Raw genomic sequence first — 57,324 nt, forward strand, 5'->3', positions numbered from 1 at the left:
CCGCGAACATGCGCTGGGCGCGCTGTACGCCGCCGCCTCACAGGGGCTGCCGACCCTGGCCGACGGCGGCTACGAAGGCACCGGAATCGGAGTGCACACCCCGATCAAACACCCACCCGGCAACCAAGTCCTCGATGCCGACAACCGCACCTACAACGCCCTGCTACGCAGGCTGCGCTGCCTCGGCGAACGCGGATTCGCCCTGCTCACCGGCCGCTGGCGCACCTTACAACGGATCACCGCCAGCCCCAGCAAGATCGGCAGCATCATCCAAGCCGCACTCGCCCTCACTCACCTCGAACACCGGCCGACCTGAAACTCGCTGAGATCAACTCAATGAGATCAGGATATTGCCGGGATTCGCTGCGGCGATCGGGTAGGTGGCTCGTGCGTCGGCGACGAATTCGTCGACATCCGTTGGGGATACTAGGACCTGTCCAGCGATAATGATTACGAGGATTCCCTTCTAGTCGACCTACTCGAGAGCATCCAAGATCGCGGCCCGGCTGTTCTCGGCCCTGCTCCAGCGGGAGCCGGCGAAGTACGCGCCGAACTGTTCGTAAGTCGATTCGTCGAATACACGGTCGGCAATGGTGGTCAGGTCGTCGACGCTGCCGCTCGCCGAGCCGCGACGAACGCTGCTGAAACGCTGTTGAGCGAAAATCCCGCGGTGCGCCACGCGGTCGAAACCGGCAAGGCGCAACCGAACACCGGTTGGAGCGGCGCGCTCTTCTGTGAAATCTACCGCCTCTTCTTCGCCGATCTCGTCACGGACTTCCTCACCGCCACTATCGCAGGACACCTCACCGCGACCGTGCCCATCCTTACGGTCGTCGATCCCACCGAAACCATCGCCGAATAGGGTCGCCCAGCACATCGTCGCGACGATCCCCACCCCGTGCGACGAAGGTGGCGGCGACAGGCATTCGCGCGCCGATCTGGGCCGCCACCTTGATTCGGCGCTCCGGGTTGCGCGCCGCGCTCGGATACGACCCGACGTCCTACGGTCACAAGCTGAGCTCGGTGCACCACAACAAGCTCGTTCACGTCGTCGACCTGTGGCGGTGGGTCCACCGTGAGTTCTCGGCCCGCGACCTGATCGCCGACATGCCCCTGCCCAAGCACACCCCGTTGCACAACTTGCTCAGCATGATCGAACGCGGCCGTCAGGAAATCGACACCATGCTCGACAAGGCCGGATTTCGGCCACCCGCATCGGATGTGTCCGTGACGCAGCAAGCCGCTTATCCGAGCGGTCACCGATCGTTGAGATCGGGCGGTGTCAGCTCACGAAACGATTCGGACCGCCTCCGGCCGACCGGCCTGCCGCCGCGCACTCCGCCGTGACGGCCGTTCGACAATCTGCGGCCCACTCGACGATCCTGCTACGTTCCGCACCATGAAGATCAAGACGTTCTACTCGAGCAATCCGGAGAAGTTGGACCGGAAGGCCAACGAGTTCATGGCCGATCCAGCTGTCGAGGTCGTCGACATCCAGCTGTCCAGCAACCTGTTTCTCGCGTGGGTGCTGATTCGATACAACCTCGCCTGAGTTCTCCTTCGAGGCGTCGCGAACGTGCGTCCGTCCGCGCTGCCCCGCAGGCATGACACCGGCCTGCCGTGCTGCCCGCCGCGTGGCAGCGGCGCCGCACCCGGCCGACAATGGCGGTGTGAGTTCCTCGGGCCAACCGACTCGTACGGAGGGCGGCGAGACATGACGGGCACGTACCCGGACGGCACAGGCACGGCCAGCGCGGGGACCGAGGCGGCGCGCGGGGCGCCGTGAGATGACCGGTCACCCGGAGCGAACCGCCATCACCGACCTGGCCCACGAGCTGCTCGGCACCGCACGCGAGCACGATTCCCGGCGCGCCGCACGGACCGTCACCTCCGGCCCGTCCCAGCGGGCGACCGTCATCGCGCTGGCCGAGGGCGCGCAACTGGGCAAGCACGACGCGCCGCCGGCCGCGACGCTGCAGGTCCTCGTCGGCCGCGCCCGACTGCACACCGCGGACCGCGAATGGTCCGTCGACGCTGGCGACCTCCTGCCGGTCCCGCCCGAACGGCACAGCCTTGAGGCCCTCACCGACACGGCCGTGCTGTTGACCGTCGCGTTGCGCTGAACACCACGCCACGGAAACACGACGCCACTGAATCACGACGCTGCGCCGGCGCCGAACCACCACGCTGCGCTGAGGGCGCCGCCGCACGGCCTGGCGCAGGAACTGACACCCGTCGCCCCTCGGGCGTCGACCCCTCACTGACGCGCCCGGTCACTCCACAGCGCCCAGCCGTGCGGCCAGTTCCGACCGGGAGCGGACACCGAGCTTGCCGTAGACGCGGGTGAGGTGGAACTGCACCGTCTTCGTCGACAGGTACAGCTCGGCGGCCACCTCCCGGTTCGTCATGCCCTGCGCGACGAGCCGGGAGACGGCCTGCTCCTGCGGGGTCAGCTCGCCGGGCTCGCGTTCGCCGCGGGGCGCCCGCACACCGCCCGCCTTGGTCTCGCGGTCGCAGCGCTCGACGTAGGTGACCGCGCCGAGCGCCGCGAACACTTCGCGCGCGGCGGTGAACGCCTCGTCGGCCTCTTTGCGCTTACCCGCACGGCGCAGGACCTGGCCGTGAACGAATTCGATGCGGGCCCGGTCGTAGCGCAGGGGCAGGCCGTCGATCAGTTCGAGCGCTTCCCCGAACGCGGTCCGCGCCGCACCGAGGTCACCCTGGGCGGCGGCGATCCTGCCGCGCGCGGCCCTGAGCCGGGCACGCGCCGACGCCGGTCCGCGTTCGGCCGCTCGCTCCTCGTGCGGGCGCAGGAACGGGTCGGCCTCGTCCACGCGGCCTGCTGCGACGAGGGCGTGTGCGTACATGTCGGCCCACGGCCAGCGGCCCGGTTCGTCGTCGACGGAGTGTCGCGCCCACGGTTTCGTCAACGGCCGCAGTGCCCGCAGCACCCCGGCGGCGTCGGCCTTCACCTCCGCCACCAGCGCGTGCGCCAGATACGACGGCACCTGCATGATCTCGTAGTCGCGCGGACCCGCCTCGGCACGGCGGGAGGCCGTCTCGACCGCGTCCCACTCGCCGCGCAACGCATGCACGGCCACCGCCGACCAGTGCAACAACGGTCCGGTGACGGCGATGCCACTGCGGTCGAGCACGTCCTGCGCGGCGTGCACGGTACGCAGCGCCTCGTCCCACTCGCCGGTGAGGAACTGGGTCCGCGCCAGCCAGCCCCGCGCCCACAGGGACACCCGAGTGGACCCGCCCAGCACGGTGGTCGGCACGCCGAGTTCGAGGTCGGTGCGCGCATCGTCGAAGGCGTCACGGCCGAGTCCCAGCCACCCGCGTCCCATGACGATCCGCTGCCACTGCGCACCCGAGGGCACCCGATCGGTCAGCTCGGAGTATGCGGCGGCCGCCTCGTCACCGCGGCCGGTGCCCGCGAGTCCGAGTCCCCGGACCGCCGCCGCCTCGACCGTCGTCGGGTCGTGCTCGCCCGCCAGCGCGATCGCCCGGTCCGCCCACGTCACGAGTTCCCCGGAACGGCATCGGCAGAGACAGTGCAGGACGTACCGCTGCGCGATCACCGCGGCGACGGCGGAATCGCGGTCGGGGTTGACCAGCCGCCACGCGCGGTCGAGGCGCGCCTCCGCTTCGGCGGGCCTGCCCCGCACGACGGCGAGGTACCCGAGCACCGCGTTGCGCAAGGGGGTTTCGCGCAGCCCTTCCACCTCGGGGACGAGCGCACCCGCGCCCAGGGCGTCCCCCGCACCGATCAGCGCGTCGACGGCGCGGGTCATGCGACGTTCGCGGACGAGCCGGTCCTCGGTGAGCCTGCCGGCGTCGCTGAGCAGCGACGCGGCGACCGCCCACGCACCCTCCTCGGCGTGGTCGACGGCCAGCGCGTCGAGCCGGTCGGCGAGCTCGGCGTCGGGAACGGGGGTGGCCGCGACGAGCAGGCGGGTCCGCTGGACCGGGTCGTCGACGATGTCGGCGGCCCGCATGCGCAGATCGGCCGCCGCGGCGTGGCCCAGCGTGTCCAGTACGGCCGCGCGCACCAGGGGGTCGGCGGGTCCGAGTTCGGTGAGCCCGCGCGGGCCGGTGCGCACGAGGCCGCTGGCACACGCCTCGTCGGCGACGTCGAGCAGCCCGCCCGGGCCGTCGCCGAGGCCCGCCAACAGCGCGACGTCGCGGACCGACGCGCCCTGGCCGAGCACCGCGGCGGCGTCGATGAGCCTGCGGGCGGGTTCCGAGCAGCGCTGCCTCGCGGCGGCCACCCGTTTGGCGACAGCGGCGGGCGCGGGCAGCTGCGGGTCGAAGCGGCGCCACGTCTCGGCGGGTACCTCGGCGAGCAGGTCCACGACGTGCGCCGGGATGCCGGACGTGTGCCGCGTCAGCTGTTCGGCCATCGCCCGGGAGAGCGCGGTGCCGTGGGCGTCGGCGAGGTCGGCCACCTCGCCGACGCCGAGGGCGGGCAGGTGGACGACCGTCGCGGTCGCCTGCCGCAGCACGTCGCGGTCGGTGCTGCGCGTCGCGGCGACGATCAGCAACCGCGACGTCGGGTGGCGCCGCACCGCCGAGACCAGCGCCCGGAGCGATTCCTCGTCGGCCCACTGTGCGTCGTCGACGATCAGCAGGGTGGCGGCGCCGACGTCGCCGCTGCCGGTCTCGTCGTCCGCAGCCGCCCCGGTGCCCCGCGCGTCCGGGGATTCCCCTGAGTCGGGGCCGATCGTTCCGGTTTCCCCGTCGGACTCGCTGTCGTCGGCCGGGTCGTCCGCGGGATCGGCCAGCGCTGCGATGCGGGCGGCGACGTCGGCGATGCCCTGCGCCGCACCGAGGCCGCGCACCAGCTGATCGGCGACCCCAAAAGCGCGGTCGGTCTCCCAGGACACGCCGGAGCCACGGTGGACGGGGCCGTGATGCCGGGCGGCCAGCGCCGACAGGAGCGCGGTCTTGCCGGTCCCGGCACCGCCGGTGACGACCGCGAAGCCGGCTTCCCGTGGGCCGGCCCTGCCGAGGGCACGCTCGAGCGTGTCGAGCGCACGCGCCCTGCCGACCAGGGCGGGGGCCTCTTCGCTCACGTCCGCACTGTACCGGCCGGAACGTCCGGAACCGCCCCTCCGATCCGGTGTCGGCACGCGGCCGCGGGGCCCGGGTGCGCGCACGCCCGCCGGGCCCCGCCGAGGCTGTCGGGCCGGTCTCACCGGTCTCGCCCGCTCAGACCGGTTCGGGCCGGCCCGCCTGCACGGTGGCCGTCGTCTCCACCGCCTCGTGGGCCGGCCGGGGAACCAGCAGTGTCACGAGCGCGGCGAGGAGCGCGATGCCCGCGAAGATGTAGAACGCGGCCATGCCTCCGAGACCGGCGCCCACGAGCAGTCCGCCGATCACCGGGCCGCCGATACCGCCGAGTCTGCCGAACCCGGCACACCACGCGACACCTGCGCCGCGCGCCCGCGTCGGGTAGTAGTTCGACACCAGGCCGTAGATCAGCACCTGAGTGCCGATCGTTCCCGTGCCCGCGACGGCCACGGCGGCCATGAGCACGAGCAGCGGCAGGTCGAGCGGCAGGAGCGCGAGCGTGATCGCGGCCAGCACGAACGTGGTGCTGACGACGCGTTTGGCACCCGTCCGGTCCGCCCACGCCGACGCGAGCAGACCACCCACGATCGCGCCACCGTTGAGGACGAGCAGGAACGCCAGCGAGTAACTCTCGCCGTAGCCGTTGGCGCCCATGATCTCCGGCAGCCACGTGTTGAGCCCGTAGGTCAGCAGCAGTCCTGCGAAACTCATCGTGCCGAGCAGCAGGGTCGGCCACGCGAGCGCACGGGTGGCCAGTGCGGGGAATCCCACCCGCTCGGTGGTGGGGCCGGTCTCCCGCACCAGCTCGATGCCGTTGCGCTCGGCCACCACGCGAGCCTGTTCGTGCCTGCCGCGCGAGGCGAGCCACTGCGCCGATTCGGGCAGTTTCAGGAACGCGAGCGGCAACACGGTGACGATCGGCACGGCTCCGATCCAGAACAGGCCGCGCCAGCCGATCACGTCGGTGAGCGCCAGTGCCAGCAGCGAGGCGAGCACGCCGCCCGCGGGGATGCCGCTGTAGACGATCGCGTTCAGACGGTTGCGCTGGTGCGCCGGGGCGAATTCGGCGACGATCGCGCCGACGGTGCCGACGAGGGCACCCACCCCGATGCCCGTGAAGAACCGGCCGATACCGAACAGCATGACGCTGGTGGTCATGGCGGTGAACGCCATGCCCAGTGAGAACCACGCGAGGTTGAGCAGCATGATCCGGCGGCGGCCGACGAGGTCACCGAACGTACCTGCGGCGAGCGCGCCGACGAGCACGCCGACGAGGGCATAGCTGCCGAGCGCGCCGCCCTGCTGCGGGCTGATCGCGCCGAGGTGACCGGGGTCGTCGAGCAGGATGGGCAGGACGGTGCCGTACACGACCAGGTCGTAGCCGTCGAAGACGAGGGAGATCGCGGACAGGGCGACCACCCAGAAGACGGTGCGCCGGCGCTTCGTTGCGTCGGAGTCGGACATTCTGAGCTCCCGGGGAGAGAAAAGGGATGGCGATCACTGCGGTGTCGCAGTGCCTGCGTGATGTGACACTGCGGTGCGCCGCGTGGCGCGACGCCGGACCGCGTCGGCCCGCTGTGGCGGGCGTCGGCGTCGGGGGCGGACATGCGGGTTCCGGTGCGCCGGTCCGGCGGGGATCGCCCGGCCGAACACGGGGTTCGACTCGCGGCGGCGGCCGTGGTGACCGCCGCCGCGAGGAGTTCAGCCCTGGTCGCCGCCTGCGACGGGCACGACGGTGCCGGTGACGTAGGCCGCCTCGTCCGAGGCGAGGAACGCGATGACGGCGGCCTGTTCGTCGAGGGTGCCGTAGCGCTTCATCAGGGAGGAGTCGACGGTCTGGTCGATGTGGGCCTGGAACCAGGCCTTCTCCTGGTCGGTCTGCGGGGTGTCGCCGCCGCGCGGGATCCGGCGGGGCGGCGCCTCGGTGCCGCCCGGCGCGGTGGCGACCACGCGGATGCCTGCGTCGGCGTACTCCATGGCGAGTGATTCGGTGATCGCGTTGATCCCGCCCTTGGCCGCCGAGTACGGGATGCGGTGGATGCCGCGGCGGGCCACGGACGAGACGTTGACGACCGTTCCCCCACCCTGGCGCACCATCTCCGGCAGCGCGGCCCGGCACGACCACAGCGTCGTCATGAGCGAGCGGTTGATCTCGGCCTGGATCTGCTCGGCGGTGAACTCGGTGTAGGGCTTGAACCACATCGCCCCGCCGACGTTGTTGATCAGCACGTCGATGCGGCCGAACCGCTCCAGCGCCGAGCTGATCACCGACTGCGCACCCTCGTAGGTCTCCAGGTCGGCGAGCACGGCGTGGGCCTGTCCGCCTGCGGCGACGACGTCGTCGGCGACGCCGGTGACGAGGTCGGACCGGTCGGCCAGGACGACCTGTCCGCCTTCCGCGCCGATGCGCCTGGCCGCACGTTCGCCGATGCCCTGCGCCGAGCCGGTGACGACCACGACCTTGCCGTCGAACCGGCCGGGCGAGACGAACGCGGGACGCTTCGCCTGCTGGGCGTCCTTCATGGCACGCCGGGTGGTGGCCTTCGACCGTGCGGCGTGCTCGGCGACGAGCGACCGGGCGGCCTGCCGGTCGCCGGCCTCGAACGCCGCGACGATGTCGAGGTGGTCCTGCGTGCACCGAGGGTCGCACCACGTCGCGTCGCGCAGCACCTCGTCCATGTGGCCTTTGACGCCGAGTGCGCGGTAGGCCTGCAGCAGGTGGTCGTTGCCGGTGAGGGTGAACAGGTAGTCGTGGAAGGCGGCGTTGGTCTCGGTGTAGGCGGCCGCGTCGACGAACCGGTCACCGTCCACACAGGGCACCGTCGCCTCGGCCAGCAGGCGGAATCCGGACAGCTGCTGCGAGGTGAGCCTGCCGATGGTGAGTTCGACGGCCCCGAGTTCGAGCGCCTGCCGCGCGTCGAACACCGCGTCCGACTCGTGCACCGAGGGGTGCTCCTCACCGATCTCGTAGCCGTCGTCCGTGGCCGGAGCGGTCGTGGCGGTCGTGGATGTGGCGGGCGTGTCCGTCGTTGCCGGGGTCGTTGCCGGGGTCGTTGCCGGGGGCGTCGCGGGTGCGGTGGGAGCGGTCGCAGCGACGAGGGGACTCAGCGCCGTGTCGACCGCGTGCATTTCCTGTCCGGCGATGGCGCGCGCGGTTCCGGCGGGGAGGAGTTCGTCGCCGGGGTCGCGGTCGAGCGGCCGCCCTCCGCCGGTGGGCCAGATGGGCTGGCGGGCGACGGCGCGCATGGTGTCGGCTTCGTCGCCGGCGGCGCGGGCGGCGGCGATTCCGGCGCCGAGCGGTTCGATGGTGGTGCCGGGGAACGTGTCCTGGCCCGCGATGCGACGGCCTTCGCCTGCACCGAGAGCTGCGACTTCGAGGAGTGGTTCCGGTTCGAGGGCGAGGACGGCGCTGTCCATGGTGGCCTCCGGTGCGGTGGTGTCGTGCCCGCCGCCGTCGGTGTCGTCGGTGTCGTCGGTGGTGTCGGGCGCGGCGGCGAGGGCGAATTTCTCGTAGTAGATGCCGGTGGGTTCGATGCCGCGTTCGGTGAAGTGGGTGCGGACGGCCTCGACCATGGGCGGTGGGCCGCACAGGTAGACGGCGACGTCGCCGTCGTAGAGGTGCTCGTCGCGGATCAGGCTCATCACGTAGCCCTTGTTGGGCGCGCTGCTGTTCGGGTCGGAGACGACGTAGTCCCAGGTCAGCTGTGGCAGTTCGGCGGCGAGTGCGGCGATGGTGTCGAGTTCGACGACGTCGTCGTCGGTGCTGGCGCCGTAGACGAGGTGCACGGGGCGCTGCGATCGGGTGGCGACCATGGTGCGCACGATCGAGAGGATCGGTGCGAGGCCGGTGCCGCCTGCGAGCAGCAGCACGGGCCGGTCGGTTTCGCGGAGGAAGAAGCTGCCGTGGGGGCCGGTGAAGGTGAGCGGGTCGCCGACGGCGGCGCGGCCGGTGAGGTAGTCCGACATGACGCCGCCGGGGGCGAGCTTCATGAGGAAGGTGAGGGACTTCTCGTCGGGCCCGTTGCTGAACGAGTAGGAGCGGGTCTCGTCGGTGCCGGGTACGGCGATGTTGACGTACTGGCCCGGCAGGAAGGCGAGATCGTCGCGCTGTGGGGTCTCGAGGGTGAGCGCGACGGTGGTGGGCGAGAGCCGGTCGAGGCCGGTGATGGTGGCGTCGAAGGTGCCTGCCTGGGTCTTGGCGACCTCGGAGGTGGTGGAGATGCGGAGGACGAGGTCGGATTTGGGGGTCATGCTGCAGGGCAGCACGTAGCCTTGGGCGGCTTCGTCGTCGGTGAGGGCGTCGTCGATGTAGGTGCCGCCGTCGAAGTCGCCGGACTCGCAGAGGGCTTTGCAGGTGCCGCAGGCGCCGTCACGGCAGTCGAGTGGGATGTTGATCCGTTGCCGGTACGAGGCGTCGGCGACGGTCTGGTCCGGTTCGCACGTGATGAAGCGGGTGACACCGTCCTCGAAGGACAGTGCGACTTGGTGACTCACAACAGCTCCTAGAAAAACGAGACCCGACACCCGTCACCGTGCGGGTTCACACACGAAGTGGCAGGGAGAACGACTCACAGGCGGGTACCGACGCGCCCGCGCCCAGAACCGCCCAGCGGCGATTCGCGGCTCGCCCACCCGGTGCGGACCTCTACCGACCGTTCACGCTCGCCCACCCGGTCCGAACCGCCCGGCGGAGATCCCACGCTCGCTCACCCGGCTCGGGCCGTTCAGCGGGGATCCATGCTCGCCCGCCGGCACCGCCGCGGGTTCTCAGCGTGGCCCTGACGAGGAAAGCGCCGCCGTGGTGCGACAGACACAGCCGCGCGAATGCGCGTCCGTGAGGGGCGGTGGTCGGGCTGGCGGGTGGGAATTCATGAGAAGGCGATCCCGGAGTCAGGGCCGCGCTGAGGTTCCGCCACTGGCACCGCCCACCAAGGCGACCAATGTCAAAACTAAATATGATAGATGTCGACTACGTGGTGGATGTAATCATTCTTGAGAACGACGGTCTTGCGGCGGATGAGTGGTGATTCGCCGGAGAAGTCGATCGTGTAGAACGAGGTGCCGTAGTACGGGTCGACGGTGTTGTACCGGAAGTACATGGTGTGCCAGTTGAAGCGGATGTCGACGAGGTCGCCGCGGCGTTCGATGACTTCGACGTTGGTGATGTTGTGGCTGGTGCGCGGTTCGGGGAGGGAGGTCGCGCTGGAGCGTTCGGTGCGGATGCGGAAGACGCGGTCTTCGAGGCCGCCCTTGTTGGGGTAGTAGATGAGTGACAGTTCTCGTTGGGGGTCTTCGGTGAGGTTGTCGTTGTCGTCCCAGCAGGGCATCCAGTAGACGACGTCGTCGGCGTAGCATTCGAGCCATTTCTCGAATTCGCGGTCGTCGAGGTAGCGGGCCTCGCGGTAGAGGAATTGTTCGATGTCGTTCTGGGTGATGTGTTTGGTTCGCGGAGGGGTGCCGGCTCCGTCGGTGGTGGTGTCGGCGGTGACAGTCATGTCGGAGAGCCTCCTGGTGGCTGGTCGGTCGGCGGGGGCGCCTCAGGCGTCGCTCTTGCCGGACGCTTCCTTTTCGACGGCGGCGCGCATGGTGTCGGCCCAGTAGCCGTGTTGTACGGGGTAGAGCCCTTCGTCCTCGTTGCGCTGGCCTGCGGAGATGACGTTTTCCATGCCGAGTGCGGTGGCGACCTCGTCGGGCCCGCCCAGCCAGTGTTCGGCGCCGCGGCTCATGTCGTTCCAGGGCGCGGCGGTGGCGCGGAAGGTGAGCTGGCAGGAGCGGAATTCTTCGAGGTCGTCGGGGGTGGCCATGCCGGTGGCGTTGAAGAAGTCCTCGTACTGGCGGATGCGCCAGGCGCGCGATTCGTCGCTTTCACCCTTGGGGGCGATGCAGTAGATGGTGACTTCGGTCTTGTCCGGTGCGATGGGGCGGAAGTGCCGGATCTGGGTGGAGAACTGGTCCATGAGGTAGACGTTCGGGTACAGGCAGAGGTTGCGGGATCCTTTGACCATGAATTCGCCCTTGGCGTCGCCGAACTTCTCCTTGAGTTCCTCCATCTGCGGCCACAGTGGACGGTCTTGCGGGTTGCCCGCCCAGGTCCAGAGGCAGAGGTGGCCGTGGGGGAAGGACCAGTAGCCGCCACCGGACTTGCCCCAGCTGCCGGCGTCGAGGGTTTTGGTCTCGTTCTTGGACTCGCCGGTGCCTCGGCGGGAGGTGGTGGCGGCGTAGTTCCAGTGGGTGGCGGTGACGTGGTAGCCGTCGGCGCCGTTCTCGGCCTGGACCTTCCAGTTGCCGTCGAAGGTGTAGGTGGAGGCGCCGCGGAGGACTTCGAGGCCGTCGGGCGACTGGTCCACGAGCATGTCGATGATCTTCGTGGTGTCGCCGAGGTGTTCGGTCAGCGGGAGCACGTCGGCGTTGAGGCTGCCGAAGAGGAAACCGCGGTAGGAGTCGAACCGGGCGACCTTGGTGAGGTCGTGGGAGCCGTTCTGGTCGAACGAGTCCGGGTAGCCGGCACCGTCCGGGTCCTTGACCTTGAGGAGCTTGCCGTCGTTGCGGAATGTCCAGCCGTGGAAGGGGCAGGTCAGCGTGGTGCGGTTGTCGGTCTTGCGTCGGCAGAGCATCGCACCGCGGTGGGCGCACGCGTTGATGAGGCAGTGCAGCTCGCCCTGCTTGTCGCGGGTGATCACGACGGGCTGGCGGCCGATGTAGGTGGTGAAGTAGTCGCCGGGGTCGGGCAGCTGGCTTTCGTGGGCGAGGTAGATCCAGTTGCCCTCGAAGATGTGCTTCATCTCGAGTTCGAAGATCTCCTCGTCGGTGAAGATTCGCCGGTTGGCGCGGTACACACCGGCTTCGCGGTCTTCGACGACGGCGTCGGCGATCACGTCCGACACGTGGTCAAGGGTCTCGGTCACCTGAGTCCTCCTGCTGCCGTTCGGCTCTGAGTCGGCGGGGTGTCCCGACTGTGACAGCGCCGTTAACGGCGACAAACAAGGCAAATGCCGAGTCCTGACCCAGGGTGGGATTGATCGATATCACTTATCAATCCTGCGGAAACAAGTCCTTGTCATGGATGAATACTGCTCCTTACCGTGAAGAATCGGCCGCGTTCGCCGTTGCGGAGGCCGCATCAGCAGGAAGGAGACGCCGCGATGGAGCTTCGTCATCTGCGCTACTTCGTCGCGGTCGCCGAGACGTGCCACTTCGGGCGGGCCGCCGAGCGGTTGCGGCTCGCCCAGCCCGCGTTGTCCCACGCGATCCGCCAGTTGGAGGGCGAGCTGGGTGCGACGCTGTTCGCCCGCACCACGCGCCAGGTGAGCCTGACCCCTGCGGGCGAGTTCTTCCTCGCGGAGGCACAGCGGGTGCTCGACACCCTGGCCGACGGTGTGCACGGGGTGCGCCAGATCGCGGGCGGCAGGCTCGGGCTGCTGCGCATGGGGTTCACCGGGACGGCCGCGTTCTCGCATCTGCCGCGCATCGCCCGCACGCTCAAGCGGGACCTGCCGGAGGTGGCGCTGGACGTCAACGCCGACCTGTTGACGCCGGCGCAGTGCGACCTGCTCCGGTCCGGCGACCTGGATCTCGGCATCCTGCGCCCGCCGGTGCGTGGGGAGGACATCGAGCTGCGCATCGTCGAGGACGAACCTCTGATCCTGGCCGTGCCGGCGGACCACCGGCTCGCCACCGAACCCGTCGTGTCGACGCCGGATCTGCGCGCCGAGGGGTTCATCGGGTACGCGAGCAAGGATTCGGTGGTCAACGACGCGGTGACGCGCAGTTGCGAGGCCGCCGGGTTCACGCCGCAGCGCGAGCACCAGGCGGCCGGCACGGCGGTGCTGTTGTCCCTCGTGGCGGGCGGACTGGGCATCGCGATGGTGCCGACGTCGGCACGCGCCCTGCCTCTCGAGGGCGTCGTGTTCCGCGACCTCGCCGATGCCGGGAGCGTGGAACTGGCGCTCGCCTGGCACGCGGGCAACGACTCCGCCCTGGTGCGCTCCGTCGTCGACGTGCTCGAACCGGCCCTCGTCTCCCCCGGCGCCGTCCCCACGGCCGCAGCCGATGCCCCGAATCCCGAGGGAAGTCCATGAAGATCACGCAGATCGAGGCGATCCCGTTCGCCATCCCGTACCGCAAGCCGCTCAAGTTCGCCTCCGGTGAGGTGCACGCGGCGGAGCACGTCCTGGTGCGGGTGCACACCGACGACGGCGTGGTCGGTGTCGCCGAGGCCCCGCCCCGGCCGTTCACCTACGGCGAGACGCAGACCGGCATCATCGCCGTCATCGACCAGATCTTCGCGCCGCAGCTGACCGGGTTGAGCCTGCTCGAACGCGAGACGATGCACGCGCGGATGCACCGCACGGTCGGCAATCCGGCGGCGAAGGCCGCGGTCGACATGGCGACCTGGGACGCGCTCGGCCGCAGCCTCGACGTCGGCGTCAGCGAACTGCTCGGCGGGTACACCGACCGCATGCGGGTCTCGCACATGCTCGGTTTCGACGAGCCCGCCGCCATGGTCGCCGAGGCCGAGCGCATGCGGGACTCCTACGGCATCACGACGTTCAAGGTGAAGGTCGGCAGGCGCCCCGTGTCGCTGGACACGGCCGTGGTGCGCGCGCTGCGCGAGAACCTCGGCGACGACATCGACCTGTACGTCGACGGCAACCGCGGGTGGACCGCCGCCGAGTCGGCGAAGGCGATGCAGCAGATGTCCGATCTGGACCTGTTGTTCGCCGAGGAGCTCTCCCCCGCCGACGACGTGCTCGGACGACGCTGGCTGGTGTCGCAGTTGGACGTTCCGTTCATCGCCGACGAGTCCGCGGTGACCGCCGCCGACGTCACCCGCGAGATCCTGGGCGGGTCGGCCACGGCGATCAACATCAAGGTCGCCCGCAGCGGGTTCACGTTGTCGCAGCGCACCCACCACCTGGCCGAGGGGCTGGGGCTCGAAGTCGTGATGGGCAACCAGGTCGACGGCCAGCTCGGGTCGATGTGCACGGTCGCGTTCGGGGCGGCGTTCGAGCTCACCTCACGGCGTGCGGGCGAGCTGTCGAACTTCCTGGACATGCGCGACGACCTGCTCACCGAACCGCTGCAGATCTCGGGCGGGGAGCTGACCATCCGGCCCGGCGCCGGCCTCGGCGTCGAGATCGACCCGGACAAGCTCGCCCACTACCGGCAGGACACCTGACTCCCGCGCCGCAGGGCCAGGAGTTCCCGACATCGGAATCAAGGAGGATCCCATGACCACCGTTCCCACCGAACCGACCGCCGCGGCCGCGGGCGCCAACGCCACCGCCCACTTCACGAGCAAGAACCCGTACGAGGCCGTCAAGGACGTCCCGCCCGAGCGGGTGGACAGGCTGGCCAAGCGGGTGCTGTCGGCCATCCACGACACGATCCGCGAGGAGAAGGTCACCTACGACGAGTACAACGCCCTCAAGGCGTGGCTGATCCAGGTCGGCGAGGACGGTGAGTGGCCGCTGTTCCTCGACGTGTGGGTCGAGCACGTGGTCGAGGAGGTCGCCACCGAGCACCGCGAGGGCAGCAAGGGCACGATCGAGGGCCCGTACTACGTCCCGGATGCACCCGAGTGCGCCGAGAACGGCGTCGGCACCATCCCGATGCGCGACGACGAACAGGGCACCAGGCTCACCTGGACCGGCACGGTCACCGCGACGGACGGCACGCCGCTGGAGAACGCGAAGGTCGAGCTGTGGCACGCCGACAACGACGGGTTCTACAGCCAGTTCGAGCCGAGCCAGCCGCAGTGGAACCTGCGTGGCACGTTCTCCGTCGGTGAGGGCGGCCGGTTCGAGATCACCACGATCCAGCCCGCGCCCTACCAGATCCCGACGGACGGCTCGTGCGGCAAGCTCATCGCCGCCGCGGGCTGGCACGCCTGGCGTCCGGCCCACCTGCACGTGAAGGTCTCCGCGCCGGGCCACGAGCTGCTGACCGCGCAGCTGTACTTCCCGGGCGACGAGCACAACGACGACGACATCGCCTCGGCCGTCAAGCCGGAGTTGATCCTCGACCCGAAGTCGGCGGGCGACGGCACGGCGACGGTCGACTACGGCTTCGTGCTCGACCCGGTCACGGGCTGACGTACGACGTGACCGGTCCCGGCGCTCCTCGCGGGTGCCGGGGCCGAGTCGGTTCAAGGGCGGCGCCCGCACCTCGGGGCGACCTCGCGCACCCACACGGTGCGCCTCGCTCGCCCACAGGGAGCAGTGACGTCGCCGGGCGTGCACGGTCCACCACCGAACGGGACCGGAACAGGCGAGTGACCGGTACGAACCCGATTCCTAGCGTGGATCGGGTGGCCAACCGCAAGCGATTGCCCAGCAACCAGTACGCGTGCCGCAACTGTGGAGGCGCGCACGTCTACGGGTCGCAACGCGGGTACGAATGCGGCCGGGACGCCCGGCGGTCCCCGGCCGAACCCCGCTCACGTGCGTCGAGCCACCGCCCGAACTGGACGGCGAGCGGCCCGGCGTCGAGCCGTTCGGTCCCGTCGGCGAGTTCACCCACGGTCACGGCCGCGCGGCACACTCCGGCCGCGGTCGCGGCCGTTCCGCCCGAACGACGGCGCGTACGGATCGGGCGACGACGTCGGCATGCGCGCACGCATCTGGAGCGCATCTCCTCGGCCGCGTGCCACGACGCCGTCGCGCAGGTGTTCGCGCCCGACGGCTTCTACACCCGGCTCGCCGACCGTGTGCTCGCAGCTCTCCCCTGGCGCTACCGGGTGCGCCGTAGGGGCCACGCACTCTGCACCCTTCTGCGGGAGCTGGCCGCCGGGCTCGACCCCGTCGCGTACGCCAAGCTCGCCCAGAATCCGATCCGCGACGGGTTGCTGCGCCTCCGATTCCCGCCGTTCCTCGCGGACGTGCTGGACTCGGGCGCGATCTTCGGCGCGAGGCAGATCCTCGGCGCGCTGAACCGCGATCACCTGACCACGACGTTGACCGCAGTGATCCCACTCGTGTGCCCGGACGTCGAACAGTGCCCGACGCGCGGCGAGGTGTTGAAGACCTACGCCTCACCGATGCTGGCCGACCGTCTGCACGCGGTCACCGCGGGCGCAAGGTGAGCGGGCGTACCGGGTGAGCGCGCAGCCCGGCCGTCAGCTCTCGGCGGCGAGTTGGCCGCAGGCGGCCGCGATCTCCTGACCACGGGTGTCGCGCACGGTGCACGGAACGCCGCCGTCGTTGACACGGCGGACGAACTCGCGCTCCACGTCCTTCGGCGAGGCGTCCCACTTCGACCCCGGCGTGGGGTTCAGCGGGATGACGTTGACGTGCACCAGGTGGCCGAGATGCTTGCGCAGCCGCTTCGCCAGCAGGTCGGCGCGCCACGGCTGGTCGTTCATGTCCCGGATCAGCGCGTACTCGATCGACACGCGGCGTCCGGAGGTGTCCGCGTAGTAGCGCGCCGCCTCGAGGACCTCGTCGATCGACCAGCGGTTGTTCACCGGCACGAGCGTGTCACGCAGCTCGTCGTCGGGCGTGTGCAGCGACACCGCCAGCCGCACCTGCATCCGCTCGTCCGCGAGCTTGCGGATCGCCGGTGCCAGGCCGACGGTCGACACGGTCACCGACCGCTGCGAGATGCCGAGCCCCGCCGGCGTGGGCTCGGTGATCCGGCGTACCGCGGCCACGACCCGTTTGTAGTTGGCGAGCGGTTCCCCCATGCCCATGAAGACGATGTTCGAGAGCCTGCCCTCGCCGCCCGACATCGCGCCGTCGCGCATCACCGCGGCCGCCGACCTCACCTGGTCGACGATCTCCGCCGTCGACAGGTTGCGGTCCAGCCCGGCCTGGCCCGTCGCGCAGAACGGGCACGCCATCCCGCACCCGGCCTGGCTGGAGATGCACAGCGTCGCGCGATCCGGATAGCGCATGAGGACGCTCTCGAGCATCGTCCCGTCGTGCGCGCGCCACAGCGTCTTGCGCGTCTCGCCGTCGTCGCAGTCGAGCGCGCGCACCTCGGTGAGCAGCGTCGGCATCAGCTCGTCGACCAGCTTCTGCCGGGAGGCGGCCGGGATGTCCGTCATCTCCTCGGGGTCGACGGTCAGCCGCGAGAAGTAGTGGTTCGACAGCTGCTTCGCGCGGAACGGCTTCTCGCCGAGCTCGGCAACCGCCTCGGCACGCTCGTCCAGCGTGAGGTCGGCGAGATGCCGTGCGGGCAGGCCGCGGCGGGGCGCGTCGAAAACAAGGGGAAGGGCAGTCATAGCGCTCTCCATGGTCCCACATGTCGACATACGGCGCGGCAACGCCGCCGTGGGAACACTTCGCGCAGGAGGCCGACCCCAACGAGCTACGGCTCCGCAAGGCGACCCACGCACTGATGGTCGCGACCAAACAGGTGTCCCAGGTGGGCTCGAGCGATCAACGCGCCCGTGCCACCGAGGCGCTCGACGAGGCCCGCCGCGCGCTCTACGGGATACTCGGCGAAGCACCGTCCGACGACGAGTGAAGGACGAGGCCGGTCGGCTTGCGGCGCACCAGCACCCGATAGCCGACCGGCAGTTCCACCGGTTCGCGGGACCCGGCGTTCCGGCGCAACGTCTCCTCCACGGCCCGCCGGGCGACCCGCGGACTGAACTCGATGCCCAGCACCGCCTCCACCGCCTCCCGATCGGGAAAAGCCCAGCGCGTCTCCACCCGTGTGCACCCGAACCCGGCACCGTCGAAGAACGCGTCGACCGCGTCGGGGTCGTAGTGCGGCAGGTCAGCACGCATCCACGCGCCGTACGGCTCGTGCCGGGTGTCGAGGTCCACGATCGCGAGAGCCCCGCCGGGCCGCAGGACCCGCTCGACCTCCCGCAGCCCGGGCTCGCAACCGGGGCCGAAGAAGTACGCGGTGCGGGCGTGCACCACGTCCACGGACGCGTCCGCGGCCGGGATGCGCTGCGCGCGGCCCCGCACGACCCGCACGTGCGTCGAACCCGCCATCCGCTGCCGCGCCCTCCGCACCAGCGGGGCGTGTGGCTCGACTCCCAGCACCGACCGCGCCTCCGACGCCAGCCGCGGCAGGTGGAAACCGTCACCGCACCCGAGGTCGACGACGTCCCTGCCCGCCCACGGCACGCCCGAGGCCAGCTCCGCCCAGATCGCCCCGTCCACGTCCTGCACCCGGTTCTCCAGCTCGTAGGTGCCGGGGTGGTACCAGATGTTCGGACTGGGATAGACCTCGGTCTTGCGCAGGAGCCGGTTCACGCACTCAGCGTATCGACGCCGCTTCCCCGGGCGTAAGATCATCCACGTTTCAGGTCGAGGACGGTTTCTGCTCGAAGATGACGGCGCCGAAGGGTCGCGTGACCATGTCCGATACGAACGAACCCACCGCGATACTGGCCGCCGGCACGCCGTGCTGGGTCGAACTCGCCACCCCTGACGAATCCGCCGCACGGGCGTACTACGAGCAGCTGTTCGGCTGGACGTTCGCCGTCAAACGCGATCCGGCGACGGTCAACCACCGCTACAACATCGCGACACTCGACGGTTGGGAGGTCGGCGGCATGTACCAGGCCGGCCGGAACCAGCCGACCGGCTGGGTACCGCACCTGGCCGTCACCAACGCCGCGGCCACCGCCGAATGGGTACAGCACCTCGGCGGCGTGGTCACCCTCGGGCCCGTGGAGATCCCCGACCGTGGCGCCATCGTGCACGCGCTCGACCCGAGCGGCACCCCCGTCGTGTTCTGGCAGCTCGCCGACAGCTGGACGTTCGCCAGGAGCCTCCCCGGCAGTTTCAGCGGCAGCGACCTGAACACGCACGACGCCGCCCGCGCCGACGGCTTCTACGACAAGCTCTTCGGCTACACCAGCCACCAGGTCGGCACCGACGGTATCGACTACCTGGAATGGCGGCTCGGTGGCGATCCCGTCATCTACCGGTACGTCCTGCCACCGGAGGACGCGGGCCGCAGCCCCCACTGGATGGTGTATCTACAGGTCGACCCGCACCGCGGCACCGACGCCGTGGCCGGGCAGAGTCTGATGCTCGGCGGGTCGGTGATCACCCCGCCGTTCGACACGCCGTTCGGCCGGATCGCCGTGCTTGCCGACCCCGGCGGTGCGGTGTTCTCCGTGGTCGACCACAGCTGCCCCGTCGACCTGGGTGTCGGACGCGCCGAGGTCGACGACCCCTACGACGACTGAAGCCCACCGCGGACTCCGCCACGGGCACGCCCCGGCGCCGGACGTCGGGCTGAGCGCCCCGGCGTCAGGCGGGCACGAAGGCGCTGAGCAGCAGCCACGACGCGAGCGCCGACGGCAACAGCGAGTCGAGCCGATCCATCAACCCGCCGTGCCCCGGCAGCAGGTTCCCCATGTCCTTGATGCCGAGGTCACGCTTGATGAGCGACTCCATGAGGTCACCGAGCGTCGCGGTCAGCACGATCGCGATCCCGAACAGCACGCCCTGCCAGGCGACGCCGTCCACCAGCAGCGACAGCGCCAGCGAACCGGCAGCGATACCCGCGGCGAGCGAGCCGGCGAAGCCCTCCCAGGTCTTCTTCGGACTGATCGACGGCGCCATCGGATGCCGACCCCGCAGCACCCCGGCCACGTATCCGCCGGTGTCGGAGGCGACCACGACGACCATGAACGAGATGACCCGGCCGACGCCGTCGTCCGGCGGCACGAGCATCGCCGCGAACGAGGCGAACAACGGCAGGTACGCCGCCGCGAACACCGACGACCCGACGTCCCGCACGTAGCCGTCGGCACCGGCGGGCAACCGCCACAGCAGGCACACCAGCACCGTGACGACGAACGCCGTCAACGCGCCTTCCCTGCCGAACGGCCACGCCAACCAGATCATGGCCTGACCGCCGACCAGGACCGGCGTCATCGCGATACGGATGTCGGCCGCCCTGCGGAACGCCTTGCTCAGCTCGACCGTGCCGATCGCGATGGCGATCGCGACGATCCCGATGAACAGGTACCGGACCGTGAACAGCGACGTCAGGATCGCGCCGCCGAGCAGCACCCCCACACCGATCGCTGCGGGAAGGTTCCTCCCGGCCTTGCCCTTCTTGCCCTGCTTCGGCACGGGCCCGTCGGGAGCCGCCGACGAGCCGGGCGGCCCGCCCCGTGGGGCGCGCCGGCCCGGCTGGTCACCCGGCTCGGACACTGCGGCGTCGTTGCTCTCGTCCGGACGCCGGCCAGGATCGGCAGCACCGGAGCGCCGCTCCTGGTCGTCGGTCACGTTCGGCATCAGACCTCGAGCAGCTCGGATTCCTTGTGCTTGACGAGCTCCTCCACCTGGGCGACGTATTTGTCCGTGAGGTTCTGCAGCTCCTTCTCGGCACGGGCGACGTCGTCCTCACCGGCCTCGCCGTCCTTGCCGATGCGGTCGAGCTCGTCCTTCGCCTTGCGCCGCACCCCGCGGACGGAGACACGCGCGTCCTCGCCCTTCTGCTTGGCGACCTTGACCATCTCCTTGCGCCGCTCCTCGGTGAGCTGCGGGAAGACGACGCGGATGACGTGGCCGTCGTTGCTCGGGTTCACGCCCAGATCGGAGTCCCTGATGGCCTTCTCGATGGCCGCGAGCTGCGACGCGTCGTACGGCTTGACGACGGCCATCCGCGCCTCGGGGACGTTGATGCTGGCCATCTGGTTCAGCGGGGTCGGCGCGCCGTAGTACTCGACCGTGATGCGGGAGAACATCGCCGGGCTCGCCCTGCCGGTGCGCACCGACGACAGCTCCTCCTTGGCGTGAGACACCGCCTTTTCCATCTTCTCTTCTGCGTCGAAGAGCGTCTCGTCGATCACGGCTGCTCCAGGTTCGTCGGTGTACTGACCAGTGTCCCGATCCTCTCACCGCTGACCGCGCGGGCGATGTTGCCCTCGGTGAGAAGGTTGAAAACGATGATCGGCATGTTGTTGTCCATGCACAGGCTGAACGCCGTCGTGTCGGCCACCTTGAGGCCGCGTTCGAGCACCTCGCGGTGGGTGATCTCGTCGTACAGCTTGGCACTCGCATCGACCCGCGGGTCGGCGGTGAACACGCCGTCGACACCCTTGGCCATCAGCACGGCGTCGCAGCCGATCTCCAGAGCACGCTGGGCCGCGGCGGTGTCGGTGGAGAAGTAGGGCATGCCGGTACCCGCGCCGAAGATGACGACGCGCCCCTTCTCCAGGTGGCGTTCGGCGCGGCGCGGAATGTAGGGCTCGGCGACCTGGCCCATCGTGATGGCGGTCTGCACGCGCGTCGGCACGCCCTCCTTCTCGAGGAAGTCCTGCAGCGCCAGCGAGTTCATCACGGTGCCGAGCATCGCCATGTAGTCGGCGCGGTCACGGTCGAGCCCACGCGTGGACAGCTCCGCACCGCGGAAGAAGTTGCCGCCGCCGATGACGACCGCGATCTGCGCACCGTCACGCACGACCTCGGCGATCTGCACGGCGACCGAGTGGACCACGTCCGGGTCGACGCCGACGGAACCACCGCCGAACATCTCCCCGCCGAGCTTCAGCAGAACCCTCCGATAACCGCGTCCGGGCCGGTCGGTCTGTCCTTCGGTCATATCCGCTGGTCCCTTCAGCGTCTGCGGCGGCGATCGGACGGATGTCGGTGTCGATGTGCGTCTCGCACATGTGCCCCGCCTCCGGACTGGCGGGAGACGGGGCACATGTGTGCGAGCTGACTCAGGCCTGACCGACCTCGAAGCGGGCGAACCGCGTCACGGTGACCCCGGCCTCGTCGAGCAGCGCCTGCACGGTCTTCTTGTTGTCCGTGACCGACGGCTGCTCCAGCAGGACGTTGTCCTTGTAGTAGGCATTGACCTTGCCCTCGATGATCTTCGGCAGCGCCTGCTCGGGCTTGCCTTCCTCGCGGGCGGTCGACTCGGCGATCCGACGCTCGTTGTCGACGGTCTCGGCCGGCACCTCGTCACGCGTGAGGTACTGCGCCTTGAGCGCCGCGACCTGCAGCGCCGCACCGCGTGCGGCCTCGGCTGCCGCCTCGCCCTCGCCGGTGTACTCGATGAGCACGCCGACCGCGGGCGGGAGGCCGGAGCCACGGCGGTGCAGGTACGTCTCGACGTTGCCGTCGAAGTGCGTCACCCGGCGCACCTCGAGCTTCTCGCCGAGCTTGGCCGACAGCTCCTGGACGAGCTCGGCGACGGACTTGCCGTCGACCTGCGCGGCCTTGAACTTCTCGACGTCGTCGGTCTTCTGCTCCTGGGCGACCTGGACGAGCTTGTCGGCCAGCTGCTGGAACTCGTCGTTCTTCGCGACGAAGTCGGTCTCGGAGTTCAGCTCGACCAGGGCGCCGCCGGCGCCTGCCACCAGGCCCTCGGCGGTCGAACGCTCGGCACGCTTGCCGACGTCCTTGGCGCCCTTGATGCGCAGGATTTCAACGGCCTTGTCGAAGTCGCCTTCGCTCTCCTCCAGCGCCTTCTTGCAGTCCATCATGCCGGAGCCGGTGAGTTCGCGGAGGCGCTTCACGTCTGCCGCGGTGTAGTTCGCCATCGTGCGTTTCCGTTCTCTGTCGCGGGATGCGCAGGTGGTGTCGGTACTGGATCAGGAAGCGGTGCTCTGACCGGCGGCCTCGGAGCCGGCGAGCAGCTCCTGCTCCCACTCGGGCAGCGGCTCGGCGGCCTCGGGCTTGTCCTCACCCTCCGGAGCGGCGCCGTTACGACCGGAACGCGCCATCAGACCGGCGGCGGCGGCCTCGGCCACGACCTTGGTCAGCAGGGCGGCGGAACGGATCGCGTCGTCGTTGCCCGGGATCGGGTAGTCGACCTCGTCCGGGTCGCAGTTCGTGTCGAGGATCGCCACGACCGGGATGTTGAGCTTGCGCGCCTCGCCGACGGCGATGTGCTCCTTCTTCGTGTCCACGATCCAGATGGCGCTCGGCACCTTGGACATGTCGCGGATACCGCCGAGGGTCTTCTCCAGCTTGTCCTTCTCACGGGTGAGCGTGAGGATCTCGCGCTTGTTCAGCCCCTGGAAGCCGCCGGTCTGCTCCATCGACTCCAGCTCCTTGAGGCGCTGGAGACGACGGTGCACGGTCTGGAAGTTGGTCAGCATGCCGCCGAGCCAGCGCTGGTTCACGAACGGCATGCCCACACGCTGGGCCTCCGTCGCGATGGCCTCCTGGGCCTGCTTCTTCGTGCCGACGAACAGGATCGTCCCGCCGTGCGCGACCGTCTCCTTGACGAACTCGAACGCGCGGTCGATGTAGCTCAGCGTCTGCTGCAGGTCGATGATGTAGATGCCGTTGCGCTCGGTGAGGATGTAGCGCTTCATCTTCGGGTTCCAGCGGCGGGTCTGGTGCCCGAAGTGCACACCGGAATCGAGCAGCTGCTTCATGGTGACGACGGCCATGGCCTGGTTCGCACCTCTTCTGTCTTGGCGAGCCGGACGTCTCGTCCGGCACGCGGGGCCGGTTGTCGCGGTCCACCGGGGTCGGTGGCCGCCCTGGTGCCGTGCCGGTGTCCGGACTCCCGGGTCGTTCTCGGTCCGGGAGACCGCCGGGCACCGTTGCCCCGTTCGCGGCCGGAGCCGCGGGCGGGGCGCGCACGTGCACGCGAAGTCAGCCTGTGTGAACACAGACTGCGCCAAGTAGTGTACGCCGCCCGCCCCTGGGTGCTCGACCCGGAGGCCCCGGCCCCGCTAGTTGTCCACATCGAGGTCGGCCATCCACAGATTCGCAGCGCACGGCTGCGGCCGGCGCCGCGCACGGCACGCTGGGCGCATGAGGTTCCGTTCGACCGCGCGGCCACGGGTGGGCACGCCTGCATCCGGGTGTGCACCCCGCCCCGGAACGCACGGGCGACGGCTCCGGCCACCCACGGTCACCGTGGCCGCGACGCCTACGAGGCCGGGACGCCTCCCCACGACGGCGAGTGTGCTCCTCGCCGCCCGGACCACGGTGGCGACCGCGGCCGTGGCCACCGTGGTCGCCGTCCTCGCGACGCTCCTGCCGCCGACCACGACCGTCCCACCCGGCCCGACCGGTACCCCAGGAGGGGCCGGTCAGGCCGGCATCGCGGAGGCGTCGGGGGTCTCGGAGGTGTCGGGGGTCTCGGAGGTCTCGGAGCCCTCCGGGAGCACCGCCGGACGCGACGCGGCGGACGCGACGGCGGACGGAGTGACGCTCGCCTGGCCGCTGAAGCCCCGTCCCGAGGTGGCGCGCCCGTTCGACCCGCCGGACAACGAGTACGGCGCGGGCCATCGCGGCGTCGACCTGGTGGCCGAGCCCGGACAGCCGGTGGCGGCGGCCGCCGCGGGCCGGGTCGTGTACGCCGGTGACCTCGCCGGCAGGGGTGTCGTGTCGATCGCGCACCGCGACGGACTGCGCACGACGTACGAGCCGGTGTCCGCACACGTCGCCGAAGGCGACCGGGTGCAGGCCGGCGGCCGCATCGGCACCGTCGCCCGCGGCCACGACGGCTGCCCGGACTCCACGTGCCTGCACTGGGGACTCCGGCGCGGTGAGCAGTACCTCGACCCGCTCACCGTCGTCGCGGCGGCAGGCCCGCTCCGGCTCAAACCCTGGCCCGGTTGACCAGGCCTGCGGCTCGCGCCCTGCCGGCGCCGCGCACCGGCCGTGCCGCCCACCCGGCCGCGGTCCGGCGCCGGAACGGCGTCAGCTCCCCGCCTGGCCCTGGAGCTTCGCGCGCAGGCGCAGGACCGCGCGCGTGTGCAGTTGGCTGACGCGGGACTCGGTCACGCCGAGGACCTTGCCGATCTCGGCGAGCGTCAGGCTCTCGAAGTAGTAGAGGCTGACGACGATGCGGTCCCGCTCGCTGAGCTGGGAGATGGCGTCAGCGAGCTGCTCGCGGTTGTCGCGGTCGACGAGCACCGCCGCGGGATCGACGGCGTCGTCGTCCGGCAGCGATTCGACGACCGAGTCGCTGTCCCGCCCCGCCGCGACGAGCGTTTCGAGCGCGACCACGCTGGTCAGGCGCAACTGGCCGTAGAGCTCGTGCAGTTCGTTCAGCGAAATGCCCAGCTCGGTGGCGACCTCGGCGTCCGTGGGTGTCCGGCCGAGCCGCGCACCGAGCCGCTCGAGGGTGCGCTCCACCTCGCGGGCCCGGCTCCGCACCACCCGCGGAACCCAGTCCTGGGAACGCAGGTCGTCGAGGATCGCACCGCGGATGCGCTGCATCGCGTACGTCTCGAACCGCAGGCCGCGATCCGGGTCGAACTTCTCGATCGCGTCGACCAGTCCGAAGATGCCCGACTGGATCAGGTCGGCGACGTCGACGTGTGTCGGCAGCCCCGTGCCGACCCGGCCTGCGACGTACTTGACCAGCGGGGCGTAGTGCAAGACCAGGCGATCGCGCACCCGCTGCGACGGTTCGGTGGCGAACTCGTGCCACAGCGCCTTGATGGCGGCGTCCGCCTCGGCGCGGCCGCCCCCGGAGCCGACACCGTCGCCGCCCGCCGCCGGGCTGGCGACGTCGGACGGCGTGCCTACGGCCTGCGCCTCGACGGAAGCGGCGTCGGCGGACGTGGCCTCCCTGGACGTGGCCTTCGTGGACGTGGCGCCGGTGGCCGCGGCTCCGCTGCCGTGGTGGTCACCGTTGTCGTGGTGTTCACCGTTGTCGAGGTGGGCGCCGGACACGACGTCCTCGTCCGCTTGTGTGTCGGGACGGTCCTGGTCGGCCGGTGGTGCGTCGGCCGGCACATCGGCAACGGGCGCGTCGGCGGGTTCCCGGGTGGACGTCACGTACTCACCCGCCCTGCGCGCAACCGTATGGGCCGAAACTCCACCGGCGTCACCGGGCACGGGGGTGGGTTCGGTCATGAATCGCCTTCAGCCGCTCGACGGTCACGTGCGTGTAGAGCTGCGTCGTGGACAGCGTAGCGTGACCGAGCAGTTCCTGAACGCTTCGCAAATCCGCTCCCCCCTCGAGCAGGTGCGTCGCCGCCGTGTGCCGCAGCCCGTGCGGACCCATGCCCGCCGCGCCGGGCACCGACTCTACGGCGTCGTGCACCACGCGCCGCACCGTCCTCTGGTCGATCCGGCCACCGCGCGCACCGAGGAACAGTGCGGGGCCCGATGCCGCCGTGGCGAGCGCGCCCCGCCCCGTGTCGAGCCAGGACCGCAACGCCCGCTCGGCGGGAAGCCCGAACGGGACCATCCGCTCCTTGGACCCTTTGCCGAAGACCCGCACGAGCCTGCTGTCGAGGTCGACGTCGTCCACGTCGACGGCGCACAACTCGGCGACCCGCGTCCCTGTCGCGTACAGCATCTCCACCAGTGCGTGGTCGCGGAGTGCGACCGGATCCTCCTGCTGCGCACCCGACGCGGACGCGCCCAGCACGTCGGCGGCCTGCTCCTGCCGTAACACCCCGGGCAGCCGGCGGTGCGGTTTCGGCGCCGCCAGCCGCAGTCCGGGGTCGACCGCCAGTAGCCCGCGGTCGACGGCCCACGCGGTGAACGTCCTCGCCGAGGCGGACCGGCGGGCGAGTGTGGTGCGGCTGTGGCCCTCGGCCCGCTGCTGCGCGAGCCAGGCCCGCAGCACCTCGATGTCGAGGCCGCCCAGCCCGTTGACGGCGTTGTCCGCAGCGCCGGCCGCAACGTCCGGGCCGTGCGCGTCCCCCGCGGCGCCTGCGGCGGAGCCGTGTGCGTCGGCCTCGGAACCATCGGCGCCGCACTCACGGGTGGGTTCCTCGTTCCCCGCGCCACGGTCACGTCCGGCGTCCGCGAAACCGTCGCCGTCGCCGTCGGAGTCCTCCATCTCCCTCCGGTGGAGAAACGCGACCATCGACACGATGTCGCCGACGTACGCGCGCACCGTGTGGACCGACAGTCCGCGTTCGGACGCCAGGTGCCGCTCGTAGTCGTCGACGACGGCCGCGGCGCGCGCCGGTAGCCGCTCACGCAGTCGGCGCAGGTCCGTACGCCGACCGGCGGTGCCCGCGGTCCGTCGCCCACGCGCGGTCGAAGAACTCATGCCGCTGACGCTGGGCCACGCCACGAACGGGGTCAAGCATCGCCACACCTCGATGATCAAGCTGCAATCAGCGGCTGCGCGGGTGGCTCTCCCCTTTTCCTGCCACACGGCCGGACGACTTCACCCGATCAGGTACACCTGCGGCGAGTCGCCACCCGGTCTCGCACCGTTCGGCCAAGCCGGACAGCTCCAGTTCCGGCAGCACCGCCCGGACCCGGGCCAGCGGTACACCCGACTCCTCGGCGACCTCGTCGGGAGAACGACCCCGCCTCTCCCCCAGCGCCTCGTGCACCCGCAGGGCCTGTGGGCCCAGGTCGTCGGTCGGTCTGCGGGGCCGCGGCGCGGACGGGTCGGCCCGGGGCTCGCCCAGCCGTCCCACGGTGTCGAGCACATCGGAGACCGACCCCACCAAGGTCGCGTACGCATCACGGATCAGGTCGTGACAGCCGACCGACGTCGCGGAGCCGACGGGCCCGGGAACCGCCATGACGACCTTCCCGAGCGCCCCCGCCGTCGACGACGTGTTGCGGGCGCCGCTGCGCTTGCCCGCTTCGACGACGACCGTTCCCGCGGTGAGTGCCGCGAGCAGTCGGTTCCGGACGAGGAACCGGTGGCGCGCGGGCGGCGCACCCGGCGGGTACTCGCTGACCACCGCGCCCCGTTCGGCGACCCGGTTGAGCAGTCCGACGTGGCCCGCCGGATATCCCGCATCGAGTCCGCAGCCCAGCACCGCCACCGTCGGGCCTCCCGCGGCCAGCGCTCCACGGTGGGCGGCACCGTCGATCCCGTAGGCCGCACCCGAGAACACGCCGATCCCCTCGGTCACGAGACCGTGGGCGAGCTCCGCCGCGGTGTGCTCGCCGTACTCGGTCGCCGCTCTCGCACCGACCACGGCCACCGCGCCGTCGACCGCCTCGTCGAGACGTGCCGTGCCCCGTACCCACAACGCCAGCGGCGGCGCCACGCCCTCGGCCCCGCGGCCGGTCGCCACGTCGAGCGACAGCAGCGGCCACGCGGGCCACTCGTCGTCCTCGGGAGTCAGGAGGCGGTAGCCGGCCTCCTCGGCCCTCGCGAAGTCCCGTTCCGATCGGTCCGTGCCCCGTCGCGCCTCCGTCTCCTGCGCAACCGGATCGGGCACCGCACCGCGACGGACCCGCTCGGCCGCCTCCACCGGGCCGTACCTCGCGACGAAGGCCACGAGCGCGGGTGCGGGCGGTTCGGCGGCGCCGAGCAGATAGGCGCGGGCACGGTGCACAGGGTCGTCGGCGCCGGTCTCCGTGTGCGGTCCGGCATCGACGCTGCGTCGGTCGCTCACGCCGCCCTCCTGTCCCGGAACTCGAGGGCCGCCGCGACGTGGTCAGCGGTCGGCTCGTCGGCCTCGTCCAGGTCCGAGAGCGTCCACGCGATGCGTAGGCACCTGTCCGCTCCGCGCGCCGTGATCGCCCCCCGGTTCAGCCCGCGGTCGAGCAGCCGGGTCGCCTCGGCGGGCAGTGCGAATTCACGGCGGAGTACCGGACCCGGCACCTCGGCGTTGGTCTGCCACCCGTGACCCGACCAGCGCTTCGCCGCGCGTTCGCGCGCGGCGACGACCCGTTCACGCACCCGCGCTGTCGGCTCGGGCTGCTGCTCGCCCGCCACGTTCATCGCCGTGGCGGGGCGCATCCGCACGCGCAGGTCGACCCGATCCAGCAGCGGACCCGACAGTTTCGCCAGGTAGCGGCGCCGTGCCGCCGGGCTGCACCGGCACTCCGTTTCCCGCGGGGGCGCGCACGGACACGTGTTCGTGGCCAGCACCAGCTGGAACCGCGCGGGGTAACGCACCGAACCGCGCGACCGGGCGATCCGCACCTCGCCCTCCTCGAGCACGGTGCGGAGCGCGTCGAGGCGTTCACCGCCGTACTCCGCGGCTTCGTCGAGGAACAGCACACCTCGGTGCGCCTTGCTGATCGCGCCCGGTGCCGCGATCCCCGTTCCGCCACCGATCAGCGCGGCCACCGAGATCGAATGATGGGGCGCGACGAACGGCGGCACCCGCACCAGCGGCGAATCCCGTTCCAGGGACCCGTCGACCGAGTGCACCGCGGTGACCTCGAGGGCCTCGTCGTCACCGAGGTCCGGCAACAACCCCGGCAGGCGCATGGCCAGCATGCTCTTCCCGACCCCCGGCGATCCGGTCATCAGCAGGTTGTGCCCACCCGCCGCCGCGACCTCCAGCGCCCAGCGTGCCTCCGGTTGTCCGACGACGTCGGCCAGGTCCGACTGCTCGGGCCGCGGGTGTTCGCGTTCCGGTTCGGCCTCGGCCAGCCGGCCCTCGTCGCACAACCAGGCGATGACGTCGCCGAGGCGTTCGGCCCCGACGACGTCGATCCCGCCGACCAGCGAACCTTCGGCCAGCGATTCGAGCGCGACCACAGCCCGGCGGTAACCGGCCTTCCGCGCCGCCAGCAACGCGGGCAGCACACCGCGCACCGGGCGGACCCTGCCGTCGAGCGCGAGCTCCCCCAGCAGCACGGTGCCCAGCAGTTTGGGGCTCGGCACCGCGCCCGACGCGGCGAGCACGGCAGCCGCGATCCCCAGGTCGTAACCGGAGCCGTCCTTCGGCAGGTCGGCCGGGGACAAACCGAGTGTCACATTGCTGTCGGGCCAGCGCTGCCCACTGTTGCGGACGGCCGCCCGCACCCGGTCCTTGGCCTCGCGCAGGCCCGCGTCCGGCAACCCCACGAGCTTCGTTCCCGGCAGTCCGGCACCGATGTCGGCCTCGATCTCCACCGGTCGCCCCTCGATGCCGATGAGCGCGACCGACCAGGCACGTGCGAGCGGCATCAGAACGCTCCCGGGATGTGCCGGACCGTCGGTTCGCCGCCCGGAGGACAGTCCACGGACAGCACGTCGAACCTGATCGGGCACCAGCCCACCTGGAACGCCGACAGCCACCGCGACGTGACCCGGCGGATCCGCGCCTGCTTGTCCTCGGTGACCGCCTCGGCCGGCTCGCCGAACCGGCGGCCGGACCGGGTCTTGACCTCGCACACGACCAGCGTCGAGCGATCGGTCGCGACGATGTCGAGCTCGCCTTCACGGCATCGCCAGTTGCGGCTCAGCACGATCAGGCCGCGCTCGGTCAGATGTCGCACCGCCAGGTCCTCACCCCGGCGCCCCAGATCGAGGTGGGATCGTCTGCCTCGTGCCCGGGAACCTCCGTTCCCGGGGTCGCGCACCGTGATGCTCACTCGCGTTCACCCCCGTGGTCCGTGGCCGGCACTCACCGGCCTCGCACCCACCTTCACCGGGGCGCCGTCGTCACGGCAGAGGGTTTCCGCGAAGTTGTGGACAACCGGGGCGATGTGGACAACCCGCCCGACCGGGAGAGTCGTCCCCCGGCGTCGTCGGGGGTCCGTGCTAGGCAGCCGCCCGCGCGGGGCGGTGTGCCCGCGGAGCCGCCGCGTACGGGTGTCAGCCGCCGAACGGGCCTTCCTCGGGCAGCCGCAACTCGGGCTTCTCGAGCTCCTCGACGTTCACGTCCTTGAAGGTGATCACGCGGACGCTCTTGACGAAGCGGGCCGGGCGGTACATGTCCCACACCCACGCGTCCGACATGCGCACCTCGAAATACACCTCGCCGCCGCTGTCACGCACCTGCACGTCGACGGAGTTGGCCAGGTAGAACCGCCGCTCGGTCTCCACGACGTACGAGAACTGCCCGACGATGTCGCGGTACTCCCGGTACAGCGACAGTTCCATCTCGGTCTCGTACTTCTCGAGATCCTCTGCGCTCATCTGCTCCTCGCAAGCCTTGCAGCCGGTCGGTGGCGAACAACCATTGTGACACCCGAACGCCGCGACTGGAGAGCAGTCGGGCGGCGCCGGTTTTCGCCTCACCCGGTGGGAACGTCGAACAGTGCTTCCTGGTTGTCGACGGTGGGGCCCGGCTTCGCCTGGAGCGCTGCCGCGGTCAACAGCACCGGATGCGGCGGGTGCAGGTCGTGTGCCTTCGCAGCGACGGCGACGTTCGTGTACGACCAGCGGTGCGCCGGGCAGGGGCCGTGGGCCGTGAGCGCCTCGCCGTGGTCGGTCGTCGTGTAGCCCTTGTGCACGTCGAAGCCGTACTGCGGGTACTCGCCGTGCAGGTCGGCCATGATCCGGTCGCGCGTGACCTTGGCCAGTACCGATGCCGCCGCCACACACGCCGCCACCCGGTCCCCCTTGATCACGGGCACGCTCGGCGCGGGCAGTCCGGGCACGCCGAAGCCGTCGATCAGCACGTAACCCGGCGCCACCTGCAGGCGCGTCACCGCCCTGCGCATGCCTTCGATGTTGGTGACGTGGATACCGCGGGCGTCCACCTCGTCGGGCGGAACGACGACGATCGAGTAGGCGACCGCGCGGCGGACGACCCGCTCGTACACGCGTTCCCGGGCCGCCGCCGTCAACAGCTTCGAATCGGTCAGCTCCGAGAGGCGCGAGGAGTCACCGGGCCGCAACACGCACGCGGCCACGACCAGCGGTCCCGCGCAGGCGCCACGGCCCGCCTCGTCGACGCCCGCCACGGGGCCCAGGCCGCGGCGATCCAGTGCGCCCTGCAGCGCCCACGGCATCGCACCGCGAATGATCGCCCGTGGGGGCCGCGGACCCGCCGACGACAGCAGCGACCGCTTCCTCGACCGCCTCGTGGCCGGCGAGGACGTGGCGGCGGGGGACGCCGCTGCCGTGGAACGGTTCGACTCGGGCACGGGGACGCTCCAGCACTCGTCCGCCGGGTCAGCGGTCGCGGCGCAGCGCCCCGCCCACGGCGGTGCCGACACGGCGGCCCGTCGCGAGCACCGGCCACGCCGCCAGGGCGCCTGCAGCGAGCGGGATGCCCTGTTGCCAGGCGGGTGCGCTCATGGCCTCGGCCTGCTGCTCCTGCGGATTCTCCGCGTGGATGATTCCCCACCGGGACGGCGGCAGGACGATCAGCCGCGCCTTGCCGATGACGTTGTCCACGGGGACCGCGCCGGAGGCGCCGCCACCATCGTTGTGGTAACGGGAGTCGGCCGAGTTGTTCCGGTTGTCGCCCATGACCCAGACGTACCCCTCGGGCACGGTGACCTGGTCGAACGAGGCCTGTGGACGGCCTCCCTCGAGATGCAGGTACGGCTCGTCGAGGGGTTCGCCGTCCACCAGGACCCGGTTCTGCTCGTCGCAGCATTCGACGGTCTGCCCGCCGGTCGCGATGACCCGCTTGACGAAGTCACGCTCGTCGGGCGGGGCGAGCCCGAAGGCGGAGCCGACCATCTGGAAGAAGTCGGCCACGGCGTTGCCGCCGTCGTCGGCCATGCCCGGCCCGACCCACGAAGCTGGGCCACGGAACACCACGACCTCGCCCGGGTCGGGGTCCGAGAAGTCGTAGACCAACTTGTCGACCAGGATCCGGTCGGGTGTGCAGCCGGGGCAGCCGTGCAGCGTGTGCTCCATCGAGCCCGACGGGATCATGTAGACCCGCGCGAAGAACTGCTGGATGACGAAGGCGAGCACCAGTGCGATCCCGATCAGGATCGGGAGTTCCTTCCAGAACGACCGCTGCTTCTTCGCCTTGCCCTTGCTCCGCCCGCTGCGGGGTGGCCCACTCACGCCGTCGGCGGCCTGCGCCTTCTCGCCACTCTCCTCGGACGAGTCGGACCCGTCGGTCGGCGTTTCGAACGGGTTCTTCCGCTCGTCGTCCGGGTTGTCCGGCTCGTCCTGGGGGGCGTTTGAAGGCACAGGCTCGACCACGACGTCAGGCTACGGGAAGCTCCGGACCTATCAGGAAGCGGCGGTCTCGCGGCGCTCCTTGATCTTGGCCGCCTTGCCGCGCAGGTTGCGGAGGTAGTAGAGCTTCGCCCGGCGGACGTCACCCTTCTTGGAGACCTCGATCTTGGCGATGTTCGGCGAGTGCACCGGGAACGTGCGCTCCACGCCGATACCGAACGACATCTTGCGGACGGTGAACGTCTCGCGGATGCCGCCGCCCTGACGAGCGATCACGACGCCCTCGAAGACCTGGTTCCGCTCGCGGTTGCCCTCGATGACGCGGACGTGAACCTTGAGCGTGTCGCCCGGGCGGAAGTAGGGGATGTCGGAACGCAGCGACTCAGCGTCCAGCGCGTCCAGGGTGTTCATCTTCAGGTCCGTCCTCGTCCTTGTGGCAATGTGGCTTGACATGTCCGGGCGCGCACCGGCCTCACAGCGGGCGGCCCAGGAGTTCTCGGCAGCGCGTGTTCACACGTCGCGCCAACTGGTCAAGTATGGCATGAGGGATGTCCGCGCCGGACACGGGGCCGTCGACAGCCACCGTCACGCCTGGTCGGGGCCCTGCCCGGCGCCGGGGCCACCGTCGTCGGCGCGGAGCTCGTCGAGGACCGCACGGTCGTGGGCGTCGAGGTCGTCGGCGAGCCGGTCGAGCAGCTCGGGGCGCCGGTGGAACGTACGCTCCAGGGCCTGGTCACGACGCCAACGGTCGATACGGGCGTGGTTGCCGGAGCGCAGCACGTCCGGCACCGCCAGGTCACGCCACACCTCGGGACGCGTGAAGCTGGGCCCTTCCAGCAGTCCGTCGGAGAACGAGTCCTGCTCGGCGGAGACCGGATTGCCCAGCACGCCCGGCAGCAGCCGGACCACGGCCTCGACCATGACCAGCACCGCGGCCTCGCCACCGACCAGCACGTAGTCGCCGATCGACACCTCGTCGACGGGCATCCTCCGCGCCGCGTCGTCGAACACGCGCTGGTCGATGCCCTCGTAACGGCCGCACGCGAAGACGAGGTGGTCCTCCTCGGCGTACTCGCGCGCCATCGCCTGGGTGAACGGCCTGCCGGCCGGCGTGGGCACGACCAGCCGGGACCGGTCGGTGCAGACGGCGTCGAGCGCCTCACCCCAGACCTGCGGCTTCATCACCATGCCGGGACCGCCGCCGTACGGCGCGTCGTCGACGGCGCGGTGCACGTCGTAGGTCCAGTCCCGCAGGTCGTGCACGCCGATCTCGATCAGTCCGCGGTCGAGCGCCCTGCCCAGCAGTGCGGCTCGCAACGGCTGCAGGTACTCGGGGAAGATCGTGACGACGTCGAGTTTCACAACGGGAGCTTTCGGCGGTGTTCGTGGACGGGATCGGCCGCGGCAACGGAGTCGGGGGCCGGGGCGACCGTCATCGGGCGGACTGGTCCGGGTCGGCCGCGTCGTCGGGGGTTCCCGCGGTCTCGGCCGCGTCGTCGAGGAGACCGTCGGGCGGGTCCAGCACGACGCGTCCGCCCGCGACGTCGACCTCGGGCACGATCTCCCGCACGAACGGCACGAGCGCCTCGCCGCTGTCGCGGTCGAGGGAGAGCAGCTCGCCCCCCGGCGAGTGGACGACCTCGCGCACGGTTCCGACGACGGTGCCGTCGGTCAGTTCCGCACGCAGCCCTTCGAGTTCGTGGTCGTAGAACTCGTCGGGGTCGTCGATCGGCGGCAGTTCACGGGCTTCGGCGAGCAGCAACAGCCCACGTTGCCGTTCCGCCTCGGTGCGGTCCGGCACCTCCTCGAAACGCAGCAGCAGCCGCCCGCTGTGCCAACGGGCGGCTGCCACTGTGAGTCGAGTCGTGCGACCGTTGCGGGACTTGCCGGTCAGTACCGCACCTTCGGCGAAGCGCTCCTCGGGCGAGTCGGTCCGCACGTCCACGGCGAGTTCGCCGCGAATGCCGTGCGCTTTCGCGACCCGGCCGACCACGACCTCCACGGTGATGTCCGTTCAGCGGTCGGTGTCGATGACGTCGACGCGGATGCCCTTGCCGCCGACGGAGTTCATCACGGTGCGCAGCGACGTCGCGGTCCGCCCGCTGCGGCCAATCACCTTGCCGAGGTCGTCCGGGTGGACGTGGACCTCGAGCGTGCGACCGCGGCGGGTGCTGACCAGGTCGACGCGGACATCGTCGGGGTTGTCGACGATGCCGCGGACCAGGTGCTCGAGCGAGTCGGCGAGGAAGCTCACGCCTCGTCGGCCTTCTTCTCGCCCTCGGTGGACTCGGAGGCCTCGGCGGTCTCCTCGGACTCCGCCTTGTCGGCCTTCTTGTTGCCACCCTTCTTCTTCGGGGTGACGGCCGCGACGGACGGCTCTTCGTTCGCGGCGGCGAGCGCCTCGTTGAAGATCTCCTGCTTGGTCTTCTTCTCGGGCTGCGGCTTCAGCGTGCCCTCGGCACCGGGCAGGCCCTTGTGCTTCTGCCAGTCGCCGGTCACCTCGAGGATGCGCTGGACCGGCTCCGTCGGCAGCGCGCCGACGCCCAGCCAGTACTGCGCACGCTCCGAGTTCACCTCGATGAAGCTCGGCTCTTCCTTCGGGTGGTACTTGCCGATCGTCTCGATGGCCTTGCCATCCCGCCGGGTACGCGCGTCCGCGACGATGATGCGGTAGTACGGCGCACGGATCTTGCCCAGGCGCTGCAGCTTGATCTTGACGGCCACGGGTGTGGGTACTCCTGTCGTGTTCGCTTGCTCGGTTCGAGGCACCACCCCCGAGTGGGGAGCGGATCGGCGATGCCCGCAGGTCTGTGTATCGCTCCGACGCGGTGAGAGGGCCCGTTCGGAGCGGGCAAGCCCCCATTTTGCCAGAGCGAGGTACGTCACCTGCGACGGGCTCCCCTCCCGCGCCTGCGCGGCGGCCGAGAAGACTGCGGTGCGGGCCCGTACCGGCGCCGCGGCGCGAGCAGGCCGACGCGGTCGGGACCCGGCGGACGCCTGCCGCGGCGGGTACCCGCGACCTCCGCTTCCGGAGCCGGGCCGACGACGAGAGGATCGCACGTGGACGTCACCTCGGTGGCACTGCTCTCCGGAGCGGGGGTGGCGGCGGGGCTGGCGTCGTCGGTGGCGGGCCTCGCATCGTTGTTCAGCTATCCCGCGCTGCTCGCCGCGGGGCTGCCGCCGCTGACGGCGAACATGACGAACACCGTGGCGATGCTGGCGACGACCCTCGGCGCGGCGGGCGGGTCCCGTCACGAGCTCCGCGGGCAGGGCCGCAGGCTCGCCAAGATCGTCGCCGCGGCGACCGTCGGCGGGTCGGCCGGCGCCGCGCTGCTGCTGACGACTCCGGCCGACACGTTCGAACTCGTCGTGCCCTGGCTGATCGCGCTCGGCTCGGTGCTGCTCCTGTTGCGCGACCGGCTCCGGCACGCCGCCGACGTCCGCGCGGCGCGGCAGGGCCGTGAGCGCTCTCCCGGAGCGGGGTTCGCGGCGTCGTTCATCGCCGTGACGATCTACTCCGGGTACTTCGGTGCGGGCGCGGGCATCATGATGCTCGCGGTGCTGTCGATCTCGCTGCCGGACCGGCTCCCCGTGGCGAACGCGCTCAAGAACATCGCCAGCGGTGCGGCGAACGGCACCGCGGCTGTCGCGTTCGCGATCCTCGCGCCGGTGAACTGGACGGCGGCGGTCTCCCTGGCGGCCGGATCGTTCGTCGGCGCCTGGCTGGGCCCCATGGTGGTGCGGCGGCTGCCGGAACGCCCACTGCGCGTCGCCATCGCGCTCGCGGGACTCGGGCTCGCGGCCCACCTGCTGGTCCAGTCGCTGTAGCGGCTCACGCCTCGACGATCCCCAGCGCCGTCAGCAGGATCGCCACGGCGGGCAGGAAGTTGTTCATCTGGTGGGCGACGATGCTGCCGAGCAGTCGTCCGGTGATGAACCGGGCCAGTCCGATCGGGATCGAGATGACCAGCAGCAGCGTCGTGCGCAGCGGTTCGAGGTGGCTGACGGCGAACACGGCGGTCGACAGTCCGAACGCCGCGACCCTGCCCCACTTCTCGTTGCGCCATTCGAGCCGTTCCGTAGCGCTCCAGAGCAGGCCGCGGTAGATGATCTCCTCGCAGATCGGCCCGAGCAGCCACAGGTACAGGAACATCACGACGGCCGCCTGCACCGACATCGGCCGGCCTTCGACCAGGGCGCTGATCGCGGACTGGGCGTTGCGTTCGCCGACGATCTCGGTCCAGACCCACGCTCCGACACTGGTCACGACCAGCCCCAGTGCGCCCAGCTTGAGGCCGAGCTTGACGTCATCCCACGACCACGACAGGTTGAGGTCGGCGAGCGGGCCGTTACCGCGCACCTTCGTGATGACCAGTGCCGTACCCGCCGCGATCACCGTGGGCAGCATCGTGCCGATAAGCACGCTGCGTACGGACAGGTCGCCGCCGCCGCTGTGCAGGATGGCGCCGATCAGCGCGGCCGAGGCCAGTAGCACGGCCTCGACCAGTAGGAAGGCACCGAAGCCCCAGCGTGGCCGTGGCAGGCTCGCCGAGGACGGGTCGCCGGAGACCGGCTCACCCGGATTCGGTACCGCCACGCTGGTCCTCCCCCGATTCGGCCGACAAGATCGCCGCGAGCCTACTGTGCGTGCCCGCGCCGTCACGACCGCCCGGCAGGCGTCAGCGGACCAGCCGTCCCCTGAGGAGAATGTGACGAGGGCTGCGGAGGACGTCGATGTCCTCACGAGGGTCGGCGTCGAAGAGCACGAGGTCGGCCTGCGCACCGTCGGCGATGCCGTCGTGGCCGAGCCATGCGCGGGCCGCCCAGGACGCCGCACCCAGAGCCTGCTCCGCCGGCATTCCCGCGCGGTGCAGTGCGGAAACCTCGTCGGGCAGCTTGCCGTGGGCGACCATGCCGCCCGCGTCGGTGCCCGCGTAGATGTCGACGCCCGCGTCCATCGCCTCGCCGATCATGTCGCCGACGCCTGCGTGCAGTGCGCGCATGTGCGCCGCGTACGTCGGGTACTTGACCGCCTGGTCGGCGATGCCGGGGAAGTTCTCGATGTTGATCAACGTCGGCACCAGCGCCGTCCCCTGGGCGGCCATCCGGTCCAGCAGTGTGCGGTCCAGGCCCGTGCCGTGTTCGAGGCAGTCGATGCCCGCGTCGATGAGGCCGGGCAGCGCGGCCTCGCCGAACACGTGCGCCGTCACCCGCGCACCCGCGTCGTGGGCGGCCTTGACGGCGTCGGCGAGCACGTCGTCGGGCCACAGCGGGGCGAGGTCGCCGACCCCGCGGTCGATCCAGTCGCCGACCAGCTTGACCCAGCCGTCGCCCGCGACGGCCTGTTCGGCGACGGCGTCGGGCAGCTGTTCGGGGTGTTCCAGGTCGATGCCGAGCTTCGGGATGTAGCGCTTGGGCAGTGCGATGTGCTGCCCACAGCGAATGATCCGCGGCAGGTCGTCGCGCCGTTGCAGTGGCCGCGTGTCGATCGGCACGCCGCAGTCGCGGATGAGCAGTGTCCCCGCGTCGCGGTCGGTCTCGGCCTGTGTCACGGCCTCGTCGAGCGTGACCGGGCCGTCGACGCCGACGCCGGGGTGGCAGTGCGCGTCGACCAGGCCGGGCAGCACGAACGCGCCTTCGAGCGTCTGCGCACCCTCCACCGGCGTCAGGGAGATCCGGTCACCGTCGGTCCAGACGTCCTGCTCCCTGCCGTCGGGCAGGACGACACCGCGAATGTGGAACATGGGCGACTACTTGTTCTTCGGCAGCTTCAGCTTCGAGGGGTCGAATCCGGGTGGCAGGTCGTTGAGCCCGCCGCCGAGCTGCGACATGTCGGGCGTACCGCCCCCACCACCGGGCATGCCACCGGGAGGCATGCCGGGGAAGCCGCCGGGCATCTTCTGCTTCTGCTGCCCCTTGTTCTTGCCCTTCTTGTTCTTGCGGCCCTTCTTCTGCTTCTTCGTGGCGCTGCCGCCGCCACCGCCGAAGCCGAATTTGCCCGCCATCTGCTGCATCATCTTGCGGGCCTCGTAGAAGCGGTTGACGAGGTCGTTGACCTCCCGCACCGCGACACCGGAACCGTTGGCGATGCGCTGCCGCCGGGACGCGTTGATGATCTTCGGGTTCTCCCGTTCCGCCGGCGTCATACCGCGGATGATCGCCTGCAGCCGGTCGATCTGGCCGTCGTCGACCTGCGAGAGCTGGTCCTTCATCTGCCCCGCGCCGGGCAGCATGCCCAGCAGGTTGCCGATCGGCCCCATCTTGCGCACGGCCTGCATCTGCTCGAGGAAGTCCTCGAGCGTCATGTCGCCCGTGCCGAGCTTGGAGGCCGCCTGCTCGGCCTTCTCCTGGTCGAAGGCCTGTTCGGCCTGCTCGATCAGGGTGAGCATGTCGCCCATGCCGAGGATGCGGCTGGCCATCCGGTCCGGGTGGAAGACGTCGAAGTCCTCGAGCTTCTCACCGTTGGAGGCGAACAGGATCGGCTCGCCGGTCACCTGCCGCACCGACAGGGCCGCGCCACCGCGGGCGTCGCCGTCGAGCTTGGTCAGCACGACACCGGTGAAGCCGACGCCGTCGCGGAACGCCTCCGCGGTGGTCACGGCGTCCTGACCGATCATCGCGTCGACGACGAACAGCGTCTCGTCGGGCTGGACCGCGTCGCGGATGTCGGCGGCCTGCTGCATCAGCTCCTCGTCGACACCGAGGCGACCCGCGGTGTCGACGACGACCACGTCGTGCTGGGCGCGGCGCGCCTCCTCGATGCTGCGCTTGGCGACGTCGACCGGGTCGCCCACGCCGTTGCCCGGCTCGGGGGCGAAGGTCGTCACGCCGGCCCGCTCACCGACCACCTGCAGCTGCGTCACGGCGTTCGGGCGCTGGAGGTCGCAGGCCGCGAGCATCGGCGCGTGTCCCTGCGACTTCAGCCAGGTCGCCAGCTTGCCCGCGAGCGTCGTCTTACCGGAGCCCTGCAGACCGGCGAGCATGATGACGGTCGGCGGGTTCTTCGCGAGGTTCACCCGCCGGGTCTCGCCGCCGAGGATGCCGACGAGCTCCTCGTTGACGATCTTGATGACCTGTTGCGCCGGGTTCAGCGCCTCGGAGACCTCCGCGCCCTTCGCGCGCTCCTTGACGTGCTTGATGAACTCCCGCACCACGGGCAGCGCGACGTCGGCCTCCAGCAGCGCGATACGGATCTCGCGTGCGGTGGCGTCGATGTCGGCGTCGGAGAGCTTGCCCTTGCCGCGGAGGTTCTGCAGGACCGAGGTGAGCCGATCCGAGAGGGTGTCGAACACGGGGTGCACGCTCCAGCAGTTCGTGGTTCCTGGCGCCGGCCCACTACGCCGACGACCTCCCAGGGTACTGGCCGCCGGTGGCCGAGGGGCCGCCCGGCCGGTCTGTCCCCCACAGATCCCCCTCGTCCGGCCGGGCGGCGTCTCTGCTCGGGCACCGCGGCCCTGGTCGGCCTGTTCGCCAGACCCCCAGCACCAGGCGAACCTCACCGCCGCAGAACCGCTGTTTCCGAGCTGTTCCCAGCATGGGCGCCTGCGGGGGTGTGACGGCACCGTGAAGACACCGGAATCGGGCTGAGTAGAGCTACTCAACCTGCTTCTACGTAGGCCCGCGGGTCGGGTGGCGCATCCTCCACAGGGCGCCCGGTCCTGCCTCGGTGCCGTCCGGTACGGCCCCACGGCACCGAGGCAGGACCGGTACGCGAGAAGGCCCCGCCGGCGTGGCGGGGCCTTCTCACTGCGGCGGCTGTAGAGCGGGGGACGGCCGCTCTACAGCCCTGGTCAGCCCGCGGCGGCGAGCAGGGCCTGTTCGAGACGCCCGCGCCAGGCGGTGTCGATCGTTCCGGTCCTCGGGCCGACGGCGAACGAGTCGACGACCCGGTCGCCGAGCGTCTCGACCTTCGCCCAGCGCACCTCGGCGTCGCAGCGCCGCAAGGCTCCCGCCACGCGGTGCAGGAGTGCGATCCGGTCCATGGCTCGCAGCTCGACCACGACGGTCTCCGGGCCCGCCGTCTCGTCGTCGAACCACAGCACCCTCGGCGACACGGGCGCGGTGCGCGCGCCCGCGTAGGCCTGCTCCTTCTCGGCGAGTTTCTGTGCCAGCGCAAGCCCGCCCGCGACGGCGCGCGCGAACTGGTCCCGCAGCAGCGCCGGATCGGGCGGAGTGCCGAACCGCGGCGACGCCGTGAACACGCCGACCCTGCCGCCCGCGTGGGTACGCAGGGTGGCCGTGTGCACCTCGAGCGAGTTGAGCGCGAGCACGCCCGCCGCCGGGGTGAGCAGCTCGGCGCCCGCGGGGACGGCGAACACGACCGTGGTGACCTTGTCCTGCGGCCGCGCCGGGGTGACCGTGACCTGTCCCCTCGTCGCACGGACCGCCTCGGCGACGAGCTCGCGCTGCGTCGCGTCGAGGGCCTCCGGTTCGGGGAGCGGCCTTCCGGTCAGCAGCTTGCGGGTGCGGCTGACCAGCTCGGCCACCAGTCCGGCCTTCCAGTGGGTCCACACGCCGGGGCCGGTCGCCCGCGAGTCGGCCTTCGCCAGCGCGTGCAGCAGGTCGAGCAGCAACGGATCGCCGTCGATGGTCTTGGCGACGCGTTCGACGGTCTCCGGTTCGCTGATGTCGCGCCGCGTGGCCGTGTCCGGCAGGAGCAGGTGGTGCCGCACCATGCCGGCCACGAGTTTCGTGTCGCGTTCGGACAGTCCGACGCGGACGGCGACGTGTCCCGCGATCTCGGCGCCGAGTTCGGAATGATCGGCCTCGCGCCCCTTGCCGATGTCGTGCAGCAAGGCACCGAGCAGGAGCAGGTCGGGACGCGCGACGGTGTCGGTCAGCCCTGCCGCCTCGACGCACGCCTGCACCAGGTGCCGGTCGACCGTCCACGCGTGCACGGGTTCGCGCGGCGGGAGGTCGCGGACCGCGCCCCACTCGGGCAGCAGCCGTGCCCACAGGCCGGTGCGGTCGAGTGCCTCGACGGCGTCGACGAGTCCGTCGCCCGCGCCGAGCAGTTCGGTCAGCGCCCTCCTGCCCGACTCGGGCCACGGCGCCCGCAGTTCCGGCGCCGAATCGGCGAGCGTGCGCAGCGTGCCGTGCGAGATCGGATTGCCGGTCCGTGCCGACGCGGCGGCGACCCGCAACAGCAGTCCGGGATCCCGTGCTGGTACGGCGTCGCGGGCCAGCGCCACCTCGCCCGCGTGCAGCACCACGCCGTCGTCGAGCGGAGAACGGGACGGTCGCCTGCCGAACCTGCCCTTCGGCGGGTCGGCCGCACGCAACGCGACGTCGACGGCGTACGCGACCGTCCTTCCGGCGCCGGAGAGTCTGCGGGCCAGCGCGAACCGGTCGCCGAGGTCGAGTTCCGACGCGACCACGGCGGCGTCCTCCGCGCTGAGCACGTCCATGCTGCGGCGGACCGTGCGGCGCAGGTCGGTCCGCACGTCCAACAGCAGTTCCCGCGCGGCGGTCAGTTCCTCGCCGGGCCGGTCGGCCAGCTGTGCGGCGGCGAACGCGTCGAGCACCACGAGGTCCCGCAGGCCGCCGCGACCGTGTTTCAAGTCCGGTTCGGACGACTGCGCGATCTCGCCGCTGCGCCGCCAGCGCTCCCGGGTGGACTCGAGCAGTTCGGGGACGCGTTTCCTGGCGGTGCGCCGCCACTGGTCGCGGGCGGCTCCGACGAGCCGGGACGCCAGTTCGGCGTCACCCGCGATGAGCCTGCCGTCGAGCAGGCCCATGGCCGTGCGCAGATCCTCCGAGGCGACCTTCAGCGCCTCGGCGGGCGTGCGCACGGAATGGTCGAGACCGATGCGCGCGTCCCACAGCGGGTACCAGAGCGCATCCGCGATCTCGCCGATATCGGGATGTCCGTTGTGGATCAAAACCAGGTCGAGGTCGGAGAACGGCACGAGTTCCCGACGGCCGAGGCCGCCGACGGCGACCAGCGCCACGCCGTCCGGGAGTGCCCCGGAGGCGTCGGCACCGGCCGCCGCGGCGGCCTTGCTCAGCCAGAACTCGTAGAGGTCGACCAGCGCGGCCCGCAGTGCCGTGGCACCGAGCCTGCCGTGCCGGCCTTCCAGCAGCCTCTCGGCCGCCTCGACAAGTCCCCCTACGACCACCGCGCGCGCCTAGAGGGCATCCGCGCCGCGTTCGCCGGTGCGGACCCGCACGACGGTGTCGACCGACGTGACCCACACCTTGCCGTCACCGATCTTGCCGGTGTGGGCCGCGCCCGCCACCGCGTCGATGACCTTGTCCACGTTGGCGTCGTCGGTCACGACCTCGACCTTCAGCTTGGCCACGAAGTCGACGGCGTACTCGGCGCCGCGGTAGACCTCGGTGTGACCCTTCTGCCTGCCGTATCCCTGGACCTCGCTGACCGTCATGCCGAGCACGCCGAGCTGTTCGAGCGCCGAGCGGACGTCGTCGAGGGTGAAGGGCTTGATGATGGCGGTGATCAGCTTCATGAGTTGGTTTCCTCCAGCTTCTTGGCCGAGTTCGCCACACCGCTGCCGGACGACGTGGGACGGCCACCGCGGCCGCCCGCGAAGTCGTAGGCCGACTCGGCGTGCTCCGCCTCGTCGATCCCCGAGACCTCGTCCTCGGTCGAGACCCGGCCGCCCGTGACGGCCTTGACGAGGAAGCCGAGGATCGCGGCGACGATCCCGGAGTAGATCATGACGACGACCACGGAGAGCACCTGCTTGCCCAGCAGGTCGATGCTGCCGCCGTAGAAGAGGCCGTCGACACCCTCGCCGTCCGGGACCACGCTCGCGGTGGCCACGAAGCCGAGCATGATCGTGCCGATCAGGCCGCCCACGAGGTGGACGCCGACGACGTCGAGCGAGTCGTCGTAGCCGAAGCGGTACTTGAGGCCGACGGCCGCGGCGCAGACGACACCGGCGATCGCGCCGATGGCCAGCGCGCCCCACGTGTCGACGTAGGCACAGGCGGGCGTGATGGCCACCAGACCCGCGACGACACCGGAGGCGGCGCCGAGGCTGGTGGGCTTGCCGTCACGGATGCGCTCCAGCAGCAGCCAGCCGAGCATCGCCGCGGCGGTGGCGGTCAGCGTGTTGACGAAGGCGATACCCGCGACACCGTCGGCGGCGTAGGCCGAACCGGCGTTGAAGCCGAACCAGCCGAACCACAGCAGCCCCGCGCCGAGCATCACGTACGGCAGGTTGTGCGGCTTCATCGGTTCCTTCGGCCAGCCCGCCCGCTTGCCGAGCACGAGGACGAGGCCGAGCGCGGCGGCACCCGCGTTGGTGTGCACCGCCGTACCGCCCGCGAAGTCGAGGGCGCCCATCTCGTCGATCCAGCCGCCGCTGCCCCACACCCAGTGCGCCACCGGGAAGTAGACGAGCGTGGCCCACAGGCCGCCGAACAGCAGCCAGGCACCGAACTTCATGCGGTCGGCGACGGCACCGGCGATCAGCGCGACCGTGATGATCGCGAACATCGCCTGGAACGCCACGTCGACCGTGCCGGCCGTCGGGTCTCCCTCGGGCGTCATCAGCCCGGACAGGCCGAGCATCTCGAACGGGTTGCCGACGACGCTGCCGACGGTCTCGCCGTAGGTCATCGAGTAGCCGTAGACGACCCACAGCACGGAGATGAGCCCCATCGAGCCGAAGCACATCATCAGCATGTTGAGCACGCTCTTCGAGCGGACCATGCCGCCGTAGAAGAACGCCAACCCCGGCGTCATGAGCAACACCAGCGCTGCACTGGTGAGCAACCAGGCGGTATTCCCTTCCACGCTTCTCCTCCTTAAGAGAGCAGGCAGCCGAACTCGCGATTGCGGGACAGCATCGGGAAACCGTGTTGCGCCGAATGGCTCATGACGTTTCGGGTTCGTGAAGCGATTCGTCGTCATTGTTACTTCTGCGTTTCTGCCGACCGGGCCGGACACGTCCGATTGCGAAACCTCGTGGTCGAATAGGGATCGTGACCACTCCGAACCGGCCGCCGCGTTCACTGCCGCCCGCGGTCGTGAACGCGCTGCGCTGCTCCGTGTGCGCGGAGCCGTTGCATCCGGAAGGACGGTCGTTGCGCTGCGTGCGGCGGCATTCGTTCGACCTCGCGAAGCAGGGCTACGTGAACCTTCTCCGCGCAGGGGTCGATGCGGGCACTGCCGACACCGGCGAGATGGTCGCGGCCCGCGCGGACTTCCTGGCGACGGGCCGATACGACCCGCTCGTGAAACTGCTCGCACGCGTGACGGCCGCGGCCGGCGATCCGGAGTTCGTCGTCGACGCCGGGGCGGGCACGGGCCACTACCTCGCGGGAGTGCTGGACCGGGTGGAGTCCGCGTGGGGCCTGGCACTCGACGTGTCGGCCCCTGCCCTGCGGCGGGCGGCGAAGGCGCATCCGCGGATCGGCGCCGTGGTGTGGAATCTGTGGGAGCCGTGGCCGGTGGCCGACGGGGTCGCCGACGTCGTGCTCGACGTCTTCGCGCCTCGCAACGCGGCGGAGTTCCACCGCGTGTTGCGACCCGGCGGCCTGCTCGCCGTCGCGACGCCCGGGGCGGGCCACCTGCGCGAACTCGTCAGCGAGCTGGGCCTGCTCGACATCGCGGGCGACAAGGCCGACCGGGTCGCCGAATCACTGGCGGGACACTTCGAACCCGCCGGGGTGGAGACGACCCGGCACACCGCCACGCTCGACGCCGACGAGGTGCGCAACCTCGTGCTCATGGGACCCAACGCGCACCATCTCCACCGCGACGGCCTCGGCGACAAGCTCGACGCGCTGACCGGTGGCGTGACGGTCACCATCGAGTTCGACGTGTCCCTACTGCGCAGGAGGGGATGACAGGACGGAACGCCACCCGCCCGTACGGTCGGATGCGGGCGCCCGGGCGCGGGGAGACGGGACCGAGACGCGGAGGTGAGAGTGACCGAGCTGGCCGCGAGCGTGCTGGCCGACCGCATCTGGCTGCGGGAGGATCTGCGACGCGCGGCGGGACTCTACGGCGAGGCGGGTGACCGGGTGCTCGGCACGATCCGGTGGTACTCGGCGTCGTCGATGCTCGTCGCACCCGCGCTGGAATCACTGGTCCACACCGGCACGGCGACCGATCCGGCGCTGGAAGCGGTCAGACTGGACGTGCACCACGACGGCCGGATCCTCGACGCGCGGTCGGTGCGCCCCTTCGACGGCGACGCCGGGCGGTTGGCACACGCGCTGGCCGGCGCGCTGGGGGCCGCCGTCGAGGCGATCGCCGACGTCAGCGGGGCGAGCCCGCGCTCGCTCTGGGCGATCGCGGCCGACTCGATCGGCAACCGCCTGTTGTGGGCCGGCGCGAGGCTCGGCGCCGCCGAGGACGCGATGCGGCTCGCAGGCGAGCTCGGTGACGGCATCGCGGCGGCGGGAGCGCCCATGCCCCGGCCGTTGTTCACCGAGGCGGGCGGCACCCCCGTGGTGCGGCGTACGTCCTGCTGCCTGATCTACGAGATCCCCGGCGGTCAGAAGTGCGCCAGCTGTCCGAAACAGACACCCGAGGAACGGACCCGGCGCCTGCGGTCGCTCCTCGGCTGAGGCGTCTCCCGGAGCCGTGGTCACGGACCCGACGGCGGCGGCCCGGAACCGGTCAGGACGCCGCGTCGAACCGCTCGGCGAGTGCCGCGCGGCCGGCACTCGTCAGGGAGCCGAGGAGCCGCAACCTGGCCAGGCCGCCGTCCGGGTAGATGTCGAGGCGCAGCCTGCTCGCGGGGTGAGCGCCGGTGATCGGGAACCGGTGCCGCGTGTCGGGCTGCAGCCGGGTCCTCGGGAGCAGTTCGAACCAGGTCTCGCCGTCGGTCGAACCACTCAGCGACGCCCAACCGGGTGCGTTGCCGCGCAGGTTGCTGGTGTCGAGCTCGGCGAACCGCGCCACTCCCTCGGCGGCCAGGTCCACGATCATCCAGTCGTTGCTGTCGTCCCTGCGGCGCGCGGTCTCCCAGCCTTCCGCCTGGTGCGCGGCCAGTCCCGGGGCGAGGACGTTGCTCGGCGAGGAGTAGAACATGTTGCTGCACGCCGTGACGACGGCGCCGCTGTCCAGCGCCGCGAGGTCGACGGCGTCCGGGTCGACGAGCGCCGGATCGGGCACGACCGTGCCGTGCACGCGCAGCCGCGCGATGCCGCCGTCGGGGTGCATCGTCAGCCGTACGTGCGTGTACCTGCGCGCCGCCGCCTCAGGGCTCACCGGGTAGAAGTTCTCCGTGTTCCCCTCCGCGGGCGCGCGGTCGACGAGCACGTCCCAGTCGGCGGCCGCGACCTCGTCGGCGTTCGGGTAGCCGGGGAGCGCGCACGCCTCCACCGAGACGTGCGGCGGGTAGTTGCCCGTGAAGAACGCCGTGTCGACGACGACGCCCGTCACGGTGCCCGGTGCGCCGAGTCGCACGACGGCCCGGTCGTCACCGGGGCCGCGGTGCCTGCGCGTCTCCCAGCCGTCGTAGACCTGCCCCTTCGGGCCGAACGTCTCCGGCTGGTGCCGCGGCGGCCACGGGTTGACGAGGTTCTCCTTCTCGGCGAACAGCTCGTCACTGGCCCACATGACCGTGCCGCCGAACCGGCGGGAAGCCAACTCGGTCAGTGTTGTCCACTCCGGACGGTCGATCATGTGCCCTCCCTGGTCAGGAACTCTCCGAACGGTTCGACTCCGGATTCGAGGTCGATCTCGCGGCCGCGCAGCCAGCTCGCCCGCACGACTCCCGCGAGCGCACGGTCGTGGTAGGCGCTCACCGGGTTGCGGTGCCGCAACCGCGTGCGGTCGACGACGAACGCCTCGTCGGGGGCGAACACCGCGAAGTCCGCGTCGCAGCCGACGGCGATATGCCCCTTCCGCGACAGTCCGACCTGGTCGGCGGGACGCTCGGCCATCCACCGCACGACGTCGTCGAGCGTGAACCCGCGTGCGCGGGCGCCGGTCCACACCGCGGGCAGGCCGACCTGCAGTCCGGCGATCCCGCCCCAGGCGTCGCCGAAATCCCCGGTGTCGAGCCGTTTCAGGTCGGGTGTGCACGGCGAATGGTCGGTCACGACGCAGTCGATCACGCCGTCGCCCAGCGCCCGCCAGAGCCGTTCCCGGTTGCCTGCCTCTCGGATGGGCGGGCAGCACTTGAATTCGGTGGCGCCGTCGCGGATCTCCTCGGCGACGAAGCTCAGGTAGTGCGGGCACGTCTCGGCGGTGACGCGCACGCCGTCGGCGCGTGCCTGTGCGAGCAGCGGCACCGCGTCCCCTGAAGCCAGGTGCAGGATGTGCACGCGCGCTCCCGTGCGGCGGGCGAGGTCGAGAACGCGGGCGATCGCCGTGTTCTCCGCGTCGCGGGGGCGGGAGCCGAGGAAGTCGGCGTACGCCCGGCCGTGGGCCGCGGGCGCGGCGTCGATCGTGTCGGCGTCCTCGGCATGCACGATCAACAGGCCGTCGAAAGCGGCCAGTTCGCGCATCGCCTCCTCGAGCCCGGCCTCGTCGAGCGGGGCGAACTCGTCCACGCCCGAATGCAGCAGGAAGCACTTGAACCCGAACACGCCCGCCTCGTGCAGTGGCCGCAGTTCGCCGCGGTTGCCCGGGACCGCCCCACCCCAGAAGCCGACGTCCACGGCGATCCGCCCCGCGGCCGCGCGGCGTTTGACGTCGAGCGATGCGACGTCGACCGTCGGCGGCAGGCTGTTGAGCGGCATGTCGACGAGCGTGGTGACGCCGCCCGCGGCCGCTGCGCGCGTGGCGGTGTCGAAGCCCTCCCAGTCGCTACGGCCGGGATCGTTGACGTGGACGTGCGTGTCGACCAGGCCGGGCAGCAGCACCTCGTCGTCGCGCAGTTCCACCACGCGGTCGCCGGTGAGCGCGCCGTAGTCCTCGACCGCCGTGATGCGCCCTCCGGTCACGCCGACGCTGCAGGACCGCTCACCGTCGGGCGTCACCGCACGCGGCGCGCGGAGCACCAGGTCCATACCCGCACCTCCTCGCCGTACGCTCCCTCGCAGCCAAGCACATGTGAAGTCATGGGTAAACACCCAACGGGACCTGTTTCCTTCACGCCACGACCACGACCACGCGCGACCCGCTAGATTCGACCCCGTGGCCACCGCCGACGACGCCCGTTCCGCCGCCGCGCAGCCGGGCAACAGTGCGCAGCCGGGCGACGCCGCACAGCTGGGCGCCCGGATCCGGTCGGTGCGCACCGCACGCGGCGTGTCCCTGCGCGGACTCGCCGCCGACCTCGGCATCAGCCCGAGTGCCCTGTCACAGATCGAACGCGGTCGGATGCGCCCGTCGGTGACCCGGCTGCTGCAGATCATGTCGGCGTTGAACGCACCACTGTCCGCGGCGTTCGGCGAGGCGACCGGTGAGGCGGTGCCGCGCGCGGACCCGGCGGACGAGGGCGCGGCGACCCCCGACGGCTCCGGCACCAGGTCCGCCGGCAGCACCGGCGGCGGATCCGGCGGGGTCGTCGTCACGCGCGCCGCCGACGCCGCGGTGCTCTCGCTCGGCGACGGCGTGACCTACCGGAGCCTCACCCCTGTCCCGCTGGCGGGCGCGGAGGTGTACGAAACGGTCTACCCGCCCGGGGCGACGTCCAGCCAGGACGCCGAGTACCTGCGCCACACCGGGCACGAGATGGGCACCGTGACGGCGGGCAGGCTGACCGTCGACGTCGACGGCGTCCGGCACGAGCTCGGCCCTGGCGACGGCGTCCGCTTCCCGTCCGCGACGCCGCACCGCATCCGCAACGACGGCGACGACACCGCCGTGGCCGTGTGGATCAACGTGCGCTGACCACGCGCACCGGCCGTCAGCGGATCCCGCGACGCTCCCGCGGCAACCAGTCGAGTGAGTCGAGCGTGCCGGTGGACGGCAGGTACTCCAGGCCGACGAAGCCGTCGTATCCTGCGGCTTCGAGCGCGGCGAGGTGCCGGTCCAGATCGGTCGTGCCGCTGCCCGGTTCGCGACGGCCGGGCGCGTCGGCCAGCTGGACGTGCCCGGTGCGGGAGGCGTGCTCGGCCACCGTGTCGATGTCGCCCGCGACGGCGCGGTGGTACAGGTCCGTGAGCAGCGTGAGTTCGGGCCTGCCGACCCGGTCGAGAACGGCGAGGGCGTCGGCGGTCGTGGTCAGCGGGTACGCCGGGCGGCCGGACAGCGCCTCCAGCACGAGCTTCCCGTCGAGCTCGCCGACGCGGCGGGCGAGCCTGTCCAGGGTGGCGGCGGCGACCTCGTCCTGCTCCTGCGGATCCGCGCCGTCGAGGCGGTTGCCGTAGAGCGCGTTGAACCGCCGCGTGCCCAGCCTGCCCGCGATGTCGAGCGCCACCTCCACGCTCTCGGCCAGTTCCTCCTCCCGGCCCGGCCACGACACGAGCCCGCTGTCGCCCGCCGCCATGTCGCCCGCGAAGAAGTTCAGGCTGACGAGCCGCACCCCGGCGTCGGCGATCGCGGAGACGAACGCGTCGACGGCGGCGTCGGAGGGCACCGCCACGGCGTCGAACGGCCACCAGCACTCTACGGCGTCGAACCCAGTCTCACGCGCCGCCCGTGGGCGTTCGAGCAGGGGAAGCTCCGTGAACAGCGTCGACAGATGGGCGTCGAAGGACAGGCCGTGCCGCGTGGGATCGGGGGTCATGCGCCCATTCTGGCCCGCGCCGGACGTGGCCACGTAACCTTCCCCCTCGTGGGACAGCTGGAGGCCGAGTTCACGAGCGAACCCTTCCACGGGGAGGGACCGCCGCCCGCGCACGCCGTCCGGGCACGCACCGCGGCCGAGAACGCCGGGCTGACCACCGAGTTCGGCCCGCTCGGCACGTCGGTCAGCGGCGAGGAGGACGCCCTGCTCGACGCACTGCCCGCCATCGCCCGCGCGGCGCTCGACGGCGGCGCGACCCGCCTCACGCTGCGGGTGCAACGGCCCGGCACCGCGGTCGACACCGACGACGGGGAACCCGGCAGCGTCCTCGACGGAATGGTGCGCCAGGTCGAGACCGAACTCGGCACGCGACTGTCCGACCTGGACAGAGCAGGCAAACAGCGCGCGGTACGACTGCTCGACGAACGGGGTGCGTTCCAGCTGCGCCGTTCCGTGGCCGCGGTCGCCGAGCAGCTCGGCGTCACCCGCTTCACGGTGTACAACTACCTCAACCGCGGCTGATCGGCCGACACCGGGACCACTCCCGGCACACCCCGTCTCGCCGAGCGCGCTCCGCCTTCCCGGGCACACCCGAATTTCAACAAAATGTTGACGCGTTGATGGGGCTCGCTTACTTTGCAACGGATGAGCCACATTCGGCTGGCCGAATTCAACTCGGCCGATCCGGACCGCATCCGACCACTGCTGACCGAGTGCCTCGAGGTCCCCCGGTGGGCCGACCACGTGCTCGCGGGCCGCCCGTATGCCGACGTCGACGCGCTGCTCACCCACGCCCGCATCACCCTCGAACCGGCGGAGATCCACACCGCGATAGCGGCCCATCCCCGTATCGGCGAGAAACCGGCCACCGGGACGTCACGCACCGAACAGTCCGGTGTGGACGACGAGGACGCGGTGAAGTTCCGCGCCGCCAACGTCGAGTACGAGGAGCGCTTCGGCCACGTGTTCCTGGTCTGTGCGAGCGGCCGCAGCGGCGCGGAGCTCCTCGAGAACCTCCGCGCCCGGCTCGGCAACGACCCCGACACCGAGTTGCGCGTCGCCGGCGAGGAACTGGTCGAGATCGCGCTGCTGCGCCTGGAGAAAGCGGTGACCGCATGAGCCACGTGACCACCCACGTCCTCGACACCGCCCGCGGACACCCCGCCGCGGGCATCCCCGTACGCCTCGACGCGCGCGACGACGGCTGGTCGACCATCGCCACCGCCGCCACCGACGACGACGGCCGCGTCCGCGAGCTCGGCCCGGAGTCGCTGCCCGCCGGCGTGTACCGGCTGGTGTTCGACACCGAGTCCTATCTCGGCGGCGACTGCTTCCTGCCCGAGGTCACGGTGACGTTCCGCATCACCGATCCGGCCGCGCACTACCACGTGCCCGTGCTGCTGAGCCCGTTCTCCTACTCCACCTACCGAGGGAGCTGATTCGACGTGGGCATCACGCTGGGGCCCAACCAGTACGGCAAGGCCGAGGTCCGGCTCGTCACGGTCGACCGCCAGGGGCCGGTGCACCACCTGAAGGACGTCACGGTGTCGACGTCGCTGCGTGGCAGCCTGGAGCGCACCCACCTGACCGGCGACAACGCCGACGTCGTGGCCACGGACACGCAGAAGAACACGGTCTACGCGTTCGCCGCCGACGGTGTCGGGGAGATCGAGGACTTCGCGCTGCGGCTCGCCGAACATTTCACCGGCTCGTTCGAACACATCACCGGCGCCAGGATGCTGATCTCCGAGCACGGCTGGAACCGCATCGACGTCGACGGCACCCCGCACGACCACGCCTTCAGCCGCGGTGGCGGCGAGGAGCGCACCACCGCCGTCACCGTGCAGGACGGCAAGGCCTGGGTCGTGTCCGGCCTGACCGGGCTGACGGTGCTGAAATCGACCGGGTCGGAATTCCACGGATTCCCCCGCGACGAATACACCACGCTCGCCGAGACCACCGACCGGATTCTTGCGACGGCCGTCACGGCACGCTGGCGTTACTCGGCCGCGAGCGGTATCAACTGGGCCCAGTCGTTCGACGAGATCCGCCGCACGCTGCTCGAAACGTTCGCCAAGAAACACAGTCTGTCGCTGCAGCAGACCCTGTACGCGATGGGTGAGGCCGTGCTCGAGGCACGGCCCGAGGTCGCCGAGATCCGGCTGTCCCTGCCGAACAAGCACCACTTCCTCGTGGATCTGAGCCCGTTCGGCCTGTCCAACGAGAACGAGGTGTTCCACGCCGCCGACCGCCCGTACGGCCTCATCGAGGGCACCGTGATCCGGGACGACGAGCCGGCCGACGCGGCCGGACTCGCCTGGTACTCGCTACCCGAGTTCTGAGGCCGTGACTCCGAGGCTGCGGTTCTGAGGCCGCGGCTCCGAGGTTCCGGCGGGGTGCCGCGGCGCCACCCGCCGGCCCCGCCGCCCACCGGGCACGCCGGCAGTGTCCCCACCGTCAGGTCACCGACCACTTTGGAGCGTTCCCGTGCATCCCGTCGACGCGAAACCGCCGTTACCGCAACTGATCGCCGGAGGTCTGCAGCACGTCGCGGCCATGTACGCGGGTGTCGTGGCTCCGCCGCTCATCATCGGTGGCGCGGTCGGCCTCTCCCCCGGCCAGCTGAGCCTGCTGATCAGCGCGAGCCTGTTCACCGCGGGCCTGGCGACACTGCTGCAGACACTCGGCGTGTGGCGGTTCGGTGCACGGCTGCCACTGGTGAACGGCGTGACGTTCGCGACCGTGGCGCCCGTGCTGGCCATCGTGGAGCAGCACGGGCAGGAGGCCTCACTCGGCGTGGTCTACGGCGCGACACTCGTCGCGGGCGCGCTGATCGTGCTGGCGGCGCCGTTCTTCTCCCGGCTGACCCGGTTCTTCCCACCGATCGTCACCGGCACGGTCATCACCCTCATCGGGGTGTCGCTGCTGCCGGTGGCCGTCGGATGGGTCGCGAACCAGGAGGAGTCGGCGAGCGGCACGAACCTGCTGCTGGCGGGCGTCACGCTCGTGGCGGTCCTGGCGTTCAACCGGTTCCTGTCCGGGTTCTGGAGCAGGGTCGCACTGTTGCTGGGACTCGTGCTGGGCACGCTCGTAGCCTGGCCGCTGGGCGAGGTCGACACGTCGACACTCGCGGAGGCGCCCGCGTTCGGCATCGTCACGCCGTTCCACTTCGGCGCGCCCGCGTTCGACATCGCGGCGATCGTGTCCATGGCGATCGTGGCGCTGGTGATCATGGCCGAGAGCACCGCGGACATGCTCGCCCTGGGCGAGATCGTCGAACGCCCCACGTCCGAACGCACGCTGGCGGACGGGTTGCGCGCCGACGGGTTCGGCACCGCCGTGGCAACCGTCTTCGGCGGCTTCGCCTGCACGGCGTTCGCGCAGAACGTCGGCCTCGTCGCACTGACCCGCATGGTCAGCCGGTATGTCGTCGCGGCCAGTGGGCTGATCCTCGTGCTGCTGGGCATGTTCCCCGTGACGGGCGGAATCGTGGCGCTCGTGCCGCAGCCGGTGCTCGGCGGCGCCGGACTGGTGCTGTTCGGCAGCGTGGCGGTGTCCGGCCTGCGGACGCTCGCCAAGGCCTCGTTCGAACGCCCCGCCAACGTGACCATCGTCGCCGCGGCCCTCGGCATCGGCCTCATCCCCATCGCGGCGCCCGAGTTCTACGCCGGATTCCCGTCCGCTCTCCGCACCGTGCTCGACTCCGGCATCAGTGCGGGCTGCCTCGCCGCCGTGATCCTCAACCTCGTGTTCGGCGACCGCGTGCGACGGTCCACTCCGGACACCGCCGGGGACCCGGAGCCTGCCGACCGGCCTGCCACGGCACGTGCCGACTCCGGGGAACCCGCGGACGAGGCATGATGCGTACCTCGGCGACCGGCCGGGTACGCCGAGGGACATGGCGAGTGACGCGGCGGAGTTCGTTCCCGACACCCGTGAGCTGTCGGCACTGGCCCGCGCCGTGCGGGACTGCCGCGGCTGCGAGCTCCACGCGAACGCGACCCAGGCCGTGTTCGGGTCGGGTCCGGTGCGGGCACGGGTGATGGCGGTCGGCGAACAACCCGGCGACCGCGAGGACGTCGAGGGAGAACCGTTCGTCGGCCCTGCGGGCCGCAACTGGACCGCGCCTTCGTGGACAGCGGATTCGACCGCGAGGACCTGTACCTGACGAACGCCGTCAAGCACTTCAAGTTCGTTCCGCCCGAGCGCGGCAAACGGCGGATCCACCAGAAACCGTCCCGGAGCGAGGTCGTCGCGTGCCGGCCGTGGCTCACGGCCGAGCTGGCCGCCGTAGGCCCGGACCTGGTGGTGCTGCTGGGCGCGACGGCGGCGCAGGCGGTGTTCGGCACGTCGTTCCGTGTGACGCAGCGACGCGGCGAGGTGCTCGACCTGCCGGACGACACCGTCTCGGACGAGGCCGCCGGAGGGCCTGTGCGAGCGGTGGCGACCGTGCACCCGTCGTCGGTGCTGCGGTCCCGCGACCGCGACGCCGACTACGCGGCACTCGTCGACGACCTCCGGCGGGCGCGGGAAGCCCTGTAGGCCGGTGCCGGCGTCCGGGTCGTCCTACGTGGCCGGGCGGCGGCTCCCCGACACGGCACCACGGTCCCCTGGAAACGCGGTCACGGGGCAGCGCGTCGACGAGGAGCGGTGGTCGGACGGGAGCAACACGGAGGCTGTTCCGGCGGACCGGCTACCGGGACGCGTCTCCGCCGTGGCCGCCCGCGGTGTCGTCGTCTGCCGCTCCACCTGCTGCCGGGTCGTCGCGGACGCCGTCGTCGGCCGGAAGGCCCGCGAGTTCCCGCACCAGGCCCCGGAACTCGGTCAGCGTGATCGCGTTGTCGGGTTCGGCGACGGCGGTCTCGACGCGGCGCAACCGCTGGGCGGCCAGGCGTTCGCCGAGGGTCACGTCCAGGGGCAGGAACGTCATCGTCGTGCGGGAGAAGTGGTCGACCTCGCACAGCAACGGGTGGTGCACCGCGACGTCGACGAGGCCGGCGTCGTCGTCGACCTGCGCCACGACACGCACGGCGCCGAGGTCGAACCGCTGTCCCGCGAAGTTCACCGCGACACCCGCGGGGTCGGGCACGGGCGGCACCGAGTCGTGGAACTCCCAGATCGCGTCCTCCGGCGGAGCGGCCTCCCGCCACGCGTCGGTGTAGGGCCGCAGTTCCGGATCCTCGCGACTGCTGACCACGAGCGCGTAGATCGCGCGGCTGCCGCGGTCGACGCTGAACTGCAGCCCGGGGTGCACGGCCGCCACCGGTTCGACGAGCAGGTTCTCCGCGCGCTCGGTGTCGCCCTCTCCCAGGGCCGCGCTCAGATGCGGCAACAACTCGGCCCACGTCGACCAGAACTCCGCCGCCGCGGCGTGCGGATCGTCCGGGACGGGCTGCTCTGGCCACGGCGTGCGCGGGTCGGGCGCGTCCCCGACCGGCGCGCTCTCCGTAGCGGCCTCGGCGCCGTCGTCACCCCGGCGCGCGTCGCCGCCGGAACCGGACCGTTTCCTGCGGAACCATGCCACGATGTCCCCTCCTACCAGCGTTCCGGCGGTTCGACGAATGCCCTGCCGACGTCGCGGGTCAGCGCGAGAGCGCGGCGCAACCAGTCCCCGGTCGCGCCCGCGAGCCCGCACGTCGGGGTCACGAGAGCACGTTCGGCCAGGATCGACCGGTTGAACCCGAGCCGGTCGACGAGGTCGAGCGCGGGCCGCGCCACTCGCGACAGCTCGGGCCACACGGCGGGCGGTTCGGCCGGAATCAGCCCGAGCCCCAACTGCACGCCTGCGTCCCACGTCTCGCCGAGCTCGTCGAGCAGGCTGCCCGGCGCACCGTCGAGCAACGTCGCGTCGAGGGCGATCGCGTGCGCACCCGCCGAGCGCAACAGCGCCACGGGTGGCCTGCGCGCGCAGCAGTGCACGACGACCGGGTTGCCGGTGATCTCGGCCGTGCGCGTGATGACGTGGTGCAGCAGTTCGCGGGCCTCGGGTTCGGGAACCGCGCCCACCGTGCCGTAGCCGGACGGCGTCGGCAGCGAACCCGCGAGTACGTCGGGCAGCGTCGGCTCGTCGAACTGCACCACGACACCGGCACCCGTGCGTTCCGACAGCTCGGCGACATGTGCGGCGAGCCCTTCGAGCAGGGACTCGACGACGTCGCGGGTGGCGCCGTGGTCGGTCAGCACCCGGCGCCCGCGGGCGAGCTCGATACCCGCGGCGGCCGTCCACGGGCCCGCGACCTGCGTCTTCACGGCCCACGGCGTGGCGCCCGCGTGGGCGGCCGCCTCGGTCACCGCGTCGACGTCCCAGCGCCGCAGGTCCACCGCGCGCCGGTGATGACGCCCGGGCCGGTCGGTGATGCGGTAGGCCGTCGGCACGACGTCCACCGCGATGTCGACCAGCAGCCCGGCGGTGCGCCCGATGAGGTCCGCGCCGACCCCGCGGTCGGGCAACTCCGGTACATGAGGCAGGTCGGGCAGTTCCCCGAACACGATCGCCGCCGCCTCGGCGATGTCCGTGCCCGGCATCGATCCGATCCCCGTCGCCACGCCGCTCGGCCACACTCGCTGTTCCACGGACCCGATTGTTTCCCATTCGCCCGTCGCCTCGTCGCGGCACCCGCCGATCGACGGCAGACCGCCCCCGCACCGGGTCGGCGCGGGGTCAGCGGGTAGGCGTCAGCGGGTCGGGGTCAGCAGCGCGGCGAACCGCTCGGCGCCGGGGGACTCGATCGGGAAGTGGCCTGCCGCCTCGAGCGGAACGTACTCCTTCGACGCGGCGATCCGGTCGAAGAAGCGCAGGCTGAGCTCCGCAGGGGTCCAGCGGTCGGCGGCCGGGTGCGCCAGCACCACGTGCGGTCCCGTCGCCGCCTCCGGTTCGACCGCGGGCGCCGACTCGAAGAAGCTCCGGAAGAAGCCGAGCGGCATCCGGTTGCCGCCGCCCCGCCGGTCGGCCAGCACGACGTCGACCAACTCGGGGTCGTTGGCGATCGCGCCCATGTCGGTGAGCCACCGC

At 71.2% G+C, this 57,324-nt stretch carries 58 protein-coding genes and 1 pseudogene (1 of these 59 only partly in view); 21 read left to right on the forward strand and 38 right to left on the reverse strand.

The genetic code is table 11. The features are described from left to right. A partial coding sequence (locus LY13_RS15695) for a transposase family protein (RefSeq protein ID WP_253829200.1) occupies positions 1–316 on the forward strand: 316 nt, incomplete at its 5' end. 159 nt (positions 317–475) lie between these two features. Here the strand turns inward: LY13_RS15695 and LY13_RS15700 are convergent. Continuing rightward, the gene (locus LY13_RS15700) at positions 476–895 is read right to left on the reverse strand and encodes a hypothetical protein (protein WP_253829201.1); all 420 of its coding nucleotides are present in this window, start codon (positions 893–895) and stop codon (positions 476–478) included. Positions 896–909: 14 nt separating this feature from the next. Between LY13_RS15700 and LY13_RS15705 the strand changes: the two genes are divergently transcribed. The 3 genes from LY13_RS15705 to LY13_RS15715 all read left to right on the forward strand — a co-directional run bounded on the left by LY13_RS15705 (position 910) and on the right by LY13_RS15715 (position 2,123). Beyond that, positions 910–1,347, forward strand: a complete 438-nt coding sequence (locus LY13_RS15705) for a hypothetical protein (RefSeq protein WP_253829202.1) — start codon at positions 910–912, stop codon at positions 1,345–1,347. Between the two features lie 52 nt (positions 1,348–1,399). Then, positions 1,400–1,552 carry a hypothetical protein gene (locus tag LY13_RS15710; RefSeq protein ID WP_253829203.1) on the forward strand — a complete coding sequence of 51 codons (153 nt, stop codon included), beginning with the start codon at positions 1,400–1,402 and terminating at the stop codon, positions 1,550–1,552. Positions 1,553–1,787: 235 nt separating this feature from the next. After that, a complete protein-coding gene (locus LY13_RS15715; protein ID WP_253829204.1) occupies positions 1,788–2,123 on the forward strand; it encodes a cupin domain-containing protein in 336 nt (111 codons plus the stop codon). Between the two features lie 150 nt (positions 2,124–2,273). On the opposite strand, the gene LY13_RS15720 is transcribed toward LY13_RS15715, so the two are convergent. The 5 genes from LY13_RS15720 to benA all read right to left on the reverse strand — a co-directional run bounded on the left by LY13_RS15720 (position 2,274) and on the right by benA (position 11,981). Continuing rightward, positions 2,274–5,078 carry a helix-turn-helix transcriptional regulator gene (locus LY13_RS15720; RefSeq protein ID WP_253829205.1) on the reverse strand — a complete coding sequence of 935 codons (2,805 nt, stop codon included), beginning with the start codon at positions 5,076–5,078 and terminating at the stop codon, positions 2,274–2,276. Between the two features lie 136 nt (positions 5,079–5,214). Next, entirely contained in the window at positions 5,215–6,540 is a 1,326-nt protein-coding gene (locus LY13_RS15725; RefSeq protein WP_253829206.1) for an MFS transporter, read from the reverse strand. Between the two features lie 237 nt (positions 6,541–6,777). Next, the gene (benC, locus tag LY13_RS15735) at positions 6,778–9,570 is read right to left on the reverse strand and encodes a benzoate 1,2-dioxygenase electron transfer component BenC (protein ID WP_308216347.1); all 2,793 of its coding nucleotides are present in this window, start codon (positions 9,568–9,570) and stop codon (positions 6,778–6,780) included. A gap of 455 nt (positions 9,571–10,025) precedes the next feature. Then, on the reverse strand, positions 10,026–10,571 hold the full coding sequence (benB, locus tag LY13_RS15740; protein WP_253829207.1) for a benzoate 1,2-dioxygenase small subunit: 546 nt from the start codon (positions 10,569–10,571) through the stop codon (positions 10,026–10,028). A 42-nt stretch (positions 10,572–10,613) separates the two neighbouring features. Then, positions 10,614–11,981 (reverse strand): benzoate 1,2-dioxygenase large subunit, encoded by a 1,368-nt coding sequence (benA, locus tag LY13_RS15745; protein WP_253829208.1) that lies wholly within the window; start codon positions 11,979–11,981, stop codon positions 10,614–10,616. A gap of 237 nt (positions 11,982–12,218) precedes the next feature. On the opposite strand from benA, the gene LY13_RS15750 reads away from it, so the two are divergent. The 4 genes from LY13_RS15750 (at position 12,219) to LY13_RS15765 (ending at position 16,159) form a co-directional block, all read left to right on the forward strand. Then, a complete protein-coding gene (locus tag LY13_RS15750; protein ID WP_253829209.1) occupies positions 12,219–13,154 on the forward strand; it encodes a LysR family transcriptional regulator in 936 nt (311 codons plus the stop codon). Then, the gene (locus LY13_RS15755; protein ID WP_253829210.1) at positions 13,151–14,254 is read left to right on the forward strand and encodes a mandelate racemase/muconate lactonizing enzyme family protein; all 1,104 of its coding nucleotides are present in this window, start codon (positions 13,151–13,153) and stop codon (positions 14,252–14,254) included. Before LY13_RS15750 ends, LY13_RS15755 begins: the two co-directional genes overlap by 4 nt. 52 nt (positions 14,255–14,306) lie before the next feature. Beyond that, the gene (gene catA, locus LY13_RS15760; protein WP_253829211.1) at positions 14,307–15,170 is read left to right on the forward strand and encodes a catechol 1,2-dioxygenase; all 864 of its coding nucleotides are present in this window, start codon (positions 14,307–14,309) and stop codon (positions 15,168–15,170) included. Positions 15,171–15,385: 215 nt separating this feature from the next. Then, a complete protein-coding gene (locus tag LY13_RS15765) occupies positions 15,386–16,159 on the forward strand; it encodes a hypothetical protein (RefSeq protein WP_253829212.1) in 774 nt (257 codons plus the stop codon). A 33-nt stretch (positions 16,160–16,192) separates the two neighbouring features. Here LY13_RS15765 and rlmN read toward each other — a convergent pair whose 3' ends face one another. Further along, positions 16,193–17,299 (reverse strand): dual-specificity RNA methyltransferase RlmN, encoded by a 1,107-nt coding sequence (gene rlmN / locus LY13_RS15770; RefSeq protein ID WP_253829213.1) that lies wholly within the window; start codon positions 17,297–17,299, stop codon positions 16,193–16,195. A 20-nt stretch (positions 17,300–17,319) separates the two neighbouring features. Here rlmN and LY13_RS15775 point away from each other — a divergent pair, with 20 nt between their 5' ends. After that, complete coding sequence (locus LY13_RS15775) at positions 17,320–17,544, forward strand: hypothetical protein (RefSeq protein ID WP_253829214.1); 225 nt, start codon at positions 17,320–17,322, stop codon at positions 17,542–17,544. On the opposite strand, the gene LY13_RS15780 is transcribed toward LY13_RS15775, so the two are convergent. After that, positions 17,505–18,329 (reverse strand): class I SAM-dependent methyltransferase, encoded by an 825-nt coding sequence (locus tag LY13_RS15780; protein ID WP_372493838.1) that lies wholly within the window; start codon positions 18,327–18,329, stop codon positions 17,505–17,507. The genes LY13_RS15775 and LY13_RS15780 overlap by 40 nt on opposite strands. Before the next feature lie 62 nt (positions 18,330–18,391). On the opposite strand from LY13_RS15780, the gene LY13_RS15785 reads away from it, so the two are divergent. Next, positions 18,392–19,231 (forward strand): VOC family protein, encoded by an 840-nt coding sequence (locus LY13_RS15785; protein WP_253829216.1) that lies wholly within the window; start codon positions 18,392–18,394, stop codon positions 19,229–19,231. Between the two features lie 64 nt (positions 19,232–19,295). Here LY13_RS15785 and LY13_RS15790 read toward each other — a convergent pair whose 3' ends face one another. From LY13_RS15790 to rpsB, 5 genes are all read right to left on the reverse strand, one after another. Then, complete coding sequence (locus LY13_RS15790; RefSeq protein ID WP_253829217.1) at positions 19,296–20,291, reverse strand: phosphatidate cytidylyltransferase; 996 nt, start codon at positions 20,289–20,291, stop codon at positions 19,296–19,298. Then, entirely contained in the window at positions 20,291–20,848 is a 558-nt protein-coding gene (gene frr / locus LY13_RS15795) for a ribosome recycling factor (RefSeq protein WP_253829218.1), read from the reverse strand. The genes LY13_RS15790 and frr overlap by 1 nt, the downstream gene beginning before the upstream one ends. Then, positions 20,845–21,600, reverse strand: a complete 756-nt coding sequence (gene pyrH, locus LY13_RS15800) for a UMP kinase (RefSeq protein ID WP_253829219.1) — start codon at positions 21,598–21,600, stop codon at positions 20,845–20,847. Before pyrH ends, frr begins: the two co-directional genes overlap by 4 nt. Positions 21,601–21,721: 121 nt before the next feature. Next, positions 21,722–22,546 (reverse strand): translation elongation factor Ts, encoded by an 825-nt coding sequence (gene tsf / locus LY13_RS15805; protein WP_253829220.1) that lies wholly within the window; start codon positions 22,544–22,546, stop codon positions 21,722–21,724. Between the two features lie 51 nt (positions 22,547–22,597). Beyond that, the gene (rpsB, locus tag LY13_RS15810; protein WP_253829221.1) at positions 22,598–23,404 is read right to left on the reverse strand and encodes a 30S ribosomal protein S2; all 807 of its coding nucleotides are present in this window, start codon (positions 23,402–23,404) and stop codon (positions 22,598–22,600) included. Positions 23,405–23,879: 475 nt separating this feature from the next. On the opposite strand from rpsB, the gene LY13_RS15815 reads away from it, so the two are divergent. Beyond that, positions 23,880–24,587, forward strand: a complete 708-nt coding sequence (locus tag LY13_RS15815; protein ID WP_253829222.1) for a M23 family metallopeptidase — start codon at positions 23,880–23,882, stop codon at positions 24,585–24,587. A gap of 81 nt (positions 24,588–24,668) precedes the next feature. Here LY13_RS15815 and LY13_RS15820 read toward each other — a convergent pair whose 3' ends face one another. The 13 genes from LY13_RS15820 to rpsP all read right to left on the reverse strand — a co-directional run bounded on the left by LY13_RS15820 (position 24,669) and on the right by rpsP (position 35,436). Then, a complete protein-coding gene (locus LY13_RS15820) occupies positions 24,669–25,649 on the reverse strand; it encodes a FliA/WhiG family RNA polymerase sigma factor (RefSeq protein ID WP_372493843.1) in 981 nt (326 codons plus the stop codon). A 154-nt stretch (positions 25,650–25,803) separates the two neighbouring features. Next, positions 25,804–26,985, reverse strand: coding sequence for a tyrosine recombinase XerC (locus LY13_RS15825; RefSeq protein ID WP_253829224.1), 1,182 nt, complete (start codon positions 26,983–26,985; stop codon positions 25,804–25,806). Between the two features lie 67 nt (positions 26,986–27,052). After that, complete coding sequence (gene dprA, locus LY13_RS15830; RefSeq protein ID WP_372493839.1) at positions 27,053–28,300, reverse strand: DNA-processing protein DprA; 1,248 nt, start codon at positions 28,298–28,300, stop codon at positions 27,053–27,055. Beyond that, positions 28,297–29,808, reverse strand: a complete 1,512-nt coding sequence (locus tag LY13_RS15835) for a YifB family Mg chelatase-like AAA ATPase (protein ID WP_253829225.1) — start codon at positions 29,806–29,808, stop codon at positions 28,297–28,299. Before LY13_RS15835 ends, dprA begins: the two co-directional genes overlap by 4 nt. Beyond that, positions 29,808–30,209: a YraN family protein gene (locus LY13_RS15840; protein ID WP_372493844.1), complete on the reverse strand. Its 402-nt coding sequence runs from the start codon at positions 30,207–30,209 to the stop codon at positions 29,808–29,810. Before LY13_RS15840 ends, LY13_RS15835 begins: the two co-directional genes overlap by 1 nt. A 229-nt stretch (positions 30,210–30,438) precedes the next feature. Then, a complete protein-coding gene (locus LY13_RS15845) occupies positions 30,439–30,762 on the reverse strand; it encodes a DUF2469 domain-containing protein (protein WP_183655439.1) in 324 nt (107 codons plus the stop codon). Positions 30,763–30,860: 98 nt separating this feature from the next. Continuing rightward, complete coding sequence (locus LY13_RS15850; RefSeq protein WP_253829295.1) at positions 30,861–31,580, reverse strand: ribonuclease HII; 720 nt, start codon at positions 31,578–31,580, stop codon at positions 30,861–30,863. A 163-nt stretch (positions 31,581–31,743) separates the two neighbouring features. Beyond that, entirely contained in the window at positions 31,744–32,724 is a 981-nt protein-coding gene (gene lepB, locus LY13_RS15855; RefSeq protein ID WP_253829226.1) for a signal peptidase I, read from the reverse strand. A 42-nt stretch (positions 32,725–32,766) separates the two neighbouring features. Continuing rightward, a complete protein-coding gene (rplS, locus tag LY13_RS15860; RefSeq protein ID WP_253829227.1) occupies positions 32,767–33,123 on the reverse strand; it encodes a 50S ribosomal protein L19 in 357 nt (118 codons plus the stop codon). A 174-nt stretch (positions 33,124–33,297) separates the two neighbouring features. After that, positions 33,298–34,074 (reverse strand): tRNA (guanosine(37)-N1)-methyltransferase TrmD, encoded by a 777-nt coding sequence (gene trmD / locus LY13_RS15865; protein WP_253829228.1) that lies wholly within the window; start codon positions 34,072–34,074, stop codon positions 33,298–33,300. A 70-nt stretch (positions 34,075–34,144) separates the two neighbouring features. Continuing rightward, positions 34,145–34,714, reverse strand: a complete 570-nt coding sequence (gene rimM / locus LY13_RS15870; protein WP_253829229.1) for a ribosome maturation factor RimM — start codon at positions 34,712–34,714, stop codon at positions 34,145–34,147. Positions 34,715–34,726: 12 nt separating this feature from the next. Then, positions 34,727–34,966, reverse strand: a complete 240-nt coding sequence (locus LY13_RS15875; protein WP_253829230.1) for an RNA-binding protein — start codon at positions 34,964–34,966, stop codon at positions 34,727–34,729. Continuing rightward, positions 34,963–35,436, reverse strand: coding sequence for a 30S ribosomal protein S16 (gene rpsP, locus LY13_RS15880; protein WP_253829231.1), 474 nt, complete (start codon positions 35,434–35,436; stop codon positions 34,963–34,965). Before rpsP ends, LY13_RS15875 begins: the two co-directional genes overlap by 4 nt. A gap of 336 nt (positions 35,437–35,772) precedes the next feature. On the opposite strand from rpsP, the gene LY13_RS15885 reads away from it, so the two are divergent. Beyond that, the gene (locus LY13_RS15885) at positions 35,773–36,540 is read left to right on the forward strand and encodes a sulfite exporter TauE/SafE family protein (RefSeq protein WP_253829232.1); all 768 of its coding nucleotides are present in this window, start codon (positions 35,773–35,775) and stop codon (positions 36,538–36,540) included. Positions 36,541–36,544: 4 nt separating this feature from the next. Here LY13_RS15885 and LY13_RS15890 read toward each other — a convergent pair whose 3' ends face one another. From LY13_RS15890 to LY13_RS15915, 6 genes are all read right to left on the reverse strand, one after another. Further along, positions 36,545–37,309, reverse strand: a complete 765-nt coding sequence (locus tag LY13_RS15890; protein WP_372493840.1) for a CPBP family intramembrane glutamic endopeptidase — start codon at positions 37,307–37,309, stop codon at positions 36,545–36,547. A gap of 82 nt (positions 37,310–37,391) precedes the next feature. Then, the gene (locus tag LY13_RS15895) at positions 37,392–38,456 is read right to left on the reverse strand and encodes an amidohydrolase family protein (protein WP_253829233.1); all 1,065 of its coding nucleotides are present in this window, start codon (positions 38,454–38,456) and stop codon (positions 37,392–37,394) included. 6 nt (positions 38,457–38,462) lie between these two features. After that, positions 38,463–40,004, reverse strand: a complete 1,542-nt coding sequence (gene ffh, locus LY13_RS15900; protein ID WP_253829234.1) for a signal recognition particle protein — start codon at positions 40,002–40,004, stop codon at positions 38,463–38,465. Positions 40,005–40,502: 498 nt separating this feature from the next. Next, positions 40,503–42,830, reverse strand: coding sequence for a [protein-PII] uridylyltransferase (locus LY13_RS15905; RefSeq protein ID WP_253829235.1), 2,328 nt, complete (start codon positions 42,828–42,830; stop codon positions 40,503–40,505). Between the two features lie 9 nt (positions 42,831–42,839). Continuing rightward, a complete protein-coding gene (locus tag LY13_RS15910; protein ID WP_253829236.1) occupies positions 42,840–43,178 on the reverse strand; it encodes a P-II family nitrogen regulator in 339 nt (112 codons plus the stop codon). Next, a complete protein-coding gene (locus LY13_RS15915) occupies positions 43,175–44,473 on the reverse strand; it encodes an ammonium transporter (protein WP_253829237.1) in 1,299 nt (432 codons plus the stop codon). The genes LY13_RS15910 and LY13_RS15915 overlap by 4 nt, the downstream gene beginning before the upstream one ends. 218 nt (positions 44,474–44,691) lie before the next feature. On the opposite strand from LY13_RS15915, the gene LY13_RS15920 reads away from it, so the two are divergent. Beyond that, positions 44,692–45,528 (forward strand): putative RNA methyltransferase, encoded by an 837-nt coding sequence (locus LY13_RS15920; RefSeq protein ID WP_301299133.1) that lies wholly within the window; start codon positions 44,692–44,694, stop codon positions 45,526–45,528. An 81-nt stretch (positions 45,529–45,609) separates the two neighbouring features. Further along, positions 45,610–46,254 carry a (2Fe-2S)-binding protein gene (locus LY13_RS15925; protein ID WP_253829239.1) on the forward strand — a complete coding sequence of 215 codons (645 nt, stop codon included), beginning with the start codon at positions 45,610–45,612 and terminating at the stop codon, positions 46,252–46,254. Positions 46,255–46,306: 52 nt separating this feature from the next. Here LY13_RS15925 and alc read toward each other — a convergent pair whose 3' ends face one another. Together alc and allB are read right to left on the reverse strand one after the other, a co-directional pair. Next, complete coding sequence (gene alc / locus LY13_RS15930) at positions 46,307–47,317, reverse strand: allantoicase (RefSeq protein WP_253829240.1); 1,011 nt, start codon at positions 47,315–47,317, stop codon at positions 46,307–46,309. Next, a complete protein-coding gene (allB, locus tag LY13_RS15935; RefSeq protein WP_253829241.1) occupies positions 47,314–48,648 on the reverse strand; it encodes an allantoinase AllB in 1,335 nt (444 codons plus the stop codon). Before allB ends, alc begins: the two co-directional genes overlap by 4 nt. A 127-nt stretch (positions 48,649–48,775) precedes the next feature. Here allB and LY13_RS15940 point away from each other — a divergent pair, with 127 nt between their 5' ends. Beyond that, a complete protein-coding gene (locus LY13_RS15940) occupies positions 48,776–49,474 on the forward strand; it encodes a helix-turn-helix domain-containing protein (RefSeq protein WP_253829242.1) in 699 nt (232 codons plus the stop codon). A gap of 16 nt (positions 49,475–49,490) precedes the next feature. On the opposite strand, the gene LY13_RS15945 is transcribed toward LY13_RS15940, so the two are convergent. Beyond that, positions 49,491–50,312, reverse strand: a complete 822-nt coding sequence (locus tag LY13_RS15945) for a hydroxypyruvate isomerase family protein (protein ID WP_253829243.1) — start codon at positions 50,310–50,312, stop codon at positions 49,491–49,493. Positions 50,313–50,360: 48 nt separating this feature from the next. Here LY13_RS15945 and LY13_RS15950 point away from each other — a divergent pair, with 48 nt between their 5' ends. From LY13_RS15950 to LY13_RS15975, 6 genes and pseudogenes are all read left to right on the forward strand, one after another. Further along, entirely contained in the window at positions 50,361–50,834 is a 474-nt protein-coding gene (locus LY13_RS15950) for a helix-turn-helix domain-containing protein (RefSeq protein WP_253829244.1), read from the forward strand. 123 nt (positions 50,835–50,957) lie between these two features. Continuing rightward, positions 50,958–51,431: a 2-oxo-4-hydroxy-4-carboxy-5-ureidoimidazoline decarboxylase gene (gene uraD / locus LY13_RS15955; RefSeq protein WP_253829245.1), complete on the forward strand. Its 474-nt coding sequence runs from the start codon at positions 50,958–50,960 to the stop codon at positions 51,429–51,431. Then, positions 51,428–51,751, forward strand: a complete 324-nt coding sequence (gene uraH, locus LY13_RS15960) for a hydroxyisourate hydrolase (RefSeq protein WP_253829246.1) — start codon at positions 51,428–51,430, stop codon at positions 51,749–51,751. Before uraD ends, uraH begins: the two co-directional genes overlap by 4 nt. Positions 51,752–51,757: 6 nt before the next feature. Then, the gene (pucL, locus tag LY13_RS15965) at positions 51,758–52,654 is read left to right on the forward strand and encodes a factor-independent urate hydroxylase (protein ID WP_253829247.1); all 897 of its coding nucleotides are present in this window, start codon (positions 51,758–51,760) and stop codon (positions 52,652–52,654) included. Between the two features lie 145 nt (positions 52,655–52,799). Further along, complete coding sequence (locus tag LY13_RS15970; protein WP_253829248.1) at positions 52,800–54,173, forward strand: nucleobase:cation symporter-2 family protein; 1,374 nt, start codon at positions 52,800–52,802, stop codon at positions 54,171–54,173. A 37-nt stretch (positions 54,174–54,210) separates the two neighbouring features. After that, positions 54,211–54,854, forward strand: a pseudogene (locus LY13_RS15975) (UdgX family uracil-DNA binding protein). A gap of 151 nt (positions 54,855–55,005) precedes the next feature. Here the strand turns inward: LY13_RS15975 and LY13_RS15980 are convergent. The 3 genes from LY13_RS15980 to LY13_RS15990 all read right to left on the reverse strand — a co-directional run. Then, the gene (locus LY13_RS15980; protein ID WP_253829249.1) at positions 55,006–55,836 is read right to left on the reverse strand and encodes a hypothetical protein; all 831 of its coding nucleotides are present in this window, start codon (positions 55,834–55,836) and stop codon (positions 55,006–55,008) included. A gap of 11 nt (positions 55,837–55,847) precedes the next feature. After that, positions 55,848–56,885, reverse strand: coding sequence for a uroporphyrinogen decarboxylase/cobalamine-independent methonine synthase family protein (locus LY13_RS15985; RefSeq protein WP_253829250.1), 1,038 nt, complete (start codon positions 56,883–56,885; stop codon positions 55,848–55,850). Positions 56,886–56,987: 102 nt separating this feature from the next. After that, a protein-coding gene (locus LY13_RS15990) for an alpha/beta hydrolase (protein WP_253829251.1) crosses the window boundary here: on the reverse strand, positions 56,988–57,324 show its 3' end. Its footprint extends 557 nt past the window's final position; the window shows 337 of its 894 coding nt (coding positions 558–894); its start codon lies beyond the right edge, outside the window; the stop codon is at positions 56,988–56,990.

Source organism: Prauserella aidingensis (genome assembly GCF_024171865.1).
GTDB lineage: Bacteria > Actinomycetota > Actinomycetes > Mycobacteriales > Pseudonocardiaceae > Prauserella > Prauserella aidingensis.

Coding starts and splice junctions, on each gene's coding strand:
- LY13_RS15750 (WP_253829209.1), top strand. CDS start 12,219: ATGGAGCTTCGTCATCTGCGCTACTTCGTCGCGGTCGCCGAGACGTGC.
- tsf (WP_253829220.1), bottom strand. CDS start 22,546: ATGGCGAACTACACCGCGGCAGACGTGAAGCGCCTCCGCGAACTCACC.
- rpsB (WP_253829221.1), bottom strand. CDS start 23,404: ATGGCCGTCGTCACCATGAAGCAGCTGCTCGATTCCGGTGTGCACTTC.
- catA (WP_253829211.1), top strand. CDS start 14,307: ATGACCACCGTTCCCACCGAACCGACCGCCGCGGCCGCGGGCGCCAAC.
- uraH (WP_253829246.1), top strand. CDS start 51,428: ATGAGCCACGTGACCACCCACGTCCTCGACACCGCCCGCGGACACCCC.
- alc (WP_253829240.1), bottom strand. CDS start 47,317: ATGATCGACCGTCCGGAGTGGACAACACTGACCGAGTTGGCTTCCCGC.
- LY13_RS15775 (WP_253829214.1), top strand. CDS start 17,320: ATGTCGACATACGGCGCGGCAACGCCGCCGTGGGAACACTTCGCGCAG.
- LY13_RS15910 (WP_253829236.1), bottom strand. CDS start 43,178: ATGAAGCTGATCACCGCCATCATCAAGCCCTTCACCCTCGACGACGTC.
- rplS (WP_253829227.1), bottom strand. CDS start 33,123: ATGAACACCCTGGACGCGCTGGACGCTGAGTCGCTGCGTTCCGACATC.
- rlmN (WP_253829213.1), bottom strand. CDS start 17,299: ATGACTGCCCTTCCCCTTGTTTTCGACGCGCCCCGCCGCGGCCTGCCC.
- LY13_RS15710 (WP_253829203.1), top strand. CDS start 1,400: ATGAAGATCAAGACGTTCTACTCGAGCAATCCGGAGAAGTTGGACCGG.
- LY13_RS15850 (WP_253829295.1), bottom strand. CDS start 31,580: ATGCCGTGGGCGCTGCAGGGCGCACTGGATCGCCGCGGCCTGGGCCCC.
- uraD (WP_253829245.1), top strand. CDS start 50,958: ATGAGCCACATTCGGCTGGCCGAATTCAACTCGGCCGATCCGGACCGC.
- LY13_RS15785 (WP_253829216.1), top strand. CDS start 18,392: ATGTCCGATACGAACGAACCCACCGCGATACTGGCCGCCGGCACGCCG.
- LY13_RS15780 (WP_372493838.1), bottom strand. CDS start 18,329: ATGATCTTACGCCCGGGGAAGCGGCGTCGATACGCTGAGTGCGTGAAC.
- LY13_RS15715 (WP_253829204.1), top strand. CDS start 1,788: ATGACCGGTCACCCGGAGCGAACCGCCATCACCGACCTGGCCCACGAG.
- allB (WP_253829241.1), bottom strand. CDS start 48,648: ATGGACCTGGTGCTCCGCGCGCCGCGTGCGGTGACGCCCGACGGTGAG.
- LY13_RS15845 (WP_183655439.1), bottom strand. CDS start 30,762: ATGAGCGCAGAGGATCTCGAGAAGTACGAGACCGAGATGGAACTGTCG.
- LY13_RS15945 (WP_253829243.1), bottom strand. CDS start 50,312: ATGACCCCCGATCCCACGCGGCACGGCCTGTCCTTCGACGCCCATCTG.
- LY13_RS15725 (WP_253829206.1), bottom strand. CDS start 6,540: ATGTCCGACTCCGACGCAACGAAGCGCCGGCGCACCGTCTTCTGGGTG.
- LY13_RS15790 (WP_253829217.1), bottom strand. CDS start 20,291: ATGCCGAACGTGACCGACGACCAGGAGCGGCGCTCCGGTGCTGCCGAT.
- LY13_RS15755 (WP_253829210.1), top strand. CDS start 13,151: ATGAAGATCACGCAGATCGAGGCGATCCCGTTCGCCATCCCGTACCGC.
- LY13_RS15825 (WP_253829224.1), bottom strand. CDS start 26,985: ATGAGTTCTTCGACCGCGCGTGGGCGACGGACCGCGGGCACCGCCGGT.
- pyrH (WP_253829219.1), bottom strand. CDS start 21,600: ATGACCGAAGGACAGACCGACCGGCCCGGACGCGGTTATCGGAGGGTT.
- LY13_RS15895 (WP_253829233.1), bottom strand. CDS start 38,456: ATGTTCCACATTCGCGGTGTCGTCCTGCCCGACGGCAGGGAGCAGGAC.
- LY13_RS15835 (WP_253829225.1), bottom strand. CDS start 29,808: ATGCCGCTCGCACGTGCCTGGTCGGTCGCGCTCATCGGCATCGAGGGG.
- benB (WP_253829207.1), bottom strand. CDS start 10,571: ATGACTGTCACCGCCGACACCACCACCGACGGAGCCGGCACCCCTCCG.